The sequence below is a fragment of the Rhizobium leguminosarum genome (genome assembly GCF_002953715.1).
Lineage (GTDB): Bacteria > Pseudomonadota > Alphaproteobacteria > Rhizobiales > Rhizobiaceae > Rhizobium > Rhizobium leguminosarum_V.
Map to the genome: position 1 here is coordinate 112887 of NZ_CP025014.1, position 54526 is coordinate 167412.

The 54526-nt window shown below is 60.1% G+C and carries 61 protein-coding genes and 3 pseudogenes (1 of these 64 running past the window's edge); 32 read left to right on the forward strand and 32 right to left on the reverse strand.

Annotated elements, in window-relative coordinates; all coding sequences use genetic code 11:
* From CUJ84_RS30015 to CUJ84_RS30040, 6 genes and pseudogenes are all read left to right on the forward strand, one after another.
* A protein-coding gene (locus tag CUJ84_RS30015; protein WP_105009648.1) for a nutrient deprivation-induced protein crosses the window boundary here: on the forward strand, window positions 1-128 show its final stretch. 442 nt of this gene lie to the left of the window's left edge; only the last 128 of its 570 coding nucleotides appear in the window; its start codon lies beyond the left edge, outside the window; its stop codon occupies window positions 126-128.
* Window positions 121-540: a phage holin family protein gene (locus CUJ84_RS30020; protein ID WP_105009291.1), complete on the forward strand. Its 420-nt coding sequence runs from the start codon at window positions 121-123 to the stop codon at window positions 538-540. The genes CUJ84_RS30015 and CUJ84_RS30020 overlap by 8 nt, the downstream gene beginning before the upstream one ends.
* The gene (locus tag CUJ84_RS30025; RefSeq protein ID WP_105009292.1) at window positions 540-1529 is read left to right on the forward strand and encodes a DUF3618 domain-containing protein; all 990 of its coding nucleotides are present in this window, start codon (window positions 540-542) and stop codon (window positions 1527-1529) included. The genes CUJ84_RS30020 and CUJ84_RS30025 overlap by 1 nt, the downstream gene beginning before the upstream one ends.
* Before the next feature lie 126 nt (window positions 1530-1655).
* Window positions 1656-1876, forward strand: a pseudogene (locus tag CUJ84_RS38445) (hypothetical protein); the annotation flags it as partial.
* On the forward strand, window positions 1850-2245 hold the full coding sequence (locus CUJ84_RS30035) for a hypothetical protein (protein ID WP_245457621.1): 396 nt from the start codon (window positions 1850-1852) through the stop codon (window positions 2243-2245). The pseudogene CUJ84_RS38445 and the gene CUJ84_RS30035, both read left to right, overlap by 27 nt.
* Window positions 2246-2318: 73 nt before the next feature.
* On the forward strand, window positions 2319-4280 hold the full coding sequence (locus CUJ84_RS30040; protein ID WP_105009293.1) for an AI-2E family transporter: 1962 nt from the start codon (window positions 2319-2321) through the stop codon (window positions 4278-4280).
* Between the two features lie 432 nt (window positions 4281-4712).
* Here the strand turns inward: CUJ84_RS30040 and CUJ84_RS30045 are convergent, their stop codons facing one another.
* Window positions 4713-5324 (reverse strand): response regulator, encoded by a 612-nt coding sequence (locus CUJ84_RS30045; protein WP_105009294.1) that lies wholly within the window; start codon window positions 5322-5324, stop codon window positions 4713-4715.
* Window positions 5325-5500: 176 nt separating this feature from the next.
* On the opposite strand from CUJ84_RS30045, the gene CUJ84_RS30050 reads away from it, so the two are divergent.
* On the forward strand, window positions 5501-5830 hold the full coding sequence (locus tag CUJ84_RS30050) for a hypothetical protein (protein ID WP_105009295.1): 330 nt from the start codon (window positions 5501-5503) through the stop codon (window positions 5828-5830).
* 33 nt (window positions 5831-5863) lie between these two features.
* On the opposite strand, the gene CUJ84_RS30055 is transcribed toward CUJ84_RS30050, so the two are convergent.
* From CUJ84_RS30055 to CUJ84_RS38085, 3 genes and pseudogenes are all read right to left on the reverse strand, one after another.
* Complete coding sequence (locus CUJ84_RS30055) at window positions 5864-6466, reverse strand: hypothetical protein (RefSeq protein ID WP_105009296.1); 603 nt, start codon at window positions 6464-6466, stop codon at window positions 5864-5866.
* 64 nt (window positions 6467-6530) lie between these two features.
* Window positions 6531-6822: pseudogene (locus CUJ84_RS38935) on the reverse strand (CopG family transcriptional regulator); the annotation flags it as partial.
* Window positions 6823-7306: 484 nt separating this feature from the next.
* Window positions 7307-7498 carry a CsbD family protein gene (locus CUJ84_RS38085; protein WP_128409853.1) on the reverse strand — a complete coding sequence of 64 codons (192 nt, stop codon included), beginning with the start codon at window positions 7496-7498 and terminating at the stop codon, window positions 7307-7309.
* 159 nt (window positions 7499-7657) lie between these two features.
* Here CUJ84_RS38085 and CUJ84_RS30065 point away from each other — a divergent pair, with 159 nt between their 5' ends.
* Together CUJ84_RS30065 and CUJ84_RS39200 are read left to right on the forward strand one after the other, a co-directional pair.
* Window positions 7658-8332 carry an AprI/Inh family metalloprotease inhibitor gene (locus tag CUJ84_RS30065; RefSeq protein ID WP_158686975.1) on the forward strand — a complete coding sequence of 225 codons (675 nt, stop codon included), beginning with the start codon at window positions 7658-7660 and terminating at the stop codon, window positions 8330-8332.
* On the forward strand, window positions 8325-8459 hold the full coding sequence (locus tag CUJ84_RS39200) for a hypothetical protein (protein WP_281023759.1): 135 nt from the start codon (window positions 8325-8327) through the stop codon (window positions 8457-8459). The genes CUJ84_RS30065 and CUJ84_RS39200 overlap by 8 nt, the downstream gene beginning before the upstream one ends.
* A gap of 128 nt (window positions 8460-8587) precedes the next feature.
* Here CUJ84_RS39200 and CUJ84_RS30070 read toward each other — a convergent pair whose 3' ends face one another.
* The 3 genes and pseudogenes from CUJ84_RS30070 to CUJ84_RS30080 form a co-directional block, all read right to left on the reverse strand.
* A complete protein-coding gene (locus tag CUJ84_RS30070) occupies window positions 8588-9184 on the reverse strand; it encodes an SOS response-associated peptidase (RefSeq protein ID WP_105009298.1) in 597 nt (198 codons plus the stop codon).
* Between the two features lie 29 nt (window positions 9185-9213).
* Window positions 9214-10044: a Ku protein gene (locus CUJ84_RS30075; protein WP_105009299.1), complete on the reverse strand. Its 831-nt coding sequence runs from the start codon at window positions 10042-10044 to the stop codon at window positions 9214-9216.
* Between the two features lie 9 nt (window positions 10045-10053).
* Window positions 10054-10943 (reverse strand): annotated as a pseudogene (locus tag CUJ84_RS30080) (Ku protein).
* A 73-nt stretch (window positions 10944-11016) separates the two neighbouring features.
* Here CUJ84_RS30080 and CUJ84_RS30085 point away from each other — a divergent pair.
* From CUJ84_RS30085 to CUJ84_RS30110, 6 genes are all read left to right on the forward strand, one after another.
* Window positions 11017-11271 carry a hypothetical protein gene (locus CUJ84_RS30085; RefSeq protein ID WP_105009300.1) on the forward strand — a complete coding sequence of 85 codons (255 nt, stop codon included), beginning with the start codon at window positions 11017-11019 and terminating at the stop codon, window positions 11269-11271.
* A gap of 416 nt (window positions 11272-11687) precedes the next feature.
* On the forward strand, window positions 11688-11972 hold the full coding sequence (locus tag CUJ84_RS30090; protein ID WP_245457611.1) for a hypothetical protein: 285 nt from the start codon (window positions 11688-11690) through the stop codon (window positions 11970-11972).
* A 177-nt stretch (window positions 11973-12149) separates the two neighbouring features.
* Window positions 12150-12899 (forward strand): sulfite exporter TauE/SafE family protein, encoded by a 750-nt coding sequence (locus CUJ84_RS30095; RefSeq protein ID WP_105009301.1) that lies wholly within the window; start codon window positions 12150-12152, stop codon window positions 12897-12899.
* Between the two features lie 121 nt (window positions 12900-13020).
* Window positions 13021-13341: a hypothetical protein gene (locus tag CUJ84_RS38940; RefSeq protein ID WP_245457612.1), complete on the forward strand. Its 321-nt coding sequence runs from the start codon at window positions 13021-13023 to the stop codon at window positions 13339-13341.
* A gap of 49 nt (window positions 13342-13390) precedes the next feature.
* Window positions 13391-13675: a DUF1778 domain-containing protein gene (locus CUJ84_RS30105; protein ID WP_026170739.1), complete on the forward strand. Its 285-nt coding sequence runs from the start codon at window positions 13391-13393 to the stop codon at window positions 13673-13675.
* Entirely contained in the window at window positions 13675-14163 is a 489-nt protein-coding gene (locus CUJ84_RS30110) for a GNAT family N-acetyltransferase (RefSeq protein ID WP_018069827.1), read from the forward strand. Before CUJ84_RS30105 ends, CUJ84_RS30110 begins: the two co-directional genes overlap by 1 nt.
* 264 nt (window positions 14164-14427) lie before the next feature.
* Here CUJ84_RS30110 and CUJ84_RS30115 read toward each other — a convergent pair whose 3' ends face one another.
* The gene (locus CUJ84_RS30115) at window positions 14428-14766 is read right to left on the reverse strand and encodes a helix-turn-helix transcriptional regulator (protein WP_105009650.1); all 339 of its coding nucleotides are present in this window, start codon (window positions 14764-14766) and stop codon (window positions 14428-14430) included.
* Between the two features lie 419 nt (window positions 14767-15185).
* Window positions 15186-15398, reverse strand: a complete 213-nt coding sequence (locus tag CUJ84_RS38090; RefSeq protein ID WP_156925179.1) for a hypothetical protein — start codon at window positions 15396-15398, stop codon at window positions 15186-15188.
* 280 nt (window positions 15399-15678) lie between these two features.
* On the opposite strand from CUJ84_RS38090, the gene CUJ84_RS30125 reads away from it, so the two are divergent.
* A complete protein-coding gene (locus CUJ84_RS30125; protein WP_018496974.1) occupies window positions 15679-15939 on the forward strand; it encodes a DUF982 domain-containing protein in 261 nt (86 codons plus the stop codon).
* Between the two features lie 308 nt (window positions 15940-16247).
* On the opposite strand, the gene CUJ84_RS30135 is transcribed toward CUJ84_RS30125, so the two are convergent.
* Complete coding sequence (locus CUJ84_RS30135) at window positions 16248-16472, reverse strand: hypothetical protein (protein ID WP_105009303.1); 225 nt, start codon at window positions 16470-16472, stop codon at window positions 16248-16250.
* A complete protein-coding gene (locus CUJ84_RS38945; protein WP_105009304.1) occupies window positions 16469-16783 on the reverse strand; it encodes a hypothetical protein in 315 nt (104 codons plus the stop codon). The genes CUJ84_RS30135 and CUJ84_RS38945 overlap by 4 nt, the downstream gene beginning before the upstream one ends.
* A 158-nt stretch (window positions 16784-16941) precedes the next feature.
* On the opposite strand from CUJ84_RS38945, the gene CUJ84_RS38450 reads away from it, so the two are divergent.
* Window positions 16942-17319: a hypothetical protein gene (locus tag CUJ84_RS38450; RefSeq protein ID WP_199788869.1), complete on the forward strand. Its 378-nt coding sequence runs from the start codon at window positions 16942-16944 to the stop codon at window positions 17317-17319.
* A gap of 323 nt (window positions 17320-17642) precedes the next feature.
* Window positions 17643-18686, forward strand: coding sequence for a non-homologous end-joining DNA ligase (gene ligD, locus CUJ84_RS30150; protein ID WP_105009305.1), 1044 nt, complete (start codon window positions 17643-17645; stop codon window positions 18684-18686).
* 13 nt (window positions 18687-18699) lie between these two features.
* Here ligD and CUJ84_RS30155 read toward each other — a convergent pair whose 3' ends face one another.
* From CUJ84_RS30155 to CUJ84_RS30170, 4 genes are all read right to left on the reverse strand, one after another.
* Window positions 18700-18999 carry a hypothetical protein gene (locus CUJ84_RS30155; RefSeq protein WP_105009306.1) on the reverse strand — a complete coding sequence of 100 codons (300 nt, stop codon included), beginning with the start codon at window positions 18997-18999 and terminating at the stop codon, window positions 18700-18702.
* Complete coding sequence (locus CUJ84_RS30160) at window positions 19000-19290, reverse strand: CopG family transcriptional regulator (RefSeq protein ID WP_105009307.1); 291 nt, start codon at window positions 19288-19290, stop codon at window positions 19000-19002. It lies immediately after the preceding gene.
* Window positions 19291-19451: 161 nt separating this feature from the next.
* The gene (locus CUJ84_RS38950; RefSeq protein WP_105009308.1) at window positions 19452-19724 is read right to left on the reverse strand and encodes a hypothetical protein; all 273 of its coding nucleotides are present in this window, start codon (window positions 19722-19724) and stop codon (window positions 19452-19454) included.
* Window positions 19621-20154 (reverse strand): hypothetical protein, encoded by a 534-nt coding sequence (locus tag CUJ84_RS30170; protein ID WP_245457626.1) that lies wholly within the window; start codon window positions 20152-20154, stop codon window positions 19621-19623. The genes CUJ84_RS38950 and CUJ84_RS30170 overlap by 104 nt, the downstream gene beginning before the upstream one ends.
* Before the next feature lie 453 nt (window positions 20155-20607).
* Here CUJ84_RS30170 and CUJ84_RS30175 point away from each other — a divergent pair, with 453 nt between their 5' ends.
* Complete coding sequence (locus CUJ84_RS30175) at window positions 20608-21309, forward strand: DUF899 family protein (protein WP_105009309.1); 702 nt, start codon at window positions 20608-20610, stop codon at window positions 21307-21309.
* Between the two features lie 28 nt (window positions 21310-21337).
* Here CUJ84_RS30175 and CUJ84_RS30180 read toward each other — a convergent pair whose 3' ends face one another.
* The 6 genes from CUJ84_RS30180 to hutI all read right to left on the reverse strand — a co-directional run bounded on the left by CUJ84_RS30180 (window position 21338) and on the right by hutI (window position 28040).
* Window positions 21338-21967 (reverse strand): J domain-containing protein, encoded by a 630-nt coding sequence (locus tag CUJ84_RS30180; RefSeq protein WP_105009310.1) that lies wholly within the window; start codon window positions 21965-21967, stop codon window positions 21338-21340.
* Between the two features lie 175 nt (window positions 21968-22142).
* Window positions 22143-22718: a HutD/Ves family protein gene (locus CUJ84_RS30185; protein WP_105009311.1), complete on the reverse strand. Its 576-nt coding sequence runs from the start codon at window positions 22716-22718 to the stop codon at window positions 22143-22145.
* A 6-nt stretch (window positions 22719-22724) separates the two neighbouring features.
* Window positions 22725-24398 (reverse strand): urocanate hydratase, encoded by a 1674-nt coding sequence (gene hutU / locus CUJ84_RS30190; protein ID WP_024319882.1) that lies wholly within the window; start codon window positions 24396-24398, stop codon window positions 22725-22727.
* A gap of 24 nt (window positions 24399-24422) precedes the next feature.
* Complete coding sequence (hutG, locus tag CUJ84_RS30195) at window positions 24423-25241, reverse strand: N-formylglutamate deformylase (protein WP_105009312.1); 819 nt, start codon at window positions 25239-25241, stop codon at window positions 24423-24425.
* A 4-nt stretch (window positions 25242-25245) separates the two neighbouring features.
* Entirely contained in the window at window positions 25246-26781 is a 1536-nt protein-coding gene (gene hutH / locus CUJ84_RS30200) for a histidine ammonia-lyase (RefSeq protein ID WP_105009313.1), read from the reverse strand.
* Window positions 26778-28040, reverse strand: coding sequence for an imidazolonepropionase (gene hutI / locus CUJ84_RS30205; RefSeq protein WP_105009314.1), 1263 nt, complete (start codon window positions 28038-28040; stop codon window positions 26778-26780). Before hutI ends, hutH begins: the two co-directional genes overlap by 4 nt.
* A 123-nt stretch (window positions 28041-28163) precedes the next feature.
* Between hutI and CUJ84_RS30210 the strand changes: the two genes are divergently transcribed.
* Window positions 28164-29510: a formimidoylglutamate deiminase gene (locus CUJ84_RS30210; protein ID WP_105009315.1), complete on the forward strand. Its 1347-nt coding sequence runs from the start codon at window positions 28164-28166 to the stop codon at window positions 29508-29510.
* A 121-nt stretch (window positions 29511-29631) separates the two neighbouring features.
* The gene (gene hutC, locus CUJ84_RS30215; RefSeq protein ID WP_105009316.1) at window positions 29632-30354 is read left to right on the forward strand and encodes a histidine utilization repressor; all 723 of its coding nucleotides are present in this window, start codon (window positions 29632-29634) and stop codon (window positions 30352-30354) included.
* Window positions 30355-30390: 36 nt separating this feature from the next.
* Here the strand turns inward: hutC (CUJ84_RS30215) and hutC (CUJ84_RS30220) are convergent, their stop codons facing one another.
* Window positions 30391-31146 (reverse strand): histidine utilization repressor, encoded by a 756-nt coding sequence (hutC, locus tag CUJ84_RS30220; RefSeq protein WP_105009317.1) that lies wholly within the window; start codon window positions 31144-31146, stop codon window positions 30391-30393.
* 196 nt (window positions 31147-31342) lie between these two features.
* Here hutC (CUJ84_RS30220) and CUJ84_RS30225 point away from each other — a divergent pair, with 196 nt between their 5' ends.
* From CUJ84_RS30225 to CUJ84_RS30245, 5 genes are all read left to right on the forward strand, one after another.
* Window positions 31343-32185: a transporter substrate-binding domain-containing protein gene (locus CUJ84_RS30225; protein ID WP_105009318.1), complete on the forward strand. Its 843-nt coding sequence runs from the start codon at window positions 31343-31345 to the stop codon at window positions 32183-32185.
* Between the two features lie 218 nt (window positions 32186-32403).
* A complete protein-coding gene (locus CUJ84_RS30230) occupies window positions 32404-33129 on the forward strand; it encodes an ABC transporter permease (protein ID WP_105009319.1) in 726 nt (241 codons plus the stop codon).
* Window positions 33130-33139: 10 nt separating this feature from the next.
* Complete coding sequence (locus tag CUJ84_RS30235) at window positions 33140-33844, forward strand: ABC transporter permease (protein ID WP_105009320.1); 705 nt, start codon at window positions 33140-33142, stop codon at window positions 33842-33844.
* A 27-nt stretch (window positions 33845-33871) separates the two neighbouring features.
* The gene (locus CUJ84_RS30240; protein WP_105009321.1) at window positions 33872-34648 is read left to right on the forward strand and encodes an ABC transporter ATP-binding protein; all 777 of its coding nucleotides are present in this window, start codon (window positions 33872-33874) and stop codon (window positions 34646-34648) included.
* The gene (locus CUJ84_RS30245; protein ID WP_105009322.1) at window positions 34645-36132 is read left to right on the forward strand and encodes an HAL/PAL/TAL family ammonia-lyase; all 1488 of its coding nucleotides are present in this window, start codon (window positions 34645-34647) and stop codon (window positions 36130-36132) included. Before CUJ84_RS30240 ends, CUJ84_RS30245 begins: the two co-directional genes overlap by 4 nt.
* A 6-nt stretch (window positions 36133-36138) precedes the next feature.
* Here CUJ84_RS30245 and CUJ84_RS30250 read toward each other — a convergent pair whose 3' ends face one another.
* The 9 genes from CUJ84_RS30250 to CUJ84_RS30290 all read right to left on the reverse strand — a co-directional run bounded on the left by CUJ84_RS30250 (window position 36139) and on the right by CUJ84_RS30290 (window position 47341).
* Window positions 36139-36681 (reverse strand): hypothetical protein, encoded by a 543-nt coding sequence (locus tag CUJ84_RS30250; RefSeq protein WP_105009651.1) that lies wholly within the window; start codon window positions 36679-36681, stop codon window positions 36139-36141.
* 226 nt (window positions 36682-36907) lie between these two features.
* Entirely contained in the window at window positions 36908-37711 is an 804-nt protein-coding gene (locus tag CUJ84_RS30255; protein WP_199788870.1) for a transporter, read from the reverse strand.
* A gap of 64 nt (window positions 37712-37775) precedes the next feature.
* Window positions 37776-39011 (reverse strand): alpha/beta hydrolase, encoded by a 1236-nt coding sequence (locus tag CUJ84_RS30260; RefSeq protein WP_105009652.1) that lies wholly within the window; start codon window positions 39009-39011, stop codon window positions 37776-37778.
* Window positions 39012-39244: 233 nt separating this feature from the next.
* Entirely contained in the window at window positions 39245-40033 is a 789-nt protein-coding gene (locus CUJ84_RS30265; RefSeq protein ID WP_105009324.1) for a DUF481 domain-containing protein, read from the reverse strand.
* Between the two features lie 91 nt (window positions 40034-40124).
* Window positions 40125-42401: a tetratricopeptide repeat protein gene (locus CUJ84_RS30270; RefSeq protein WP_105009325.1), complete on the reverse strand. Its 2277-nt coding sequence runs from the start codon at window positions 42399-42401 to the stop codon at window positions 40125-40127.
* Between the two features lie 72 nt (window positions 42402-42473).
* On the reverse strand, window positions 42474-43484 hold the full coding sequence (locus CUJ84_RS30275; RefSeq protein WP_105009326.1) for an HAD family hydrolase: 1011 nt from the start codon (window positions 43482-43484) through the stop codon (window positions 42474-42476).
* Between the two features lie 89 nt (window positions 43485-43573).
* The gene (locus tag CUJ84_RS30280) at window positions 43574-45244 is read right to left on the reverse strand and encodes an arylsulfatase (RefSeq protein WP_105009327.1); all 1671 of its coding nucleotides are present in this window, start codon (window positions 45242-45244) and stop codon (window positions 43574-43576) included.
* A gap of 197 nt (window positions 45245-45441) precedes the next feature.
* Complete coding sequence (locus CUJ84_RS30285; RefSeq protein WP_105009328.1) at window positions 45442-45705, reverse strand: hypothetical protein; 264 nt, start codon at window positions 45703-45705, stop codon at window positions 45442-45444.
* A gap of 1 nt (window position 45706) precedes the next feature.
* On the reverse strand, window positions 45707-47341 hold the full coding sequence (locus CUJ84_RS30290; protein ID WP_105009329.1) for an arylsulfatase: 1635 nt from the start codon (window positions 47339-47341) through the stop codon (window positions 45707-45709).
* A 429-nt stretch (window positions 47342-47770) separates the two neighbouring features.
* Here CUJ84_RS30290 and CUJ84_RS30295 point away from each other — a divergent pair, with 429 nt between their 5' ends.
* The 6 genes from CUJ84_RS30295 (at window position 47771) to CUJ84_RS30320 (ending at window position 52784) form a co-directional block, all read left to right on the forward strand.
* Window positions 47771-49663, forward strand: coding sequence for a sensor histidine kinase (locus tag CUJ84_RS30295; protein ID WP_105009330.1), 1893 nt, complete (start codon window positions 47771-47773; stop codon window positions 49661-49663).
* Entirely contained in the window at window positions 49660-50292 is a 633-nt protein-coding gene (locus tag CUJ84_RS30300; protein WP_105009331.1) for a response regulator transcription factor, read from the forward strand. Before CUJ84_RS30295 ends, CUJ84_RS30300 begins: the two co-directional genes overlap by 4 nt.
* Before the next feature lie 101 nt (window positions 50293-50393).
* Window positions 50394-50765 (forward strand): response regulator transcription factor, encoded by a 372-nt coding sequence (locus CUJ84_RS30305; RefSeq protein WP_105009332.1) that lies wholly within the window; start codon window positions 50394-50396, stop codon window positions 50763-50765.
* Between the two features lie 259 nt (window positions 50766-51024).
* Window positions 51025-51753 (forward strand): phosphatase PAP2 family protein, encoded by a 729-nt coding sequence (locus CUJ84_RS30310; protein WP_105009333.1) that lies wholly within the window; start codon window positions 51025-51027, stop codon window positions 51751-51753.
* Between the two features lie 57 nt (window positions 51754-51810).
* Window positions 51811-52563, forward strand: coding sequence for a COG4280 domain-containing protein (locus CUJ84_RS30315; RefSeq protein WP_105009334.1), 753 nt, complete (start codon window positions 51811-51813; stop codon window positions 52561-52563).
* A complete protein-coding gene (locus tag CUJ84_RS30320) occupies window positions 52560-52784 on the forward strand; it encodes a hypothetical protein (protein WP_105009335.1) in 225 nt (74 codons plus the stop codon). The genes CUJ84_RS30315 and CUJ84_RS30320 overlap by 4 nt, the downstream gene beginning before the upstream one ends.
* Before the next feature lie 10 nt (window positions 52785-52794).
* Here CUJ84_RS30320 and CUJ84_RS30325 read toward each other — a convergent pair whose 3' ends face one another.
* A complete protein-coding gene (locus CUJ84_RS30325; protein ID WP_105009336.1) occupies window positions 52795-54315 on the reverse strand; it encodes a mechanosensitive ion channel family protein in 1521 nt (506 codons plus the stop codon).
* Window positions 54316-54526 lie beyond the last annotated feature (211 nt).

Here is a 54526-nt window from a genome sequence, read left to right on the forward strand (position 1 = left end):
TTGCGGGCTTGAGTGCAAGCAGGTTTTTGACCGCCTCCGCCAAGCGATCGCCCACGGAAGCGATTGGCCAAACCGTTGCAGTTGGACGCTCGGGGTCATCGGCGACGGGAGGAGAAATCAATGGTTAAGTCTGCCGATAGTAGTACCCCTCTCTCAGAGCTCGTTGGCGGTCTCGTGGCCGATGTCACTGGGCTGCTTCGCAAGGAAATCGATCTCGCCAAGACCGAGGCGTCCGAAAAGTTCTCGCAGGTGCTTAGCGGTGTCGAAGTGCTTGTTTTCGGGCTTGTCCTGGCGATTGGCGCTGTCGGCGTCCTGTTGGGCGCCCTCGTTGGAGGGCTTGCGGCGTTCCTGGTAACCGAGGGTTTTACAGAGACAAGTGCCAGTGCCCTCGCGTCCCTAATCGTCGGCGTCGTGATCGCAGTCATCGCGTGGGCGTTGGTTTCCCGTGGCCTGGCCGCACTTCGTGGAAGCAACTTGAAATTGGATCGAACCGCGACCTCGCTTCGCCGTGATGCCAATGTTGTCAAGGAGAAGATCTGATGGAAACGACAGTTGGAAGAACATCTGCTGACCTTCAGCAGGAGATCGATCAAGATCGCCGGCGGATCGGAGATCGCATCGACGCCATTCAGGAGCGAATGTCGCCAGGCCAGTTGATCGATGAGGTCTTGGCTTATGCAAAGAGCAGTGGCGGGGGAGAGTATGTCAGCAACCTTGGCCAAGCCCTCAAGGAAAATCCCCTGCCTGTCGCGTTGATGGGGGTGAGCCTAGCCTGGCTGATGGCAAAGGGAACCTCCTCTTCAAATGTGCCTGCCAGTTCCCGCACCGCGGCTGAGTATCCCCTGTATCCGGTGAACGGACCGGTCCGCCGTCTTGGCCCTCCCGAGATCGAAAACGGAATGCGCTACAGCCATTTCGCGGACAGCTCCGGCAAGAGGCTGAAAGCGCTGACCGATGAAACCGGACGCCGTGCTGGACACTTCGTCGACGAAGCCGGCAAGACCTACCGTGGGTTTGCGGACGCCAGCGGCAGGCAGATCGATCAGATCAGCGACGAGGTGGGTGCGATGTTCGACGCGGCAACGGGCTGGGCAGCGGAGAGATGGGAGCAGGCAAAAGACGCCGCGAGTGCAGTTGCCGGCTTGGTGTCTGACCGATCTTCTTCGGCGGCGACAAGCCTCCAGGAACAAACCACCAAACTCAATCAGGCGATCCTTACCCAGTTTCGCGATCAGCCCCTGGTCGGCGGTGCATTAGCTTTTGCGGTGGGCGCGGCTATCGGCGCGGCGTTGCCACACACCGACACCGAAGACGAATTGCTCGGTGACGCCGCCGATTCCACGAAAGAGCGGCTCACCGCCGAGGCATTGGATGTTGTCGACCAAAGCAAAGAGGTCGCCTCGGAGGTCTACGAAAAGGCCGCATCGGTCGCGTCAGATGCCCACGACACGGTTAAGGATCGCCTGATCACGGAGGTCGATGCGTTCAAGGCGGGTGCTCAAGGTAATGATCGCACCCCATCGAATTGAGGAGTGCGAGTGGACAAGTTATGTGATTACAGACGAAACGCCGTCGCGGTCGCAGTGAAGGCATTTCTGCCGTCCACGATCCGCGTTGTCCTTGCCGTCGTTGTGATAAGACCTCGGCCGCTGCATCTTCCACGCCTGAAGCCGCGGACGTTACCTGGTCGTCCAGGTGGCGATCGTCAGGCCCGGCCCCATCCAGGGCGACATGGTCCATCCCTATCTCCGACGCTGGGAAGGGAAGGAGAAGGTCGAATTATCCGACGCCGGAACTCGAGGCCGTCCTCGGCAAGACGCTGGGCGTGCCGGTATTTCAGGAATCTGCGATGAGGGTCGCCATGGTCTGCGCCGGCTTATGTCCTAGGGAGAAGAACGTGACCGAGTTCCAGGACATCAGAATAACCGAACTGGCGTCCGGCCAGGCTGAAAGCGGGCCGCTGATGAACATGGTTCTCAACTTGTCTGCCGACGCGCCAGTCGACTGCCCCGACGCGTTCAGGGAAGCGTGGAATCAACCCGCACCCGCGATGAGGCGGCAGGCTGTCGTCGAAGGCAGTAGGCTCACCTCGACTTGCATGGCATACGAACTTCGGGGGCAGATCGACCAATTGAACGAGGTGATATCGGCGACCAACGACGCCTGTCGCCTCGGCACCGAGCAAGCCGAGCTTAGACAGGACGGCGAACTCAGAGACTTGAAGGCCAGCCTGCGATATGACTGAGCACTTACGCATACGATGTGCGCCTCCATCCATGTCGAGCGCATAGGTTTTCCTTTGAAGATAGGGGTGGGCGGTGAGCAGCGCGGAACTTTCGAAGACCACCAAGGCGCCGACCGGCGAACCCTATCGACTTGCAGAGGGGGAGCTTCGCAGCAAGCTGTCGGGCAGCACAATATTGATCCTCATTGGAGTGGCCGTCATCCTCCGGCTGGGCCAGGAGATCTTCGTTCCCCTCGCGCTGTCGCTTCTCCTTTCGTTCACGCTGGCCCCGATCGTCTCTTTCCTTCGCAAGCGCTCTGTTCCAAAAATCGCCGCTGTTCTTCTCGCCGTCGTGTCGGCGTTTTGCGCGATCGCCGTATTCAGCATCGTCGTGGCGACGCAGGTGACGAACCTTGCAGAGAACATCCCCACCTATCAAAGAAACCTGGTCGACAAGGTTCATTCCCTCGCCCAAGCGGGCGCCGGAAACGGCGTCCTCGACCATCTGAGCAGAGCGGTCGAACGTGTCGGCGCCGAGATCCAGACGCGGGCCATCGAAAGCAAGAGCCCGACCGCCCAGACGCCCACGACTCGTGAACCGATGCCAGTCGAGATCGTTACACGTTCCGATCCGATCCAGACGCTAGGCAACCTTCTTCTGCCGCTCATCAGCCCCTTCGCGACCGCTGGTCTCGTGGTCGTGCTGGTGATCTTCATGCTCCTCGAGCGAGAAGACCTGCGCGACCGTTTCATCCGGCTGGTTGGTTTGGGAGACCTTCACCGGACGACCGCGGCTCTCCAGGACGCAGGCAAGCGGGTCGGGCGATACCTGCTGATGCAGTTGGTGGTGAACACGCTCTACGCCGTGCCGATCTCCATGGGCCTGTGGGCGCTCGGCATTCCGAACGCCATCCTCTGGGGGCTGCTCACACTTGTTCTGCGGTTCGTGCCATATATCGGCGCGATTATCGGCATGATCCTTCCGTTGTTTCTGGCCCTCGCGATCGCGCCTGGCTGGTCGCTCGTGGTCTGGGTCGGCGCTCTCTATCTGACGACAGAACTGATCAGCAACAACGTGCTCGAGCCGTGGCTCTACGGGGCCAACACCGGTCTTTCACCTCTGGCGATCATTATTTCGGCGATCTTCTGGTCGTGGCTATGGGGGCCGCTGGGACTGATGCTCTCGACGCCTCTGACTGTCTGTCTGGTCGTGCTCGGAAGACATGTCCCCCAGTTCGGCGTCCTCGATGTCCTGCTTGGCAACGAGCCGGTTCTGGAGCCTCACGAGAAGCTCTACCAGCGTCTGCTCGCGGGCGATCCGAACGAAGCCTCCGACAACGCCGAGGAGTTCCTGCAAGAGGAATATCTCGTCGACTATTACGACAATGTGGGCCTTCCTGCGCTCCTGCTTGGCGAGACCGACCGTCAGCGCGGCGTATTGTCGGAAAACCAGATCATTCTGGTGGCGTCCAGCTCGCTGTCTTTGGTGGAGAACCTGTCGGACATTGCGGAGGAGGAGGAGGAGGAGGAGGAGGACGAGACCGCATCGGACGCCGGTCTCGAAACGGGTTCCGAACTGGAACTTCGCGATGGCCAGGGCCGCTCCTTATTGTGCATCGGAGGCCGCGGCGGTCTGGACGATGCGGCCGCCGCGATGCTTTCGCAGGTGCTGGAGGTCCAGGGAGCAACGTCAACGACGTCATCATATTCCGACCATGCCGCGCGAGGATCTCTCGCTTTTCCCATCGACGGGGTCGACACGGCGATCGTCGTATATCTAAACGGCAATTCGAAGTCTCGCGCCCGTCAGATCGTTCGACGACTGAAGCGACTTAAGCCTGACCTGCGCGTAGGCCTTCTCATGCCGACGGCGAATGGTCTGGACTATGCGCCGATCGACCCGTCCGAGATCGATGCCGACTTCATCGAGACGTCGATAGCGCAGGCGGCCCGATCCGGCCTAGTCATGTCGACGCCCGTGAGTCTCAAAACCGTAGTTCGGAAGATTGCGCGGCGCGGACTGCCTTCCGGCAGGCCATCCGCTGCATCGAATTGAAAATCGGTTCTCCGTGCCTTCTGCAGGCTTGGCATTTTGCGTGCTGCTCTTCGTGATTGTAGTTGTCGGGGCCGAACTTCATATTCTCCTCCTATTTCGCCCCTCCACGGACGTTCACCTCGCATTAGATTTGAGCAGCGTGCCGTGACATCACCAGCCGGACTTAAGTCCGGCTTTCCCTCGGCACGATCCGGCTTAGCTTCTCCTGATCATTGCAAGGGCGTCAGGCTCGTAATCCTTGCGAGGACGTCAGGGAGGTTCAAGCATGTTGCCCAACTCCAGTCAGAACCTCCCTGATGACTCCCCAACGCCGCTATAAATGCAAAATGCTTTGCTTTTGTAGGACACGGATAGAAATCCGAACGGTCGGCGACCTCGAATCCTTGGCGATCAGCCCGTGCGCCTTCGGTGCCGTAGCTACGCTACCTCCGCCTATGCGCCCTCGCGCCATCTGACTGCTGCTTCCGTCCGGTTGCTGGCGCCAAGCTTGGACAGTATTTCGGTCATGTGATGCTTGATCGTTTTCTCCTGCAGGTCCAGGCGGCGCGCGATATGCTTGTTGGAAAGTCCTTCGGCTACCAGTTCGATCACCTCGGTTTCGCGGCGAGTCATTGAAGCCGGTCTGTCGAGAAGACTTTTTTCGGCCTTGGCCCGCATGCTCGACGAGATGTACCTCGAGCCTCCAGCGACCATTCGAATGGCCTCTGCAAGTCCCCGTGATCCGACATCCTTCACAACGTATCCCGCTGCCCCTCGCCGCAGCGCCGCGACCAGGGATTCGACTTCCTCCGAGGCGGTCAGCATCAGGACCTTTGTCTGTGGGCTTCGTGCCAGGATCTCGGAAATCGCGTCGATTCCCCCTCCGGGCATGGACAGATCGAGCAGAAGGACGTCAGGCCTGTGGGACGCCGCCAGCATGGCCGCGTCATCGGCGCTCGCCCCTTCTCCGACAACGACGAAATCATCAATATCGGACAGACTGCGGCTCACCCCTTCTCGAAAAAGAGGGGGGTCGTCCGCGATCGCGATCGTAATGGCTGTCAAGCTGCACTCTCCATCTCCTCGGGCTGAAGAAAAGCCATCTGCGGCCCATCGACTGGCTATTCGGCATGGACATGGCAAGGGTTTGGGAAACGTCCAGAGAGATACCGTAGGAGCGACTGAACACTTTTAGTTAGGCCTGTGTTATATCGTGATTTTGCCGGCCTCAGCGAAACGACATGGTATGCCGGTTCAGATATCTGATCGCATTTGATCGCGACGGCGACGATAAGCTTAACTCCGAGGAGTTCGCGAACTTCAACGAAGTCTTGAAGCCTGGGCTGAAATTGGACGACAAGGGCAACACGACCGTGGACATGAATGCGAAGATGGATCACGACAGCGACGGTTTCGTCGATCGTGAAGAAATGGGTTCGACGGGAGTTTTGATGCCCGCGAATTTGACGGATTCGACATTGAAATCCATGCTCGACTACTTGCACCTGCAGGTCGATCCGGCTGCATTGCAGGCAGCCGCTACTCTTGAGGAAGGTTCTGACAACAATTAGCCAATGAGCGAGGACAGGCTCGGCCACGATCGATCAGTTGCCCCAGCCAATTTGGAACCGATCAAATCGAACCTCGCTCAACGGCTGGTTGGAGGGGCCCAGCCTTACCGAACGAAGAACGACACGAAGCTCGGGGGAATAGTATTGTTCAAAAATGATCGGAGGCAATCCCGTCAGTTCGAGACGGCTGTTGATGGCCCAAACCTTGTAGGAACAAGATGCAATCGTTTCCTCTTCCCAGCGGTCGAACCTAATAATAGTAGCGCCCGAAACGGATTTTTTGCCATTGATGAAAAGTGTCGTCTCGGATTGCCATTTCTTCTTCTGTGGTAGATCGTCTAGCGCAATCGCATTCGCGTATTTCAGCTCATGCGTCCCGCTGGCACTAACTCTCTTTTCGACGAGCAAGGGGTGCAAATATACAGCCGACACCGGCTGCAGTGAGCGGTTGCGCTCCACCAGCTTTTGTTCGGTGAGACCCGGACCGTCCGGCTTGTAGAACACGGAATAGAAAGGCACTTCCCTGGTAAGCAGCACGCCGTATTTGGTTTCGTTAGCGCTCAAGCAATTGCCAAAGGCTGGCGCCGCCCATGTTATTCCAAGCAACAGCGACAAACTTCTCAGCAAGATCGACATTCCAGATATCCCTCATCCAAGTCCGCGACCGTGGCGCTTGGGCGAAATTCCACTGTCTTGAGCATGCCGTCCCATCCACATCGCCGTCTTCATCCAGTTCGTGCACCGGTAAATAGGTATTCGTCTCCATCCCTTCCCGCACGATGAACCTGATCGTGTCGTTTGCGTGTCATGCCGAGCTCGCCAGCTAGGTCGCGCAGGGCGTCCTCGTCATCATCCTCCATCGAGACGGTGCCAGAGTTGCGTAGTCGCAGCGCAGCTCGACGAAGCATGATCTGCAGATCCGCATGCGAGATATCAGCGATCCGGTCGGCGGCGTCTTCGAGCAGGGTGGCGGTGTCGGTGGCGGTCGTGATGTCCGGCCCGGCCGTGATTTTTTGGTGCGATCCCCGCAGCAGGAATCATACTCGATCACTGTATGCTTATGCGGGGTGCGAGGTAAAAATAATAGGCGCAGCCGCCGAGGACGGAACCCACCAGGATAGGCAGACGAAGCGAGTCGTCATTTCCGTATTAGTGGCAGCGCGTTGTCGGTGACCTTCAGAGCGCCACCACCTGCACAAATGATGACGACAAGGCGAAGCCTGGGGCGCCCCAGGCAGAACTGTCCGAGCACAACCGGGTGCTGTATTTGGCTGGCTGCGTAGATGAGCGATACATCGACGCCATACTGGAAGGGGCGGATAGATCGCATGGGTTCAATGTCCGGCGCCGGTATCGCGAAATGACAGGATACCAACGATCTCTCGGATCAAGGCACGGCGTTTGCTAGACAATGCCCACGGACACAGAAAGGCCCGCCGGTAGCACCTGGCGGGCCTCTATCACCGACACATGGCTTCATGCCTTGTCGACGACCTTCTTGACTGTGTCCTTGGCTTGGCCCTTCGCCTGTTGGGCGTCGCCCTTGGCTTCCTGAGCGAGGCCCTTGGCCTGCATTTCCTTATTATCTACTGCCTTACCGACGCCCTGACGGGCCTTACCTGTGAGTTCATTTGCTTTGCCGGTAACTTTGTCCGCTGTGCTGCCCATCGAATTTCTCCTTGTTGGAAACTGAACTGTTTCAGTGAGATACCAACGGGCGCTGAACCATATCGTTCCATCGTTAGGGGCTTGAATGTGGAGGGAGATTTGTGGCCAATTGCTAAAACGAACGGATCGACGGGAGGGTTGAGCTTGCGAGTAAGGGGATTGGGATGGGTCGTATTTGCGGTGTGCCTTGCGGCGTCAGCGAGTGGGCAACTCTCGGCCCAGGAGGTCGGCGAGGCCATCGTCGACGCCACCATCGGCGAATGGCTGATCGCTTCAGAAGATGGCTCCGTTGGCTGTCACATTATTCTGGGCAAAGACAAGACCATCGGCGGTCGCGTGGTGACAGAGGGCAAGACGTGCGAGGCGCCTTGGCACGATGAGATCGCGGCCTGGGATTTCTCGGATCCAGGGATCGTGCTTCGTGATGCAACTAGAAAGCAGCTCGTCGGGTTTCAGGAGCACGAAGGAGGAGCGTGGAAAACACCCATGGACGTCTCACCCGCCATCTATTTCATCCCGCAGCCCGGATCGATGGACCGGATACCGACTGCCAAGGAGGCCTACGGCAACTGGGTTCTAAGCGACAGGAAAGGCAAATCTCTGTGCCATCTATCCCTCTTGGAGACAGTCTCGAAGCGGTTAGACGACGCCAGCGCCGTTGAGCTTGGCAAGGATTGCGCCGCGAGCGTCAAGAAGACCAAAATCGACGCCTGGCAGATTGCAGAGATCCAGCTGGTGATCATCGGAGGGGAGGACTGGGTCTACACGATGACCCCGGACAAGGATGGCTTTGTCTCCGACGACGGCAAGTTCCATCTGAAGCGAGATGAATGACGACAATGGCAACAGCTTTCCTTTCGCAGAAAGGACGCGCATTCGGACGACCCTCTATGTTGTGGCCTTGATTGTCGTCTGGGTGATCTTGGCCGCCGCATTTGCAGCGAATCCGGCGATCATTTGATTGCCGAGAGAACTCGCCGGGCCGGCCGGATCTATAAGGAGCGTTGAGGCACTTGGCGACAGACTGAAAATCTGGGTTGCCCAGGAGATTGCAGTGCCGGCCGTGCCTGCGTCACGGTGAGGTGAGCGTCAGTCGCTTCCACCTCGCACCCGCTCCACGGAAAGACCTCCCGCAGGCAGCGGCTTGAGCAACTGATCCTGGGGTTTCGATAGCGCCAGCCAGTGTCTCCAATCTTCGGGTTTCAAGATAACAACCTGTCGATTGTGGATCGGCTCGACCTCCGGGCTCGGCTTCGTCGTGAGCATCGTCATCGACGCCGGCTGATTGCCTTCTCCTTCGCGCCACAGCCCGGCAATGGCGAACATCGCACCGTCGGCGAGCGTAAACCTATGCTTCGCCTTCGGGTACTTCGTTCCGGTAAACTCGAAGAAGGCCGACGCCGGGATGAGGCACCGTTTGCTCTGTGAGAAATCCCGGTTTTCCGAGACGAAATTAAAAACCGGTCCGCCCTTGCGTCCGGCAGACGGCGGAAAACCGAACTTGGCGGCGAAGAGTTCGAACTCATCGCCAGATGTCCGAACCATCGGGGCGATATCACCGATTTTGATGTCATCGGCCGTGGGTAGATCGAGTTCCGACTGGTGCGCCGGAATGCGTAGGGCGAGAGACTGCATCATCTCGCAGTACTCTTTCCAGCGAATATGTTGTTCATAGTCATTGCACATAGGCGGGACCGCTCGTCAGCCAGGGAGGGTTATCGGCCGGCCTTCTTTCGACCTTTAAGGTCGGCTTCGACGCTCTTCTTCAGGGCGTCCATGATGCTGATGACGTTTGAAGGCTTCGCGGCGTCGTCCTTTTGACCCTTGGCCGCCTTGGACGATTTGGAGGGCTCGAGAGCCTTCTTCTTGGTCGCTATCAGTTTCAACAAGCTCTCTTGGATCGGATCGCTGACCATCGAAGGCGACCATTCATCCATTCGCCGCTTGATCATTTGGGTGATGGCAGCGACGGTCGAGGTGTCAGCCTTCTTCTCGATACCCTGGAAGTATTCCTCCTCAGGGCGGACCTCGTCACCAAAGCGCAGGGTCCAGACCACGATGCCCTTATCGCGCGGTTCGAGGACCACGGCACGTTCTCGACGGCCGATTACTACCCTCGAGACGCCAAGAACGTTTTCTGCCTTCATCGCATCCCGTATGACGGCAAATGCCTCGTTGCCGATCTTGTCGTTAGGAACGAGGTAATGGGGTGTTTCAAGGTAGATCCACTCGATGCTTTCACGCGGGACGAACTTTTCGACATCGATCGTCCGCACGGTCTCCAGGTCAATGGACTCGAGATCTTCGTCGGTCAGCAAAACGTAGTCGTTTTCACCGCGCTCGTAGCCCTTGGCTTCGTTTTCATCCTTGACGGGCTTTCCAGTCACGGAATCGACGTAACGAGACAGGACGCGATTGCCGGTCTCTTTGTTGAGCGTGTGGAACCGGACTTTCTCGCTCTCCGATATCGCCGGGCTCATTGCCACGGGACACGTGACAAGGGAAAGCTTGAGGTAACCTTTCCAGTATGGACGACGGGGTGCCATTGGTGTTTCCTAGCTGGCTTTTCTATGAGTGGTCTTGGCTGTTTTGGGAGCGGCCGCCTTCGTCGTTTTCTTCGCATTCGCGTTCGCAGCCTTGGTCTTGGATTTGGCGGCGGGTTTGACGTCCCCCATTCCAGCGCTTTCGCGCAGGGCCTTCAGAGGGTCATTGGGCTTTGACACCTGAACTGGCTTCGGCTTGGGTAGCGACCGGCCTTCCGACTTCGCCTTCACCAGATCGGCGAGGGCGGCCTCATAACGGTCATCGAATGTCGCCGGATCGAAATCACCCTTCTTCGTGCCGATGATGTGCTTGGCGAGGTCGAGCATTTCTCCCTCTACCTTGATCTCGGGGATCTCCTTGAAGGCCTCCTTGGACGAGCGCACCTCGTAATCGAAATTGAGTGTCGTCGCGATCAGGCCGCGCCCGTGTGCGCGGATAAGAACGGTGCGCATCCGGCGGAAGAGAACCGTTCTGGCTATGGCGGTGACGCTGGCCTTGCTTAGGGCATCCCGAAGGCCCGCAAATGCGTCTTCCGAGACCTCGTCTGTCGGTACCAAATAATACGGCTTGTCGAAATAGACATCGTCGACCTCGGAGCAAGGGAGGAACGCCTCGATCTCGAGCATCTTATCGGAATCCGGGATGACGGCGGTCACCTCTTCCGGGTCGATCATGATGTATTCGCCGTTCTCGATCTCGAAGCCCTTCACCTGGTTTTCCCGCTCGACAGTCTCCTCGGTCTCGCTGTCCACGAACTCGCGGCGTACGGGGTTTCCGGTGGCCTTGTTGATCGTCCGGAAGGTGATGCGATCCGAAGTCGACGCCGCTGTATAAGGCCAACGCCGCAGGTGATTTCCCCGACCTTGATGTGGCCTTTCCATTGAGCCCTATGTGCTGCCATGATTTTCCCTCCGGCCGGAACTTTCGAGTTAACTTGTCGTTCGGCCTTTCGTTCCGAGCCACGGGAGATGTGCATGTCAGAGCCGCATGAAGATGACAGCGAGGTCCTTCAGAAGGAAGAGGCGATCCTGTTTAATGCCGTTCTGATGTGGTTTCGGTTCTATCGGGTCCCCTTCGATGAGCGGGCTTCCGATGTTTTATGCGAGCGGGCGATGTTGCTCTACGCAGAGGGGCGAGGCCAGCGTTATATAGAAGATCATCTCATCCGGACATTTTCAGGTCTGATTGCCATGAGGGTCAACGCTCCGTCGTCGGCTCTAAGCCACTGAACACGTTCTCTAAATGCCACGCGGCCTGGCCAGGTGAGGGCGGTGCAAAGCGATGACATACATCAGCAAGTACGGCTGCTTCCTCAAGGATACGCGCTGATCCGGAACGGTGATGCCATCGCCCCTACTCCTCCAACAAGGCGACTGACGCCATAATGTCCGATTTCACAAGCTACTCGGGCTGGATGTTCCGGGTGCTCCGGGGCAGTTCGTGCAAGCGTTTGGCATGTTTTGAAAAGCCAGAATGCTGGTTGAAGGACGCACTCAGAAAGCCCGCGCCTCGAAAGCCGTCGAGCTGGGTGTAACGTCGACTGATCACCAACTAGGCCGTAAGTCGAGATCGAGGACGGGGGATAGTCTCTGATGGACTGTCGGGCTGCCCGGCATTAGACAAGCGCGTCAGCAGGAGTTTATTGATGCGTGTTGCCGCCATCCTCTTCATAGCCGTGTGCCTATTCCTGGCGGGAGCGACGGCTTCCCGCGCTTATGTGAGCAACTCTAACCTTTGGCTGCTCGCAACCGCGCTTGTTCTCTACACATTAGGCAGTCTTTCGATGATCGCTCTCATGCGGACAAGTGGGCTCTCCCTTGCTATTTCGTTGTCTTCGGTCGCGCAGCTCATCGCCATCAACGCGATCGCCGTTTTGGTTTTCGACGAGCGGCTCAGCTGGCATCAGGCGGTTGCGTCCTCCTCGGGATAGCATCGGTTACGCTCATGGTGATCGGATGAATGGCTCTCAATTGCGTTTCCGTGACTACGGCGGATGGCAGTCGTGGGGCGGACTATTATGGACGAAAAACGTCATGCGGCGATGTGACCGCGATATTGGACAAGAGGCTAGGCCGAAATCAGGCTTGGGTGCTAAGGCGACCTGAACATGTACGATATCATGCTTCTTTTCCTTGCGGGCTTGTTGGCAGGCAGCATGAACGCGTTGGCGGGCGGCGGGTCGTTCGTATCGCTGCCTGCGCTGATATCGGTCGGAGTGCCGTCGGTAGCCGCAAACGCGACAAGCACCTTAGCCTTGTTTCCCGGCGGCATGACGAGCTCGTGGGTCTATCGTGACGGGGTTAAGAGTGTGTGCGGCGTCAATGTCGTGCCCATTGCTATCGTGACGGTGATGGGTGGTGTGGCCGGAAGCATTCTATTGCTGCTAACCCCATCGAGGATTTTCGATGGTATCCTGCCATGGCTTTTGCTGGTGGCGACATTAATGCTGGCTGCAGGTCCGAGGCTTAGCGCCCAGTTGCAGACGCAGGCACGTCCGAGTGTTCTCGCGTTCGCAACGGTTCAGTTCTTTCTCGGTCTTTATGGCGGCTATTTTGGCGGCGCGGTGGGTCTCATGATGCTTGCGGCATGGAGCGCGCTCGGGGGCGGGGACATCAAGAGCCTGAATCCGACAAGAATGGTGATGGTCACTGCCGCCAACGCGGTCGCCGTCGTCGTCTTCGTACTTGCCGGGGTAATCGTATGGCAGGAGTGCATTCCCATGACGATTGGAGCCGTTATCGGCGGGTGGATCGGAGCGCATATCGGACGAAGGCTGCCATCATCGGTCGTTCGGGTGCTAACCCTCGCGGTCGCCTTTTTAACGACCGCGGTGTTCTTTTCGCGAGCTTACCTTTGAGCGGAGTTCCCGTAGCCCTCAGGCTCTCAGTCAATAACTTGCAATTGAAGGAGCCGAAGTCCTCCAAGATGCTCAAGGGGCTCGACGAATTGGATCGCGGGAAAGCGTCGATCCAGCGGATGTGATTGAGAACGCACGAACGATCGACATTGCCGCCGAAGTTGGCGGCACGCGGACGAGCTGGTACCCAGTGTTCGCCTTTCCAAATGCGCGGATTTGCTGGTTCATGGGCGAGAGGCGCGATCCCAGGCTGCTGGATCGCTTAACTAGCGCCCGCAATGCGGCGCGCGTCCTCGAACGCGTAGGGATTGAGGAACTGGCGTCGCCAGTTTCTTGTCTAACGTTGAAGCCGGGCTTCCGATCGAAAGCGATCAGCGCCCATGTCCAGAAGGAACCGAAAGGGAGGCTTTGGGACATCAACCCGCAATATCGCAAGAAATAGATACACATTGTGTATGCGTTTGTGGTATATGGCCTTGAAGGAAAAGGCCATGACCAGCAAAAACGCCACTGACACCCATACCCGCGCCGTTAACTTGAGGGTTCGTGAGGACGTTCGCGTCCTGATCGACCGCGCCGCCAAGGCCCACGGGAAAACCCGTTCGGATTTTATGATCGACGCTTCGCGCCGTGCCGCCGAAGACGCGCTTCTCGATCAGACATTGGTGCGGGTCGATCCTGACAGCTACAAACACTATCTCGCCGTCCTCGACCAGCCGCCAAGTAGCGAAGGCTTCGAACGGTTGATGAACGCTCCCAAACCCTGGCAGCCGTAATGTTGTCGGCACCGACGCTTCTTGGCGAAGCGCACGATCTCCAGCTATTCGACAGCGGGCACGACAGCCTTGATGAATGGCTGCGCCGCAGGGCGCGGGCCAATCAGGTCAGCGGCGCATCGCGAACATATGTGGTCTGCGAGGGTGAGCGCGTTGTCGGTTATTACTGCCTCTCATCGGGAGCGCTCGCGGTCGCGGATGCGCCGGGAGCGATCCGGCGCAACATGCCCGACCCGGTTCCCATGGCAGTCCTTGGCCGTCTGGCTATCGATCGCAACTGGCAGGGAAAAGGAATCGGAGCCGCGCTGTTGCAAGACGCCGTGCTGCGTACCGGACAGGCAGCCCATATCATGGGTATTCGCGGCCTTCTGGTTCACGCAATCTCCGATGAAGCCAAGGCCTTCTATGAGCATTTTGGATTTGCAGCGTCGCCCGCGAATCCTATGGCCTTGGTGTTGTCATTGAAAGCTCAAGTAGGCCTGAAGTGATCGGTGAAAATCGCCTTCGCCCGCTCCTCTGACAACCCAACGACGGTCGGCGAAATGACGGAGAGCTTTGAAAAGTTTGTCTAAAATCGGAATCCATGTCCTAATTGCCACATGATTTCGAATATTTGGAGCCTGCCGGCAGTAGAAGAAGAAAGCCGGTTACAAGACGAGCCGCCCAAGGACGATTTGGAGAAATACTCCCAAGACGACTGGCTCTGTGCTTTCCGATAACCACACCCAGACGAAAGTTCGTTGTTCTCAGCCTTAGAAGTCATCATTCACCTGGGTAGAGGAGGGGCGAACGGACTTCGGAAGAAGAGCAAGCATCGCGTCGTTTGCCGATATCGCCGTTGAAAGTGTGGCATGATCGGCGTTGAACAGGCGCACGCCCACAATGGCGGCCACCTCGAAGAAGGCTCCGATGGCGCAGGCAGGGTCGCCCTTTTCGATCCGCTGCACCAGGCCGCGCGAGATACCGGCGCGGTCTGCCAACTCCTGTGTGGTGAGTTTGCGCTCGATCCGAGCGCGCCTGATCAACTGGCTGAAAACTAGCAGGGCGTCCCGGCTGTAACGTGAGTAAGCGCGTGATATGGGCTTGGGCATGATCACCTTTTGATCCATTAATAAACCACGAAAGTCCTTTGCGGCCTATTTATAGATCATTATTTTCGAAGAGTTTCCCGCGATATTGCGCGCCGCCGCCGCTACGTGCCAACAACTCACCGGTCAGAGGCAGCTGTCAAGCGTTGATTGTTACCGTTAGGGTCCCGTCCCGAGGGGATGAAGCCGTTGTTGTCATCCTGGTTCGGAGGACGGATAGCGAGCCGGACTAGGATGGCGACCGATCGGAATTGGACGAAGCGACTGTCGAGCGATATCGATCGAGTTGCCAAGCCGACAAGCGACCGATTCTGGACGAGTTTGGTCACTGGCCGAGGTGATCGATCTTATGCCTGCAATCATCAAGCGGATCTGCCCAAGGACGGGGAGCTCACTCCCATCAGAAAGAACGTCGCATGATCTTAGTCAGCAGCATGCACCTGAACGCCGCGGCAGAGCAGTCCCCAAGTCGGGCTTCGTTGGGCCTCCTGTGCGTGAGCTTGCGTCATCGGATCGTCGCCGTCGTCTGGCTCGGGGCCGTCAGGCGGTGGAGTCTCCCCAGGATCTCGCTCAGGCTCGGGATTGCCGATCGGCGGCGCTGGCGGCGGAACGATAGGCTCGTTGGGTACGGACATGATTTCCTCCTCGCTAGCCGGGAAAACTCGCGTGTCCTTCCGTTTATTCAAGAGGTGGCGCCGTGAACGAGATGTTTTTCTCGAGCAGCGAACTGCTCGCCGCCGACCCTACCAACAGGTGCCCCTGCTGACGCCGGCGATGCTGAGGCGACTGAAGCGCCTTTAAGAAATGTTCTCCTTTCCATGATGCGGCCTGCAAAACGAGCTTCGGGATGCGGCGAAGATCACGGAACAGTTCTTGCACGGTTACTAATATATTTACCGTGGGAGACCTAAAGTCATGAAATGGCACACATCCGCAGAGTTTACCCCTCTAATGCTCGTTGTAAGCGGGTCGGAAAAATACAAGCTTGTCGCGACCCTTTTCCAGGCTGCCGAAATGCTGACGGTTAGCTGGCCGATCGACGATGGAGAAGAATATCTCATAGCGATTAGGGCGTGCCGGAATGCAATTCACGGGGAAATTCCGGCTCAGGACGCGCGAGCAGCGCTTATCCGTGCCGCCGACGAAGCGGGCATTCCGGTGATCACCGTTCACTGAGTTCGCAGCCGACGGTGAAATGAGTTCACGGGCGCCTTCATGACACGGCCCTCTCGTTCCGCTGCATGCGCACGTCATGCCGCTGAACATCACTTTCAGGCCGCGCTCAGCCCGCAGTTCTTTCGGTCCCTCTTTGGCAATAATTGTCAGCTTCCGTTCCTTCTTGCACTTCGCGTGCGATCCTATCTTCGGCGTGTCGATGCCAGAGATGAAGGAGCACCTTCCCCAGCAACCGCGTGTTCTGCCCGTCTCATTTTACCGTGTCGCCTCGCCGACGGTCAAAGATGCGCAGATGATCCGCCCAGCAATCATTGAACAATATCTCCACGCTCGGTCGCCTCGAGCTTCCGCCTGAGTGCCTGTTCCTGCTCATATGACTTGTGCGGGAAATGCTCGAAGCACCACCAGCGGGTCGCCACGGCCGGGGAGGGGCTGTTGCCCCAGCCGCCCCACTCCTCGCATCCCTTTTCTTCGCAATAGTGGACATGCATTTGCGGCGCTTCCGTCAGCGGCTGTCTGTCGGTGTCGCTCATCTTTCCTCCTGGAGTTGCCAGCCCGCTTTCGGGACCGTCCACCCCTTCTGGGCCGCGCGGAAATCAGCCTCAGCTTCGGCCTTCTTCTTGGCTTCCGACATGCCTGTTGCCCAAACTGTGATGCGCATTCGTCCGGCTTTGAATACGAAGCGCCGTTCAAGGGTGTGTTTGCCTGCCGTGTATCCCGCGCGAAAGCAAGCGCGCGCGGCCGACAGACTAACGCTCTCGCGGAAAGGCTGCGGCTGCGACGACCACCAGTCCCTCAGAGCAGTTTCGAACGACACGGACTTTGGTTGGGGACGGTCAAGCATACGCGCCAGCCCTGGTCTCGGGTTCAACGTTGCAGACCGGCCATCGCAGCCGCTTTCCCTCATAATGGGGCATATCAGTCTCGATGGTAGCTCGGTCGCCAGCCGCGCGCCATGCCTCGGCTCATGGCGCCTTCTGTCAATGCCAACTGCCGGCGAAGGTGACGAATATCTTCCAGCAGGGTGTCTATAGCTGCGTGCGCATCGCCTCTGTGGTAGGCAATCACCTTTGCACGCTCATCGTCTTCCACGGCTTCGCCGATCGGCTGCTCTCGCATATCCGTGCTCCGTATTTCGATTTTCAGAATGGCGGCCGCGGCGCCGATGTTCTTATTATGTTCGCATCGAGAGCGGAGTCAATAATCAATCTGGGTCAATTGCTTTTTAAGGCATTGCTGATGAAGTTCCGGCATGACGAAGCCACCTTGCATGCCTCCAAAACCGCTGCCGCACGAAGGTGCGCTGCAAGTCTGGCGAAACCGCAGACACAAAAAAAGCCCCACTACGGAGCGGGGCTAAGGTTGAGGTGGGTCGCATAGCGAAGTGTAACGAATCTCCGCACGGCCCGAAGGTTTTACGATCAACGGAGCATATTGTTCCCGTGCCGACAGATTTTTTTGAGTTCGTTTCCCTGTTTCGGGCTCCACGTCGTAGCGAAGCCTTTCTTTCAGTTGAAGAGCGTGTCGACCACTTGCCGGCCGACCGTGCAATTCCAGTAGTTTTTCAGGACGCGTCGGCTCGCAAATCTGTGAGTGATCCATCGTCTACCGTCGAGCGATTGGCTAAATGTTCTCGTCCTGGCCGAAGTCAATAACTCGTATTAGGCAATTGCTTTTTTAGACATTGCTGATGGGATGGCGGCATGACAAAGCCGTCAAAACCAAAGCCGCTCCTGCAGGATGCTGATAAGCCGGTTCGATCCCGGCCGCGCAAGCCTCGAAATCTCGCGCAACCAAATCTTCCCCTCGACCCTATGCCGGATCGTGTCGATCCTTGCCTTGCTCTCCTGAAGCCGAAGCCACCCAAGGGGCCACAATGGGCGCTCGAGGTGAAATGGGACGGCTACCGCCTGGCCGTCCACATCGACCCGTCCGGGGTGCATATCCTGACGCGCGGCGGCCACAACTGGACCGATCGCTTCCCCGCTATCGCCGCCGAAGCAAGGCGCCTTCCTGTCGCCACCGCCGTACTGGACGGCGAGGCCGGCGTGTTCGACGAGCATGGCCGGTCAGATTTCGGGAGGCTTCAGCAATCGCTCGGCGGCCGCGGCGGCAAGAGGATGTCCCGCGAGGCGGTCCTGATGGCGTTCGATTTGCTCTATTTCGATGGCCGAGACATCAGGCAGACCGAACTCACCTCGCGTCGACATCTCCTCGAGGGGCTGGTACCGGCCGGGGGCGAGGAGGCCATCCGGCTATCCGAGGAGATTGATGCCGATGGTGACGTGCTCCTGCGCATCGCCTGCGAGCATGGGCTCGAAGGGATCATCGCGAAAGACCGGAACAGCACGTATCGCAGCGGTCGCGGCGGCGAATGGCTGAAGATCAAATGTATCCAAAGCGACGGCTTCGCGATCGTCGGCTACGAGAAGTCTACGGCAGCGTTCGGGGGCATCGCGCGGCTTCTGCTCGCCGCGCGCAAAGGAGATGAGCTCGTCTATGTCGGGGGAGTGGGGACCGGCTTTAATGAACGATCCGCCGCCGAGCTCCGGGAGCAGATGGACAAGCTGATCATCGGCAAGCCCTCTGTCGATACTGGGAGAAAGCGGAATGCCGTCTTCATCCGCCCGGAGCTTGTTGCTGAGATCGAATATCGGGCCTGGACGCATGACGGGAAGCTGCGGCATGCCGCATTTAAGGGGCTGCGGGAGGTGCAGGATGAGGCGACGGTTTATGAGATGGAATAATCCGCCAGCGCCGCTACGGCCCGCAATTGTAACAAGGCTTGAGGATCCCCGTCAAAGCTAAAGTAATTGGGATAAGGATGGCAGAGCTGACCACCACGAAAAGAGGCCAAACGATCAGGAGTTTCTCTCTCGGCTTCGCCGTGAAGCGATCATCATCTTCGAATTCGGAAAATTTTGGGCCGAAATCTTCGCTGAAGTCGAAGCCATTCTTATAATAGAAAATGATGGATTTGATGTACCAATACCAGCTGTACGCGCAGAAGCAGCCCACGAGGCATAGTCCGATCCACAACTGAATTCGATCGTCACCCAATCAAGCTTCCCCATCCACATCGCCATCTTCGTCCAGGGCATGCACCGGCAGATAAGTGTTCTTCTCCATCCACTCCCGCACGATGAACCTGATCGTGTCGTTACGCGTCATGCCAAACTCGCTGGCCAGGTCGCGCAGGGCCTCCTCAACATCATCCTCCATCGACACGGCGCCGGAATTGCGCAAGCGCAGTGCTGCCCGGCGAAGCATGATCTGCAGATCGGCGCGTGAGATATCTGCGATCCGATCGGCGGCGTCTTCGAGAAGGGTTGCGGTGTCGGGGGATGTCATGGTTTCACCTGCGCGGACATTAGGGATGGCGTAGCGAAATTGATGCCCACCACGATTTGCCGGTCTAACGGACAGCCCATCCAAGCTGCCGGCCGTCTAAAGGCGCAGCCGTCGAGGAGAGAAGCCGCCGGAAATTTGCAAATGAAGCGGGTCATCAGGTGCTACTCGTCAATCTCGTTCCCATCATCGTCGTACTCCGCCCCGCGGCCAGAGTCTTCGACATAAGTCCGGCATCCCTCTTCAAAAGATGATGAATTGCCCGAACAATCGTCCTCGCTTTGAATGCCGTTCTCCTCCGCCCATTGATAGCCGGCCCTGTGACCCTCGCAGTTATCGACGCAGGAATTCCCGCCGAACCTCTGCGCGAAGCCGGGGCCTGCGAGGGTTGACACCAGCAGAGTGCTCGCAAACAACGGCGCCATCACTCTCCGCACTACCAACCTCCCGGACGAGACATTGCGCTTCTGCCGCCGCACCTATTGCCCGCGGCGTCGTACTGCCAATCGTACTGGCAGTTGCCTGGATAGCGTCTCGTTGGAGTATATGCTCCGCCGCCGCAGTTGCCATTGGCGCATACTGCGCCGCCGTCCCGACCAATGCAAGCCCCACGAGAACCGCAGCGGCCTGCCGTTGCTGGGCAACCATCTGCTCACATTCCAACATGCTCATCCCGCGACGGTTTACTTCCGCCACGAGCTGGAATTGAAACGCTGGATCCTGCGTTTCCAGTGCCGTCTTGCAAAGCGCGGCTTTGCTCACGACCGACGGCTTGTTGTTGAATTCAACCGGCGTCGTTGTGCAGCTCGCCAAGGCGAACGACATCGCCACGACGCCGAAACGTCGAGCTAACAGATACATTTTCACGGATAACCCCTCAGTTGCCCGCTGCTAACATCTCAGAATTCGGCTCCACGTCAAATTGCAAGTTAATCTATCGTTAACGCAGCTTTAGGATGTAGGGAGAACGCTGCCATTGGCGTGCTGCCCAGCCTGTCTTACTGTTTGTGAAAGCGCAGCGCCGCCCGACGAAGCAAATCTGGCGATCCGCTCGCGGGGCATGTACGATCGGGTCGGCGGCGTCCTCTCGGAAGGGCGCAATGCTGATCATGAGCTGGCTCGATGGGGTCCGCATTTCGGGACGCGCGTTCTTGATCTGCTGGGCTTTGGCGATCCGGGCGCTGAGCCGGCCAAAGCGCGGGGCGAATATTTTCCGTCGGCGCTGTCGATTTTCGCATCAGCCGATCGTCCTTGTAATGATGTGCTGGCACCGCGGTCGTGGCTTCAGCACGTCCTCAGGCAACAGAAGGAGCTATTGTCATGGATAATCAGCATCTGGTCCCCGCCACCGTGCTTGCGGCCAAGAACGGCGTCCGGTTCCCCAATGAGAGCGAGGCGTATCGCAGCGCCCGCGACGCGCTGCTGGCCGAAGAGATCGAATTGCGCCGGCACATCGAGCGCGTGGCAAGACAGCGCCGGGCGCTGCCGCCGGGCGGCGAGGTGACGAAAGACTATCGCTTCGAAGGCAGCGACGGGCCGATCTCCTTTGCCGAGCTCTTCGCCGACAAGGACACGCTGATCGTCTACAGCTACATGTTCGGCCCGCAACGCGAGCGCCCGTGCCCGATGTGCACTTCGCTGCTCTCGGCCTGGGACGGCGAGGTGCCTGACATTCAGCAGCGCGCAGCCCTTGCGGTCGTCGCCCGCTCGCCGATTGAAAGGCTGCTCGCCTTCAAGAAGGAGCGTGGCTGGCATCACCTGCCGCTTTATTCCGACATGACGGACGATTACAGCCGCGACTATCACGCGATCGGCGGAGATGGCGGCGATGACGCCGCCTTCAACGTGTTCACGCGGCGCGACGGCACCATCCGCCATTTCTGGAGCCAGGAGATGGGCGGGGTGACGGCCGATCCCGGTGAGGATCCGCGCGGCGCGCCCGACCTGATGCCGCTCTGGACCGTCATCGATTCGACGCCCGAGGGCCGGCCGGCGGACTGGTATCCGAAGCTGTCTTATTAAGATCAGCCGCGTCGTCCGTCGTCGGCCGTCAGCCGGTGGAACGGTTTCTTGAGGCCTCGACCCATTCGATGCTGGTGACCGCGTCATCCGGCAGCGGTGGCGGATCGATGTCGTAGACATAGCCGGAGAGCATGTCGGCGGCGCGTTCGGTCGCCTTGATCTTTGCCTCGGTTTCCGCGACCGCCTTGGAGATCGCTTCGATGCGGGCGCGGAACATGTGGGCAAGCACATCGCGTCCGGACTGTTTTTCCAGCCGTTCCAGATGCAGGCCGATGCGCGAGGCATGGCGCTCCAGCTCGCTCCTGCTGAAACGCGCCTTGCGCAGTTCTTCGGAAAGACTGTCCTGCATGACGGCTACGGGATCGAAACTTCCGGGCGCGCGCTCGTCAAGCACTGCATCGGTGACGAGCTTCTCGATCATCACCAGCGCCTGCAATTCGGCCGCATCGGCGAATTCGACGTCGTAGCCGGTATCGTCGTAGACCTTGCGCCGGACCGGATCGAGAAGCAGCCCATAGGCTTTCTGCAGATGGGCAAAGGCGTCCGAATCACCACCCGAATCGGGATGGGCAACCTTCGCCAGGCGCCGATAGGCGGCCTTCAGCTGCGCCTCGTCCGCATCGCGTTCAACGCCGAGAATATCGTATGGATCCGTCACGCCTGCTCCCTTGCTCCCCGGCACGTTGCGGGCAGTCTAGGTCTTCTTCTGCATCAGAAGGGCGAAGTTTAGACCGAAACGAGGAATGACGTCCATGGCCCGAGATGGCGATGGTTTATGCACATGCTTCGCCAAATCCTCGATTGTTTAATGTTTTCAATTTGTTGCTCGAAGATCAGCTTGTGGTGATCGAAGCGAGATAACATCTGGCTTCGCCATCGATTTTAAGCATGGTTGCGGCCGCGTCGTCGATCAGCACCGCATCGCCGGCCGCAAGCGCGCCGGTCTCGCCGTTTCGCCGGAATGACAGTGCGCCGCGATGGCACAGCAACAGGCATGTCGAGGGCGGCAGCGGCACGGCCTTGCTGCCATCGACGTCGATCCGGATCAGCGTATGGGTGAGCCCGTTGCGGCGCGTCATGACGTTGAGATCGGTGATCGCTCCGTCCTCGAGCCTGGCGGCGACGGGGACATCCGCCGGGAAGGCCAGCGGATCGCTTGCTGTTGTCAGCAGCACCGGTGAATTGCCTGCAACATCGAGCACCATGCCGTTGCCATCAAGGATCGCCAGCGTCCGCTCGATGCCGGGAAAGATCGAAAACGGGCCGTCCTCTGCGACCGTCGCCATGCTGATGCGCCAGTCGAAGTCGTTGATCGAAGCGCCGGGTGGAAAGACGGCGATCTCCACCGTCTCTCCCTTGCCGTTTTTCCAGGGCATGCGTTTGTGATCGCCGGCGCGCAGGATCCTCATGAGGGTTCAGTTCCCGAGAATGCCGGGCAGGCGCAGGCCCTTTTCCTTGGCGCACTCGATGGCGATCTCGTAGCCGGCATCGGCGTGGCGCATGACGCCGGTCGCCGGGTCGTTCCAGAGCACGCGCTCGAGGCGTCTTGCCGCATCGTCCGTGCCATCGGCGCAAATGACCATGCCCGAATGCTGCGAGAAGCCCATGCCGACGCCGCCGCCGTGATGGAGCGACACCCAGGTCGCACCCGATGCCGTGTTGAGCAGGGCATTGAGCAGCGGCCAGTCGGAGACGGCGTCGGAACCGTCCTTCATCGCTTCGGTCTCGCGGTTCGGCGAGGCGACGGAGCCGGAGTCCAGATGGTCCCGGCCAATGACGATCGGGGCGGAGAGTTCGCCTGTTCTCACCATCTCGTTGAAGGCGAGGCCGAGCTTGTGACGGTCGCCCAAGCCCACCCAGCAGATGCGTGCCGGCAGGCCCTGGAAGGCGATGCGCTCCCTGGCCATGTCGAGCCAGTTGTGCAGGTGCTTGTTGTCAGGCAGCAGCTCCTTCACCTTGGCATCGGTCTTGTAGATATCCTCCGGATCGCCGGAAAGGGCTGCCCAGCGGAAGGGGCCGATGCCGCGGCAAAACAGCGGGCGGATATAGGCCGGCACGAAGCCCGGGAAGGCGAAGGCGTTTTCGAGGCCCTCGTCCTTGGCGACCTGGCGGATATTGTTGCCGTAATCGAGGGTCGGCACGCCGGCATTCCAGAAGGCGATCATCGCTTCGACATGCTCGCGCATCGAAGCGCGCGCGGCTTTTTCCACAGCCTTAGGATCGCTTTCGCGCTTTGCCTTCCACTCGCCCATCGTCCAGCCCTTCGGCAGATAGCCGTTGATCGGGTCGTGGGCCGAAGTCTGGTCGGTGACGATATCGGGGCGGATGCCGCGGCGGACCATCTCCGGCAGGATTTCGGCAGCATTGCCGAGCAGGCCGACGGACTTTGCCTCGCCGGCCTTGGTCCAGCGGTCGATCATCTCAAGCGCTTCATCGAGCGTCTCGGCTTTGGCGTCGACATAGCGGGTGCGCAGCCGGAAATCGATCGAATCGGGATTGCATTCGACGGCCAGGCAGCAGGCGCCGGCCATGACGGCGGCGAGCGGCTGGGCGCCGCCCATGCCGCCGAGCCCGCCGGTCAGGATCCATTTGCCCTTGAGATTGCCGCCGTAGTGCTGGCGGCCGGCCTCGACGAAGGTCTCGTAAGTGCCCTGCACGATGCCCTGCGTGCCGATATAGATCCAAGAGCCGGCCGTCATCTGGCCGTACATGGCAAGGCCCTTCTTATCCAGCTCGTTGAAATGATCCCAGGTCGCCCAATGCGGCACGAGGTTGGAATTGGCGATCAGTACCCGCGGCGCATCCTTGTGGGTGCGGAATACGGCCACTGGCTTGCCGGATTGGACGATCAAGGTTTCTTCTTCCGTCAGCGTCTTCAGCGTTGCGACGATGCGGTCGAAATCCTCCCAGGTGCGGGCTGCGCGGCCGATGCCGCCATAAACGACGAGCTCGTTCGGGTTTTCGGCGACGTCGGGGTCGAGATTGTTCATCAGCATGCGCAGCGGCGCTTCGGTCATCCAGCTCTTGGCATTGAGATCGTTGCCGCGGGGTGCGCGGATTTCGCGGATATTGTGGCGTGGATTGTTCATGGCTGTTCCCCTGTCGAGTGATCGTTATCGTTTCAGGCCTGGCGCAATCTGTTCGATGCGCACCAGAATGTTTTTGAGATGGACGCGAAGTCTGTCTGCCTTGGCGGCATCGTAGGCGAAGGGCGGCGCCTCGGTTTGGAGATGCGTCGATTGCGCGAGCTCCATCTGGATCGCGTGCACACCAGTGTCGGGCCGACCATAGTGGCGTGTCGTCCAGCCGCCCTTGAAGCGACCGTTGAGCACACTGTCGTAACCTTCGGCGGCTTCGACGACGGTGAGTGTCGCCTGCTCGATCGCGCTGTCGCACGTCTTGCCCATGTCGGTGCCGATATTGAAATCCGGCAGCTTGCCTTCGAAGAGGAAGGGAATGTGGGAGCGGATCGAGTGGCAGTCGTAGAGAATTGCGACGCCATGGATTGCTCTCACGCGCTCGATCTCGGCGGCAAGTGCGGCATGATAGGGGGCATGGAAGTCCCGCAGCCGCGCCGCGACGTCGGCTTCGTCAGGCGCCTGCCCATCCTTCCAGATCGCCTTGCCGTCGAAATCCGTCTGGGGAACGAGGCCGGTGGTATTCAGGCCCGGATAGAGGCTGACGCCCTGGGGATCGCGGTTGGCGTCGATCACATAGCGGTGGAAGGTGGCGCGCACTATCGTGACATTGTCGAGCAGGCCGTCATAGAGCTCATGGATGTGCCAGTCGGTGTCGGCCAGCATCCTGCCGTTGTCGTTGAGGCGGTCGGCAATCTCAGCCGGCACCTCGGTCCCGGTATGGGGGAAACCGAGGATGACGGGCGAGGTGCCTTGGCGAATTTCGCATGGGGAGGAGACTTTTTCCGTCGCCATCGTCTCAACCCTCCAATACCGGCAATATGCCAGATGAAACCGAGGCGTTCAGCGCGCCCGTCGCCACCAGTTCGGCGGCGGCGGCGAGGTCGTTTGCCATGTAGCGATCGACGTCGAGGCTCGGGACCTTGGTGCGGATCGCGGTGATCGCCTTGCCAAGTTCCGGGCTTGTCGATAGCGGCGCGCGCAGTTCGACGCCTTGGGCGGCGGTCAGCGCCTCGATGCCGATGATGCCGAACAGGTTCTCGGTCATGCCGAGCAGGCGGCGGGCGCCATGGCAGGCCATCGAGACATGGTCTTCCTGGTTGGCCGATGTCGGTGTCGAATCGACCGAGGCCGGGTGCGACATCTGTTTGTTTTCGGACATCAGCGCCGCAGACGTCACCTCGGCAATCATTAGGCCGGAGTTCAAGCCCGGCTTCTTGGCGAGGAAGGCCGGCAGGCCGTAAGAAAGGGTCGGATCGACCAGCAGCGCGATGCGGCGCTGCGAAATCGCGCCGATCTCGCAGACGGCAAGCGCGATCTGGTCGGCGGCGAAGGCAACAGGCTCGGCGTGGAAATTACCGCCGGAGACGACGGAATTGTCCGAGAGCACCAGCGGATTGTCGGTGACCGCATTGGCCTCGATTTCAAGGGTGCGGGCAACCGAGCGCAGCAGATCGAGGCAAGCGCCGTCGACCTGCGGCTGGCAGCGAATGCAATAGGGATCCTGCACACGCTCGTCGCCCTCGATATGGCTCTGGCGAATGATGGAGTTTTCGAGCAGCGCGCGAAGCGCGGCTGCCGTGTCGATCTGGCCCTTATGGCCACGCAATGTGTGAATATCCGGATGAAAGGGGGCCGAAGAGCCCATGGCGGCATCGGTGGACATGGCGCCGGTGATGAGAGCTGCCTGTGCGGCGCGATGGGCGCGGAAGAGACCGGCAAGCGCCAGCGCCGTCGAGGTCTGGGTGCCGTTGATCAGCGCCAGGCCCTCCTTGGCGGCGAGTACCACCGGTTTGAGGCCGGCCCTTTCGAGGGCTTCAGCGCCCGGGAGGCGTTCGCCGGCGAAGAAGGCTTCGGCCTCGCCCATCATTACCGCCGCCATATGGGCAAGGGGCGCGAGATCGCCGGAGGCGCCGACCGAGCCTTTTTCCGGGATCAGCGGAATGACGCCCTTATCCAGCATGCCTTCGATCAGCCGCACCAGCTCCAGCCGCACGCCGGAGGCGCCGCGCCCGAGCGAGACCAGCTTCAGCGCCATGATCAGCCGCACGATATTCTCAGGCAGCGGCGCGCCGACGCCACAGCAATGCGACAGGATGAGATTGCGCTGCAAGGTGGTCACATCGGCGCTGTCGATCTTGATCGAGGCGAGTTTGCCGAAGCCGGTATTGATGCCGTAGACCGGCGCATTGCCGGCGGCGATCTCGGCGATGCGGGCAGCGGCCTTGGCGATCCCCGCATCAAAGGCCGGATCGAGCCTTGCCGGTGCGCCCGTCCAGTAGATAGTTTCGAGATCTTTGAGCGAGACGGAGCCCGGGTGGAGCGTGATGGTCATCGACCGTTCCTTTCGCCCTTGAAGACGCGTGCGTGAAGCGGGTTGAAGCCGATGCGGTAGACGAGCTCGGCGAGGCTTTCGATATTCCAGATGGCGAGATCGGCGGATTTGCCGGCTTCGAGCGTTCCTGTCTTGTCGAGCAGGCCGAGCGCGCGGGCGCCTTCGCGGGTGGCGCCGGCAATGCATTCTTCGACGGTCAGGCCGAAAAGTGTGGCCGACATGTTCATGGTAAGCAACATCGAGGTGAGCGGCGAGGTGCCGGGATTGCAATCGGTGGCGATCGCGATCGGCACGCCTGCCCGCCGCAACGCCTCTACCGGCGGCTTCTGCTTTTCATGGATGGCGTAGAAGGCGCCGGGCAGCAGCACGGCGACGGTGCCGGCTGCGGCCATCGCCGCAACGCCATCTTCGTCGAGATATTCGAGGTGATCGGCTGACAGTGCGCCATATGACGCGGCGAGCTTGGCGCCGCCAAGATTGGAGAGCTGCTCGGCATGCAGCTTGACCGGCAGGCCAAGCGCCTTCGCCTTGTCGAAGACGCGGGCGATCTCGGCCGTGGAAAAAGCAATGCCCTCGCAGAAGCCGTCGACGGCATCGGCAAGGCCGAGATTATGCATGTCGTCGAGACCGGGCAGGACGACATCATCGAGATAATCGCCATTGCGACCCTTGTATTCTATAGGCGTCGCATGGGCACCGAGATAGCTGGTGGCGACGCGGACCGGTCTGATATGGCCGAGCAGGCGGGCGCTCTGCAGCATCTTCACTTCGCCGGTTCGGTTCAGTCCGTAGCCGGATTTGACCTCGATCGTCGTGACACCTTCGGCAAGCAGCGTGTCGAGCCGCGGCAGCGCCTCTGCGACAAGCTCCTCGACCGACAGCGCATTGGTCGCCTTCACCGAGGAGACGATGCCGCCACCGGCACGCGCGACCTCCTCATAGGTCGCGCCTGCAAGGCGCATTTCGAACTCGCGGGCGCGGTTGCCGCCGTGGACGATATGGGTGTGGCAGTCGACGAGACCGGGCGTTACCCAGCGGCCTTCGAGATCGACGATTTCGGAGTGTTCGATGGCCGATGCCGGCAGGTCGCTTTCGGCGCCGGCAAAGGCGATGCGGCCGTTTTCGACCAGCACGGCGCCCTTTTCGACGATGCCGAGCCCTTCTTTACCAGGCGCCAGCGTGGCCAGCCGCGCATTGCGCCAAAGCGCCGGACGCGCGTCGGCGGATGAGGCTTCCTCTGAAAAATTGTTCCCGGTCATCAGCTTTGCGCCTTTCCTTATGCCAATAACATGTATATACATAATCGACAGGTGACAAGAGAAATTTTGCGCGCTTTTCTGGAAAAGAAAGATCGGCGTCGCGGCAAAATGAGAGGGAAGGCCATGACCACACTTCACGCAGACACGGCGCTGACCCCGCAAGGCTGGCAGAAGGATGTCAGGCTGACGCTCGAAGCCGGGCGCATCGCGCGGGTCGAAATCGGCACTTCTCCCGGGCCTGGCGACGAACGCCATGCCCTTCTCATTCCCGCCATGGCGAACCTGCACAGCCATGCCTTCCAGCGGGCGATGGCAGGCCTTGCCGAAGTGCGCGGCCCAGCCAATGACAGCTTCTGGAGCTGGCGCACTGTCATGTACAAATTTGCCCTGGCGATGACGCCGGCGCATGTCGAGGCGGTGGCGGCCAAGCTTTATGCGGAAATGCTGGAAGCCGGTTTTTCCCGCGTCGGCGAGTTCCACTATCTCCACCACGACAGGGATGGCGGCACTTACGCCAATATCGCCGAGCTTGCCGAACGCATCGGCGCGGCGAGCGAAGAGGCCGGCATCGCGCTGACGCTGCTGCCGGTCTTCTATGCCCATTCCGGCTTCGGCGGAGCTGCTCCCATCGATGGTCAGCGGCGTTTCATCAATTCGCTCGAAAGCTTCGAAAGGCTGATGGAGGGATGCCGGGCAGTCACCGGCCGGCTCGACGGCGCCGAGCTCGGGCTGGCGCCGCACAGCCTGCGCGCGGCGACGCCGGACGAGCTCACAAGCCTCGTGCCGATGGCGGGCGAGGGTCCCATCCATATCCATGTCGCCGAGCAGGTGAAGGAGGTCGAGGACTGCATCGCCTGGTCCGGCGCGCGGCCTGTGGAATGGCTGCTCGATCATGCGCCTGTGGATGAGCGCTGGTGCCTGATCCATGCGACGCACATGACCGAGGACGAAACACGGCGAATGGCGAAAAGCGGGGCGATCGCCGGCCTCTGCCCGATCACCGAAGCCAATCTCGGCGACGGCGCCTTTGCCGCGCCGCTCTTCCTCGAAGAGGGTGGGCGTTATGGCATCGGCTCGGATTCCAACGTGCTGATCTCCGTGCCGGAGGAACTGCGCCAGCTCGAATATTCGCAGCGTCTGGCGCTTCGCGCCCGCAACGTCGTCGCGGCACCCGGCGGTTCGACGGCGCTTTCGCTGTTCACACATGCGCTTGCTGGCGGCGGTGCCGCATTGAAAGCACCGGCAGGTCTCGTCGAGGGCCATCACGCCGATATCGTATCGCTCGATACCACGGCCGTTCCTTATCTCACAGGTGACCAGATCCTCGATCACTGGCTGTTTGCAGGCGGCATTTCCATCGATTGCGTCTGGGCACGCGGCCGCAAGCAGGTGGAGAGCGGTCGCCATCTCAGGCGTGACGCCATCGACCGGCGATTCCTCGCTGCGATGGGCGAATTGCTGGCTGCCTGAAAAAGAGCTTTTCCTGTCCGGACATTGGAATTAGAGCAGTTCCAGCAAAAGTGTGTAGTGGTTTTTCGTCCGGAATTGCGTAAAAACAAAGAGATAGCAGGAGACCAATCGGAACGTGGCGATGAACCAAAGCAGGGATCCCACCTTGCATCAGCGCATCCTCAGCGACATCGAGGGCCGTATCGTCTCGGGCGATTGGCCGCCGGGGCACCGTATTCCCTTCGAGGTCGATCTCGCCACGCAATATGACTGCTCGCGCATGACGATGAACAAGGTGCTGACCCAGCTCGCCAAGGCTGGCCTTATAGAGCGCCGCAAGAAGTCCGGCAGCTTCGTCACCCAGCCGCAGGCGCAATCGGCGGTTCTCGAGATCCACGATATCAAGGCCGAGGTGCAGTCGCTGAACCTGCCCTATTCCTATGCGGTATCGAAGAAGACGAGCCGCAAGGCCAAGGCGGAAGACAGTCGAAGGCTGGAACTGCCGGTGGCGTCCTCGGTCGTCGAGGTCGTCTGCATCCACAATGCTGGCGCGCGGCCCTTCTGCCTGGAGGAGCGGCTGATCAGTCTTGCGACGGTTCCTGAGGCCGCGGCTGCCGATTTCCTGACGATGGCGCCAGGTCCCTGGCTGCTCAACCAGGTGCCTTGGAGCACGGCCGAACACCGGATCCACGCCGTCTCGGCCAGTGCCGAGGTGGCCGCCGTCCTGGACATAGCGCGCAATACCGCCTGCCTCGTGGTCGAACGCCGGACCTGGAGCGGCGCCGGCCCGGTAACGCATGTGCGCTTCACCTATCCGGGCGATCGTCATGCATTGGTGGCGCGTTTCACGCCGGCGTCGCAATAAGTCCGCTATGTTCCATATACAACATGGGCAGTGTTTTCATTCCTCGAACAGCTTGCCGCTGCGCGCTTCCAGCCGGTAGCGGTGGCCGGGATAGACGAGGCGGGCGGTCGAGACCACCTGCTTTGCCGACCATGTGCGCCGGCGGATCGTCAGGCACGGTTCGGTCTTCATGATGGTCAGCAGCTTGCATTCCCAGGCCTGCGGCATCGCCGCCTCGACAACGTGCTCGGAGCCGCTGAGCGGGGCCGCGGCCGTCAGATAAGCGTTCGGCGTCAGCGTCGAAAAATCCTGGGCGAGATATTCCGGGGCCGCCTCCGGATGGACGAAGCGGTCCTCGATCTGCACGGGAACACCGTTTTCGCTGTGGACGATCAGCGAGTGGAAAACCGCAGCACCGATCGGCAGTTCGAGTGCGTCGGCAACCTCGGGAGAGGCGGTTTCCTTGGCGAGAACAACGACGGAGGCCTCGTGGACATGACCGCGTTCGGCGATTTCCTCGGCGATGTTGCGCACCTCGAACAGTGCCGAATAGCCCTTGCGCTCGGCAACGAAGGAGCCGACGCCCTGGATGCGGACAAGTTCGCCCTCGTTGGCAAGTTCGCGCAGCGCCCGGTTGGCGGTCATCTTGCTGACGCCGAGCTCGACGACCAGCTCGTTTTCCGAGGGTACCCGATATTTCGGCGGCCACTCGCCGCTCTGGATGCGGTCGAGGATCACCTGCTTGACGCCGGCATAGAGCGGGGTGCTATCATTCTCCGCCAGTTCGCGCTTCATCTCGCCGGGACGCTTCATTGCCTATTCCTTTTGCACGAATGGAATTCGCTACATAATTCGACTTTCCTCTTGCATATCACAAAATATCTCATATGGTACCATATACAACCTCCCAATCGGTCCTTGAAACAGAAATAGGACAGGAAAGGGCAAGCCGGCGAAGATCGGCCGTGGTGCCGCAAGGTCTGTTTCAACTCCAGAGGAGAATTCACAAATGAAATTCAGCGCAATCCTGCTTTGTGGCGTGGCGGCTTTTTCCGCCTTCGCCGCGCCTGCCTTTTCCAAGGACTGGACGAAGGCGACCATTACACTCGAAGGCGCCTATGCGCCCTGGAACCTCACCAATGCCGACGGCACGCTCGGTGGCTTCGAACCTGAACTCGCCAAGGTGCTCTGCGAGCGCGCCAAGATCGAGTGCACGCTGGTCGCCTCCGACTGGGACGGCATGATCCCGGCGCTCAACGCCGGCAAGTTCGACGTCATCATGGATGCGCTGTCGATCACCGAGGAGCGCAAGCAGGTGATCGGCTTCACCATTCCTTATGCAGCCACCCCTGCGGCCTTCGCCACCGCCAAGGACAGCCCGCTGGCAAAGGCCGCCGGCACCGGCGCCACGATCAAGATGACACCCGGCCAGACCGGCGTGAAGGAGATCGACGCGCTGAAGGCCGCCTTCAAGGGCAAGACGATCGGCATCCAGGCGGCCACCGTCTATGCCAAGTTCGTCTATGACAATTTCGGCGATATTGCCGAGATTCGCGAATACAAGACCGGCGCCGACCGCGACCTCGACCTGCAGAACGGCCGTATCGACCTCGGCTTCGATGACGCCGTCTATTTCGCCAACGCGTTCAAGAGCGCCAACGACACGCTCGACTTCACCGGCCCCGAGATCGTCGGCTCGATCTGGGGCGAGGGCGAAGGCCTCGGCATCCGCAAGGCCGATACGGACCTGCGCGACAAGTTCAACGAGGCGATCAAGTCGACGCTTGCCGACGGCACCGTCAAGAACCTGTCGATGAAGTGGTTCAAGGTCGACGTCAGCCCGCAGGAATAAGCGTTTCGGCCTTTCGGCCGCAAACACCTGTCTCCGGCTTTATCGCCGGAGGCAGCATGCTCGAACAGGATGATTTTAGGCCGGGTCGGCCTAAAATCTGAATCCTGTTCTAAATAAAAGAGTTAGAGCATGATGTCGTCCGAAAACCGCTCACACTTTTCGGCATCATGCTCTGGTGTCAATCCGCAAAACACTGCCACGGACGGGGAACGGACGATATGGCAAGCTTGGAATTGCTCGGCTTCGGCTCGACCGGATGGGGCGCGCTGCTTATTGCTGCCGCCTTGATGACGCTGGCTGTCACGGCGACGGCGCTGGCGATCGGCGCGGTGCTCGGCGCGATCGTCGCGGCGGCGAAACTCTCCGGCAATCTCGTCCTCGTCACGCTCGGCAATGTCTATACGACCGTGTTTCGCGGCGTGCCCGAACTGCTGATCATCTATCTCATCTATTTTGGCGGCTCGTCGGCCGTCACCTCGATCGGCCAGGCGATGGGTTACGAAGGTTTCCTCGGCTTGCCCTCCTTTATCGCCGGCGCGCTTGCCGTCGGCATCATCTCCGGCGCCTATCAGGCGGAGGTATTCCGCGGCTCTTTTCTCGCCATCTCCAAGGGCGAGCTTGAGGCCGCCTCGGCGATCGGCATGCATCGCGGCATGCGCCTTCGCCGCATCATCATGCCGCAGGTGTTTCGCCTCGCCATTCCCGGCCTCGGTAACGTGTGGCAGCTCAGTCTCAAGGATTCGGCGCTGATCTCAGTTACCGGTCTTGCCGAGCTGATGCGCACCAGCCAGGTGGCGGCGGGCTCGACCCGGCAATATTTCCTGTTCTTCATCGCTGGCGGCTGCCTCTACCTGCTCCTGACCAGCCTTTCGGACCGCATCTTCAACGGGGCGGAGCGCCGCGCCAATCGCAGCATGCCGGCATCCGCCATGGGCCAGGCGTAAGGAGGCGACAATGGATTTCACCTTCATCGCCTCGACCATGGTCACCCTGCTCAAGGCCGTACCGACGACGCTCATCCTGTTTTCGCTGTCGATCGTCTCCGGCGGCCTGCTGGCGCTTGTCATCGTCTGGATGCGAACCAGCGGCAACCGGGTGCTTTCGAGCTTCGCCAAAGGCTATATCTTCATCTTCCGCGGCTCGCCGCTGCTGATCCAGATGTTCCTGGTATTCTACGGCCTTGGCCAGTTCGGCTTCATCCGTTATTCCTTCCTCTGGCCGTTCCTGCGTGAGCCGATGGTCTGCGCCGTGCTGTCGCTGGCGCTTTGCACCGCCGGCTACACGGCGGAGATCTTCCGTGGCGGCATTCGCGCCGTCTCGCCGAAGGAGATCGAAGCGGCGCGCTCGATCGGCATGTCCGGCTTCCTGCTGGTCCGCCGTATCCTGGCGCCGATCGCTTTTCGCCACGCGCTGCCGGCCTATTCCACCGAGATCGTGCTGATGATGAAGTCGACGGCGCTCGCAAGCCTCGTCACCGTCTGGGAGGTCACCGGCGTGGCGCAGCGGCTGATCTCGCAGACCTATCGCACGATGGAAGTCTTTCTCTGCGCGGCGATCATCTATCTCGTCCTCAACTTCATCATCCTGCAGGGCATGGCTCTGCTCGAATATTCGCTGTCCCGACACCGCCGCGCGGCCCCGCACGCGCTGAAGGCGTAAGCAGTTTTTGACCCGATTGGAGCACCCATGCCAGGCGTAACCCGACTATCGGTCCGCAATATCCGCAAGAGCTTCGGTACGCACGAGGTTCTGCGCGGCATTTCCCTCGATGCGGAAGACGGCGACGTGATTTCGCTGCTCGGCGCCTCCGGCTCCGGCAAATCGACCTTTCTGCGCTGCATCAACATGCTCGAAACCGCCAGCGACGGCGAGATCTGGGTCGATGGCGAAGAGATCCGCATGGTGCACAAGGGCGGGCGAAGCAAGCCGGCCAGCCAGAAGCAGGTGGACCATATCCGCTCCGAACTCGGCATGGTGTTCCAGTCGTTCAATCTCTGGTCTCACATGACGATCCTGCAGAACGTCATCGAGGGTCCGATCCATGTGCTGAAGCGGCCGCGCGCCGACTGCATCGCCGAGGCCGAAGCGCTGCTCGAAAAGGTCGGCATCGCCGATAAGCGCCACGCCTATCCCGCCCATCTCTCCGGCGGACAGCAGCAGCGCGCCGCGATCGCCCGGGCGCTGGCGATGAAACCGAAGGTGATGCTCTTCGACGAGCCGACTTCGGCGCTTGATCCGGAGCTTGTCGGCGAGGTGCTGCGCGTCATGCGCGCGCTGGCCGAGGAAGGCATGACCATGCTCGTCGTCACCCATGAGATGAGCTTTGCCCGCAACGTCTCGAACCGCGTCGTCTTCATGCGCGAAGGGTTGATCGAAAGCAGCGGCAAGCCGGACGAAATGTTTACCAGTGGCGCCACACCCGCCTTCCGCCAGTTCATCGGCCATTTCGGAAGCGGTCAATGACAATCACCATCGATGCCGTGCTCACCTGGCGCGATGTCGCGCGCGTCGGGGCAGGGGAAGCGCTTGTACTGTCGCCGGCCGCCTCAGCGCGCATCGAGCTGGCAAGCCGCATCGTTGCGCGCATCGTCGAGACAGGCGTGCGTGCCTATGGCGTCAACACCGGCGTCGGGGCGCTGGCCGATACGGTGGTCGATCGTGCCTCGCAGAGCCTGTTGTCACGCAGCATCGTGCTCAGCCATGCCTGTGGCGTCGGGCCATTACTGGCCGCCCGCGAGGTGCGCGCCATCATCGCCGCACAGATTGCCAATTTCGCCCATGGTCATTCCGGCGTGCGGGGCGAGATCGTCCAGCATCTTGCGGCCATGCTGGAACATGATTGCATTCCCGACGTGCCCTCCAAGGGCTCTGCCGGTTACCTCGTCCACAATGCCCATATTGCGCTTGTTCTGATCGGCGAAGGTAGCGCTCACCTGGACGGCCGGCGCATGAGCGGTCGCGAGGCGCTTGCTGCGATCGGTCTCGAACCGCTCGTGCTCGGCGCCAAGGAGGGCTTGAGCCTTGTCAACGGCACGGCTTGCGCCACCGGCCTGACCACTGTCGCGCTTTCCCGCGCCGAGCGGCTGCTCGACTGGGCTGATGCGATCGCAGCACTGACGCTGGAAGCGGCGGGCTGCCAGATCGCCGCCTTCGGCGAGGCGGTGCTGGCGCTGCGCCCATCGGCGGGAATAGAGAAAGTCGGAGCGAGCCTGCGCGCGCGGCTTCAGGGCAGCGGCCTTGTCGCCGCCGCCTTCGGCCGCCGCACGCAGGATGCGCTCAGCCTTCGTTCGGTGCCGCATGCGCATGGTGCTGCCCGCGATGTCTTCGACAATTCCGCCCGCGTCGTCGATCAGGAGCTTGCTTCGGTGACGGACAATCCTGCTGTCTCAGGCACGCCGGAACAGCCGATCGTCTCCTCCGAGGCGCATGCGGTTGCCCCGGCGCTCGGGCAGGCGGCTGATAGCCTGGCCATTGCGCTCGCACAGATCGGCGCGATCAGCGAACGGCGCATGGATCGGCTCGTCAATCCGCTGGTGAGTGGTCTGCCGGCTTTCCTCGCCAGCGATGCCGGCAGCCATTCCGGCTTCATGATCGCCCAATATACTGCCGCGGCACTCAGCAACGAGAACCGCCGTCTAGCCGCACCCGCGGCCATGGACGGCGGACTGACCTCGGGCCTGCAAGAGGATTTCCTCGCGCATCCGACGGCTGCCGCCGGCAAGCTGCTCGCCGTCATCGACAACGCCGAATACATCCTGGCGATCGAGCTGATGGCGGCGGCACAGGCGCATGATTTCCTGGCGGCGACGGCGCCGCGGGCGGCCGGCACGGACCTGGTCTACAAGGCCGTGCGGGAACATGTTTCCCATTATGGTGACGAACGGCCGCTCAACGGCGATATCGAGGCTGTCCGCAGCCTGATCCGCGAGACTGCGCCGCCGCTATAATCGGCCTCAGAACGGCTGGGTTTCGGAATTCTGCTTTGACTTTTCGCCGGCCTCGAGACGTTTGAGGCACTGGAGATAAGTCGGGTAGAGCTGATCCACCCGCGAGAGCGGCAGCGTCCAGTCGCCTTCATCGCCGGCAAAGGTGATCTGCACGTCAGGCATTCCGGCAAAGGAATTCTTGATGATCTTCTTCAGCCCGGCGCTCCCCTTGCTGGCCGGGCCCCAGAGGCGAAGCGTGTTCTTGTCGAAGAAATCGGCGGCGATTACTTTCGTCACCGTACGATCGGTCAGCGTCACCTCGGTCTTGGTGCCGGCCGGAATGTCCCATGTGGTCTTTGCCACCAGCCAGAATGTCTCGGTCGCGCTCTGGCGGAATTCCATGGTCTTACCGATCTCGCTGTCCCACAGCAGGCGGCAATAGGGATGCGGGCTCTCGTTGGAAAAGCCGACCGACCATTGTCTTGCGCCGCCTATCCATTCGGTCTCGCCGAAGGCTGAGACCGGCTGCAGGGCGGCTGCCATCAGAACCATCACTGCCGGAATTTTCATCGCCGAAATCACCTCCAACGCAATCGTCTCCAGCGATAGCAAAAGAAGGTTGAGCTTTTGCTACTACAGCGCCACGCGTCTTGTCAGACACGCGCAAAGGACGCCGTAGCCCTTTGAACTGCTGGAGCAAGTTTCGCGATGGATGCCAGGCAAGCCCATATTCCGCGAAGATTGGTAGATCCGAGCCCCGAAGACGTTTTTGGCGGAGCGTGCCGTCGGCTGCGGTTCACTTTGGAAAGAGGAACGTTACCGCAACGCGGAAGCCGAGTCCTTCCGGGCCATTGTCTGGAGCAGCCGCCCAATATCGCAGGCCCGCCGTCAAGCTGATTGGCTGTTTGTCGATCGTGATCAGCTTGGCGACTGCGAAGTTGATCGGCACCGACCAGTCGTTTGTTTCCCAGTCATAGGTGGACTCGGTATTGAGCGAGAAGGTCCAGGCATCTTTGGTGGTATAGGAGATGAACGGTTGCATGAACGTCGAGCTCAAGTCCCGACGATCACTCTGACCCGCAAATGACCAGATATGGTTGCCGAGCATGCCGTAGGTCCAGGGGCCATCCTGTTTGAGGACGACTACGGTCGGACCCGCTCCCCACTTGCCGCTTCCGAGAAGTTCATCCGTGGCCGTCGGAAGAAGGAACACAGGTCCTGCACCCCAGACCACGCCACTCTCGGTTGGCTTAGACGGAGAGAGAAAGAAGCTCTGCAACGTATCGCCGAGACCGAATTGCGTGCCGGATGGCCCGGCGATATCGTTCTGCCATGTGACCGGCAGGATGGTCCTCGAAATGAGGTTCCAGTCCTCGTTCAAAGAAAACGGAATGACAGGCTGGATGTTCATCGTTGCCTTGTCGCCGTCTTCTGGACCGTAGCCATGGTCGTAGTTGAACTGGAACGGCACGCTGATGAGCGAGGCGATCGGGTTCGACAGCTTCTTCGCGAGTTCTTCGCTCGACTGAGCGTTTGCCGTATCTGCCCAGATACTGAGTGCCGCGACAATTAGTACGATCCGAGAAACGACTTTCTTCATCGATGCCTCCATGATTCTATCGACCTTTTAGATAGCTCACGGTGCAATTGCATAGCTCCTCGCTCTAAGGTCTGCAGTTTTGCGCGCGACGCCCTGCCTCGCATGCAGTTGCGGCCGTGCGCGCTGGTTGGCCGTTGCTTGCCAGAGCAGCCAGGTGATCTGCATAGTTGTGTCGGCTATTCTGGTCGACGACGGCGACGGGTGCTGTCAGAATCAACCCGACGGCGTGGCCTGCCGCCGCCGCGCTACCGACCGTCGCATCCAAGATATGATCGCCCAGACCCACTGTGTTGTCCGTCAATGTCTGACCCTCGGAAATGCGGGAACCAATGAGACGGACGATTTCGGGGGATTCGGCGAACTTGGAATGATGCAACCTGTCGCCTTCCTTGACCTTGGTCAAATCGATCACATTGATCTTGTTGATTTCCAGTTCCTCCTTATAGGGAGACTGTTCAGGATCGATGGCACCAAGCCGCGACACATTTCCCCAGACCCGGCGCGACACCGCAAGCGCCCGATCGTCGCGGGAGACGAATAGGGTGAATTGCGGGTGCTGTTTGCCTATATCGACGATCTGCTGGCTGAACACGTCGACGTCGACGTCGGGAGCCGCGAGCATGACGTTCTTGAACTTCGCAGGCAGCCGGCCGTTACGGATCGCCATCTGGCGCAGCGATTCCAGCGCAAGCCAGTTGCCCATCGAATGGGCGAGGATGGATACCTCCTTCACCTCCGGATCCCGCGCGAGATATTGGAACAATGTTTCCAGAGCATTTCGCGTATAATTCGTGCTCTCCCGGTCATAGCCATAGGCGAGAAGGCTGCCACGCGACGGCCAGGTCACCAGCACAGGTGCACTGTGCACGCTGGAGTCCTGGACGATCTGCGCGAAGCGGTAGACGGAGTCTTCAAACCGATTGTTGAAGCCATGGACGAACACCAGCACACTGTGGTCGGGGCTCTTGCGCACGCTCGCGCTCAGCCAGCGTTTGGCCTCATCGATATTGAGATCGTCGGCCTTCAAGGTGGCGAAATCGGTCGCCGGATTGGAGGGGAGCCTCTTTGGCCAGGAGACCTCTCCCTTCTTGCGGACCGACTCTGGTGGGATAGACACGGTAATATCGGCGAATGCCGGGGTCAGCGCCCGTTCTCCGTTGAACATTTCTCCCGGCACGGCGGACCGGCTACGTGTGGTCATGATCAGCAAGTTGACCTTGGTCGACTTCGGAGACGTATCTGCCACCGGTGTCAGCACATCCTTCGGGTGTCCGCCGCAGCCAGTCAGCACGAAAACCAGCGCGCATAGGAGAACCCGCTGAACACAGCAACCTCCAGCATTGTTTCTCCGTCCCAACGATTCCCCCTGATGCTGTAAATCGAAGTGATCCGATCAAATCGACAGTGTCAGTAGTCACCGCGATTTCGCTCGGGCGGCTCTCTGCTTCTTCGTGGCGTCGCCGTTCCAGCTCCAAGGCGGGGCACACCATCATTGGAAGGATTATCACGGGCAAAACGAAGTTCGCCTGCCGGTTAGAACCGGACAGCGACCCCGATAATCGGCCCCTGCTGGACGACGTCGAATACGAACCCGTCATTGTCGTAATTGACGCCGAGTGCGCGATATCCGGCTACCGCCGAGATGCTGTCGTTGAACTTGTAGCCGAGGCCCAACGCCACGTCCCAGTCGATATCGGCGCCGCCGGCGCCTAAAAGACCCCATCCGGTGACATAGATTTCCGGCGTGAAGAAGTAGTTTCCTCTAACGCCGCCGACGGCATCGACCCAGGTGGCGCTGTCTTCGACATCCACACCGGCCAGAATGCCGCCATTGAAGGAGATCTCGGTTTTGGCCGACCAGACCTTCATGCCGCCGACCACGTCGAGGTGGCCATTTTGGTCTTCGAGCACGGCGTAACCGACGCCGAGAAATCCCGCGAAGGTCTTCGACGTCACATCGACGCTCTCGGCAAGGATGCCGGCCGGTGTGTCGGCATCGGCACCAAGCTTGGTGTAGATCACGTCACCGACGATGCTGAAGCGATCATATCTTGCTTCGCCTGCCGCCATGAAAGCGAAGTCGAGGTTCTGGAGGATGTCGCCGAAGTCCGCGTCGACATGAACTTCCGGAAGCCCGAACTGCCCAATATCGCCGGATAAGCCGGCAGCCCAGAAATATGGCGCGAAGGTGAATTCCCAGCCGCTCTGGCTCTCGACTGCTTTTGCTTCTGGCGCGAGCGGCGTGATATCGGCGGCGTTGCCGGCCGACGCCGCGCAGACGCCCGCCAACAATACAATGGCACGCAAGTATATGGCTTTCATGAGAATCCCCCGATCTCGTTTGTCGCCTTCGGCACTGCTGTCCCGAGTCAGCACTGTGCAGCGAGAAGTAGATTTGGACAAGCTTAAATACCTATTTTCCGTTGATCGCCTGCTTCAGCTGCCCGATGAGGCTTGAAATCTGCTGGTCCTGCGGCCTCAGTCGCGCCAGATCCTCGGCGTGTTTCAGTGCCTCCGGTAAGCGTCGAAGCTTGAGACTGTATTGGAGTGCGAGACCGATGATGTCGGCGTCTGCGCCCGCCGCCCAACCATCGAGCCTTGCCAGCGCCTCTTCCGTCCGGCCTGCGGAATCGAGAGCGACGGCAAAGGTCGTCTTGTAGCGGGAGTTTTGCGGATCGAGCCTTACCGCTTCTTCGAGTTCCATTATCGCATCAGTCAATGCCTGCTTGCGCACCAGGGACAGCGCATGTCCGTAACGCAGATCCGCGCGTTCGGGCGCCATTCGGATCGCCTCGGCATAGGTCTGCTCCGACTCGTTATTTCGACCGGTGGCGCGGTAGAACTCGGCGAGATTGATGCGCATTGTCTCCAGTGTCGGGTCGAGCGAAATCGCCCGCCGGAAGGCGGCTTCGGCCTCTGCCGCACGCTGCCGGGCGAACAGGAAGAAGCCATAATTGCTTTGTGTTTCTGCAACGTCGGCATTCGTCTCGACATAGGCGCGCAGGTCCGCGACAGCGGCTTCCAAATTGTCTCGCTGATTGCCGAAGAGCTCGGGAGGGGTGCTGGCGAGTGCGTTGGCGGCAGCGACGCGCACCGCACGCGTTGCATCGCCCAGCAGGTTGCCGATCGCCTCCAGCCTCTGCTCCGGCGGGATGTTGCCTGCTGCTTCCGCAGCGCCGAGCCTGACGAGGGGATCTGCATCAGCTGCGGCCGTTCGAATGTCGGTGCTGACGTCCACTCCGTCGATACCACTCAGTGCGGCTATGGCGCTGCCCCTGACAATTCCCGCCTGGTCCTGGTCACTGACAAGCGCCCGCAGTGCGCCCATCGCGGCCTGATCGCCGTTCGCAGCTCCGGCGAAGGCATGCGCGATCGACGGGCGTTTGCGCCATTGCGTTCCGTACCATCTGTCCATTGTCTCAGCTGCCCAAGCATCGGTTCTGCCGACATGGCAGGTCGTGCACGCATTCGGCGTTCCGCGGGTTGCCGACAAGTCAGGCCTGGGGATGACGAAGGAGTGGTCGCGGCGCGGATCGACCTTCATGTAGGTGCGCTCCGGCATGTGGCAGTTGACGCATCGTGCTCCGGTCGAACCGTCCTGGTGGAGGGTATGCGCGGGAGTGTCGAACAGCCCGCTCGGATCCTGGTTGACGAAGCGCTCCGGCTTCGTCTCGGCGTGGCATTGCGTGCACAGCGCGTTGCCCTCGGCCTTCAGGCCGGCATCGTGCGGCCGATGACAGTCGAGACATGTCACGCCGGCCCTTGCCATCTTGCTTTGCTGAAACGAGCCATACTCGAAGACCTCGTCGAGGATCTGCCCGTCCGGGAAATAGAGGTCCTGCCGGAGCAGGGCGGGGGAGAAATAGTCGAGAAGTGGCTTTCCCGGCTGGTAGCCGTCCAGAAGCTTGGTGCGCCTGGCATGGCAGGCAAAGCAGATGCCCGCATCGACTTTCGGCAGACCTGTATCCGGTTTGACGGAGGATGAGACATTGCCCGATTGCGCCGAAGCGACGTGCTTGGCTCCAGGGCCGTGACAAGACTGACAGCCGATGCTGGTGGCGACGTAGGTCGACTTGTATTCGTTCGTCTGCAGTTGAAACTCCGCCTGGGGATCGGTCGAATGACAATCGATGCAGGTGCGGTTCCAGCGATAGAAAGGACCTGTCCAATGATAGGTCGAGCCCGGTTTGGCCGGGGTGCCGTTGCCGAGCCAGAACCATTGCCGTCTGGCCGTATCCCAGGCGATATCGAGAGCCTGAAGCCGTCCTCCTCCGATGTCGACGAGGTATTGCTGCAGGGGTTCGTAGGCGAAGGTATATTTGACTTCGAACTCGGCTTGGCCGCCGTCTGCTCCCTCGGTGTCGACGAGGAAGCGGCCGTCGCGGCGGATAAAGGTCGTGACGACGCCGTCATGTTCAAACCTGCTATTGTCGAAATCACCGCGCACCGTTCCGTCGTCGGCCGGCGCCATGGCCTTTGCATGGTGGGATTTCGAAAAAGCCGCGGCCTGATCGGCGTGGCAGGATCGGCACATTCTTTCGTCCACGAAACCCTCATGGATCGATATCAGGGGATCGACTGCGGGTGTCGCGATGTCGTCGGTCGCAAGGCTGCGCCCGGCAGGCGCGAGCAACAGGAAAAGCAGGACGCCTATTCGTCCCACTGCTGCTGACCGAACAGATGCTGCCACTCAATCGCTCCCTATTGACGTGTTAGAAAGTCGGGGTCGCCGTGGTTCAAACCTCTGGCGTGAGGCTCAATCCTAATCCTTGAACACTTGTTTCCAGTCAGCCTTCATGTCGACCACGGTCCAGCCGGCGATTGCGGCCGCATCGAGCGCCTTGTCGAGGCGGCCGACGTCGGTATCACGGTCGTAGGCGTATTCACGCTCCGCATCGGTGTGATGGATCAGCACGCCGAGTCTGGCAGGTGCGCCCGCCATGGTCGTCCATTGCAGCATTTCGAGATCTCCGTCGGAATTGCCGAAGGCGGCAATCGGCCGCCGGCCGATCTGCTGGTTGATCCCGACGGGCTTGCCGGCCTTGTCGTCGATGAAATTGACTTCGGGAAGCCGATAGAGGGTCGGCGTGTCGTCCTGCATCCTGAATTCGGTCTTGATCGACGAGCCGATAACCTGCTCGGGCGGGACGCCGTAGACTTTTTCCGCCCATGGCCGCATGAACTCTATGCCTCCGCCTGAAACGATGAAGGTCTTGAAACCGTTGGCGCGGAAATAGGCGAGAAGCTCGACCATCGGCTGGTAGACGAGTTCGGTGTAGGGTCGCTTGAACTTGGGGTCACGGGCCGAAGCGAGCCAATCGGTCACGATCTTTTGGAAATCGCTGCTGGTCATTCCGGCATGCGTGGCCATGATGAGCTCGACGAGGCCCTTTTCCCCCGAGGCCGCGAGCGCCTTCATGTCGCCTTCGAGCGCTGCCTTGAACGGCTGCGCTTCCTTCCATTCCGGATGCTGTGGAGCAAGCACCTTGACCCGGTCCAGGGCAAAGGCGAGCTGGACATAGATGGGATGCTCGACCCACAAGGTGCCGTCGTTGTCGAAAACGGCCACGCGTTCCGGCTCCGGGATGAAGTCGGGCGATCCTTGCCCGGTTACCTTCTCGACGAAAGAAACGATGGCTGCCTTCGAGGCCGTGTCATTCCATGAGGGCAGCGGATCGCTCTGGGCGTACGCCGAAGCAACAAAGAGAAGAACCGCAGTAACAGCCAGCGTTCCGTCGCGGGCCGATTTGATGAAATCTTGAAACGCGAACATTGGATGGCCTCCAAATTGCTGGTGCGAAAGTCAGATAGCCCAAGCTTGGAAGACGGCGGCTCTGGCAGATCCAGGCCGCCGTGCGAAAATCAGTTGCCGGTCGGCATAGGAATGCTCACGCCTTCCTTTGCCAATGATTCTCGGATCCATTGAAAACGACTGTAATCCGATAGCGTGATGGGACCGTTGTAGGTCAGGCTCTGGGGCTTGCGAGGTGGGTATTCCACGTAGGTGGCCATGATCTTCTTCAATTCTTCGCCCATGACGACGCCCATCCAGGTCCGCTCCGTGAAGTTGTTCATGAAAATGTCGTAGCGTTCCTGCGGGTCCTGCCACAGATCGAATACCTGGGGCACCGTGGCGACATACTTCTCCTCACCCTTCCAGCCGAGGTTGGTGTCGACCGCCAGCCCGCCCGTCGTGGCTCCGTTATCCCCGCGGATATTAAACGCGAACTTGTAGTTGTTGACTCGTATCGCACCGGGGGAGAGCTCGTTTTCGGTAAAGTAGAACCATGACTTACGTTCGGATTTACCGGTGCCGAGCAGGATCGGCGACATGTCGTAGCTATCGAAGATGATCGGCTTATCTTCGCGATCCTTGTCGGGCAGCGGAACCGCGCCGACTGCGGCGAATGTCGCCATCAGATCGAGACCGCCGACGATGTCGTGGTTCTTGGCGCGGGGTTTGATCTTTCCTGGCCAGACCGCAATCGCAGGAACACGGTTGCCGCCCTCACGCAGAGTGCCTTTGGTGCCCCGGAACGGGGTGTATCCGGCATCCGGGTAAACGTCCTGCCACGCCCCGTTATCGGTGGTGTAGAAAACCAGCGTGTTGCGGTCCATTCCCGTTTCACGCAATTTGTCCATGATTCGGCCGATGCGGGTGTCGAGCTCCACGATGGAATCCGCATATTTCGACTTTGACATCGACTTATGCTCGAACTCGGGGGCCGGCATGTTCGGTTGGTGGACCTTCATGAAGTTCACATTGATGAAGAACGGTTCGTCCGGCGTTTTGGCCGCCTCGTCAAGGAAGCCCAATGCAGCCTTTTCGACGTAGCTGTCAAAGAATGGAATGCCGACAACGCCTTCCTTGCCGTCGATCACGGGTGTGTCGACATACTGACCGTTGACCTTGAATTCTTCGGTCACCGGTCCTCCTGCCTCGCCGGACAGCGCCCCCTTGGTCACCTTCTGGAACATCTCCCGCAGCTTCGGATCCATGTCCGGAAACCAGGTGGGGTCGGCATAGGTATAGGCATTCAAGTGGTAGAGGCCGGCGTACCGCATCTCGTCATAGCCTTGCGCAATCGGCAGGGCGTAATCCGCTTCGCCGAGATGCCATTTGCCGGTGAAGTAGGTGTGATAGCCACCACGTTTCAGCACGGATGCTAGCGTCCATTCGGCCGCGGGCAATCCACCGCCCTGGCCCTGAAACGCCACTGTCGTCATGCCGCTGCGGTTGGGTATTCGCCCCGTCTGCATGGCCGCACGTCCGGGCGTGCAGCTCGGCTGGGCGTAGAAGGAGAAGAAGGTCATGCCGTCTTCAGCCAGTTTGTCGATGTTCGGGGTCGGCATCCCACGACCTTCCCCCCCGCCATAGGGGCCGAGATCGCCGTAGCCGGTATCATCCGAAACGATGAACAGGATGTTGGGTTTTCGTTGGGAGTCCTGCGCTTGCAGGGGCGAGGCCGCGCACCAGAGAATGGTGGAAGAAGCCAGTGCTCCGATGCAGCGGATAAGGATTCTGCCGTTCATTTCAAATCCCTCCGTTGACGTTCTTGAATGACGGAGCCGCTCGCGGCAAAGGCTGCGATCGCATGCGTCGATTCAACTAGACTGCTTTGAAAATGAAGATCCTGCTGGAGCTGCCTCCGGCAGGGTTGCGAAGCCGGCCACATCTCTGCCCCGGCCCGCTGAATTTTAGCGAATGCTGCCTTCGCCCGATATTGTACTTAAGGGAATCTCTTCATGCGGTGGCAATCGACAGTAGTGATGCGCAGATGACGCCGCAGCGGGAAGCTGTTATTGTCGCCCGGCTTTGGGGGAAGCGGATGGGCTTGGGCGAATGCCCGAAATTTCAGTTGAGTGGCAGAGCCGTTCAGGCGCGAGCTTATTTGGATCAAGGCCACGGCGGCGAAGCGATCAAGGTTCCACTGCGTCGAGCTGTTTGCATCCATAGCAGACACGCCGCCCCGATTGTTCGAGGCGGCGTTCATTTCACTGCCCGGCTTTAGCCTTCATCGCCTCTTCAATCTGGGCTTTCACCGCATCAAGGTTGAACGACGCGCCCTTCTGCATTGGAGGAAATTCGATCGCGGATTTGGCGAGTTCTCCAACTTGCTGCTGGACGAAAACAAAGCGCCAGAACTCCCGTGCATAGAAGGACATGAAGTAGTCCGCCGAACCCACACCCCAGTTTGTGTTCGAGTAGCGTTCGAACGGGTCGCGACGCAGGTTGGTTATGGTTGGCATGTTGAGTTTGACATGCTCGCCCGGCCAACCGTCAGGCTGATCGATGAAAGAGTATTTCCAGTCGCCGATACGCACGGCGCCGAGGCTCGATTCACCAAAGTAAAAAACTTCCTCGCGGCGGCTATCGCCCTTGCCGGTCAGCATGTCCATCTGGTTGTACCCGTCCAGATGCACTTTGTAGGTCGTGTCGCCGATGGCCTTACCGGCCTTCAGCTCGTCGCCGATTTTGTCATTGCCCGCTGCCGCTACGAAAGTTGGCAGCCAGTCCAGTCCTGACATGATGCCATTCTGCACCGCTCCTGCCGGGATTTTGCCGGGCCAGCGGATGATGGCAGGCGAACGGAAGCCGCCTTCGGTCGTCATGCCCTTGGTGCCCTTGAATGGAGTGTTGCCGCCATCGGGCCAGGTAAACACTTCAGTGCCGTTGTCGGTCGTCACCATGACGATCGTGTTTTCGTCGAGCCCCATTTCCTTCAGCTTGTTCATGACCGAGCCGATGATGTCATCAAACTCCGTCATCCCGGCTTCCTGCAGGCCGTAATTGTTCTGCCCCTCGAGAGCCTTATATTTCGGCGACAGGAACGTGAAAATGTGCATCCGGGTCGGATTCAGCCAGAGGAAGAATGGCTTGCCGTCCTTCTGCGACCTCTCCATGAAGTCGGTTGCATATTTCAGTATTTCGTTGTCGATGTTTTCCATGTTGTGCTTGATGCCGTCCGTCGGATGTGGCGGCAGTGGGCCTTCGTCGACGATGCGCTGCTTGCCGACCTTGCCCCAGCGCGGATCGACCGTCGGGTCGCTCGTGTCAGTCGCAAAGGAGTGCAGAAGGTTGCGTGGTCCGATCTTGTCACTAAGCTCCTTGGGATAGCCCGGCCAGAACGGGTCGGACATTGCGTCGAGGTGGTAGAGGTAGCCGAAAAATTCGTCGAAGCCATGCACGGTCGGCAAGAATTCGTTCAGGTCGCCCAGGTGGTTCTTGCCGAACTGGCCTGTGGCATATCCCATATCCTTGAGCGCCGTCGCCAGGGTTATCGCTTCAGCCGGCAGGCCGATCGGCGAGCCCGCCTGGCCAACCGTCGTCATGCCTGTACGAATGGGCAGTTCACCCGTGATGAACTGCGCACGACCCGCCGTGCAACTCGCCTCGGCGTAGTAGTCGGTAAACATCATCCCATCGTGGGCGAGTTGGTCGATGTTTGGTGTTTTGCCTGACATCATGCCGCGGTGGTACGCGCCGATATTGAACCAGCCGATGTCGTCGCCCATGATGACGACGATGTTGGGTTTTTTCTGATCTTGTGCGGCTGCTGGCGCAAACGCAGCTATCGCAACAAAAGCGGAAGCCAGCAGATCAAGACAGACGTTTCTTATCTTGCTCATGGTCTAATTCCTCCCGGCTGCCCGAGACGGGCCGGCAGCCTGCGCCCTCGTTGAAACTGCCCAAATGACGCATCACGCATTTTCGTAGTAAGCCGGTCAGCAACTGGGTCACTTAACTTTTAGAGTCCTGCCGGCCGCCCCGGTTTGCTCTAGGCTGCCAAAGGCATTTAGTTTCGGTCGAAGCCGAGATGTTGAGATGCTCCTTCTCGAGCGGCGCCCGAACCGACTGAAGCATCCAGCCAGAGATCCGTTGCAGATTGCGAAGGACCCTCATGTCTCGCATCTTACCGAACGCCGATCCGCGCCGATATTGTACCTTCGGGCAACCACGGATTTTTATAAGCGTTGCGAAATATATTTAATCAGTTGCAAGGCTGATACGACTTGGCCTACTGCTATTCGTCGATTAGCTTTTTCGGGGGGAAGGCTATGGGCGTGGGGCGCAAGTGGTCGTTTCGATCGGACCGGCTCGGTCGGTATGCGGCGCTCTGCTGTTTTTTTCTGGCGATGGGTGCTTCGATGCCATCCCCTGCCGCAGAAATCCCAGATCGGGTTCCCCGTGTTCTCATACTCTACCCATACGATGAACGAATAGCAGCAACGACCGCCGCTGGTGAGGCCGTAAGGAAGCGGCTGCTCGACGCCACCCAAGGAAAGATTGATCTTTTCTCCGAATTTCTCGACCTTTCGAGATTTCCGGAAAGTGCGCACCTTGATCGCATGGCTCAATATCTTTCCGCCAAATATGCTGATCGTCGTCCTGATGTGGTCGTTGCGCTCGGCGAGGCGTCGGCTAGGTTTGTCGTTGCGAACCGCAAGCAGCTTGCAGAGAATGCAAAAATAATCCACGCCGGCTTCAGCATCTCCACCGCCGAGAAAATTGCTTTGCCCAGCGATGTGATCGGTGCTTTTACCGAGTTTGACATCGTCAAGACTGCAGAGATGGCGCGCGGACTCCAGCCCGAGGCACGCTATTTGTTCATCATCGGAGGATCATCAGAATTCGATCGGTGGTGGCTCGCCAAGGCGCGGCGCGATCTTGCTGTATTCTCCGAGGAGTACGAAACGACCTATCTGCAGGACCTGACCATCGACGAGTTCACTAAGCGGGCAGCCGAATTTCCCCGTGGCAGCATCGTCATAGCGCTAACGATTTTCAAAGATAGCGCCGGCCGTAATTTCATTCCGCGCGACGCGATCGGGCAGATCGCAGCGACCGCCAGCGCGCCTGTCTACGGGCCCTATCAGACCTACATCGGCCATGGCGTCGTCGGCGGCAACACCGTCACATTCGAAGCGCTGGGCCGGACCGTCGGCGACCTTGTCATCGATGCGATCGCCGGCAAGCCGGTGTCGGATGTCGAAGCGCCCCAGATATATATCGCCGATGCCCGGCAACTTCAGCGTTGGGGGCTCGCCGAAAGGGATCTGCCGCCGGGCACGATCCAGATGCATAAGGAGCGAAGCCTCTGGGAGGAACACCGGTTGGTTTTGCTGGTGGGAGGCGGCCTCGTGCTGGCGCAGGCCAGCATCATCTCGGTGCTTCTGCTCGAGCGGAGGCGCCGTCGCGACGCAGAGCGCAGCTCGCGCCTTCACCTTCTCGAAGCCGTCCATCTCAACCAGTCCGCGACAGCCGGAGCATTGTCCTCGTCGATCGCTCACGAACTGAACCAGCCCCTATCGGCCATTCGCAACAATGCGGAAGCAGCGTCGGTGCTGCTTCGAAGTGAGAGCCCCGATCGCGAACTGATCCAGCAGATTCTTCTCGACATCCAGGAGGACGATCAGCGCGCAGGAGATATCATCAGCCGGATGCGAGGGTTGCTCAAGAAAAGAAGCGAGATCGATTGGCAGGAGTTCGACCTGAACGATGTCACGTCAAGCGCAATCCACATTATTCACTGCGAGGCAGAGCGGCGCGGAATTAAGCTGACATCAAGCCGGCTGCCCGGAGAGCTGCCGGTGCGTGCCGACAAAGTTCATGTGCAGCAGGTCATCCTCAATCTGGCGACCAACGCAATGGATTCCATGCTGGACGCCGTCCCGGCCAGGAGAACGCTCACCTTTGCAACGGGACGGGCGAACGAGAAGGCGGAGCTGCGGGTCTCCGACACGGGAGACGGCATTCCCGAGGAGAGGCTGATCAGAATCTTCGAACCATTCTACACCACCAAACAGGCGGGTACGGGGCTGGGGCTCTCCATAGCACGCGCCATTGTCGAGACCTATGGCGGCACCATCCGTGCCGACAACCGCCCAGGAGGAGGGGCGGTCTTTCGCGTGGTCCTACCTCTCGCCCACAGGGAGGAGCGATCGAGATGAAACCGGTCATCCATATCGTCGATGACGACAAATCCTACCGGACGGCGACTGCAAGGCTGCTTTCCGCACATGGTCTGAAGGTCGAAACCTATGAATCCGGAGATCAGTTCCTCGCCGGCCTTTCGGCTTGCGAGCCGGGCTGCGTTCTTCTCGATCTCCAGATGCCCGGCCAGTCCGGCCTGCAGATCCAACGCCGGCTGTGCGAGCTGGCCCCGCTACTGCCGGTCGTATTCCTCACGGGGGAAGGAAACATCAAGGCAAGCGTCGAGGCGATGAAGGCGGGCGCCAAGGATTTTCTGGAGAAGAGTTCGACTACGGCGGCATTGATGGAGGCGATCGATCGGGCGCTCATCCAACACGAAAGACAGCTGGCCGAACACGACCGCCTTGAAGTCCAGCGGGCGCTGGTGGCGGGCCTCAGCCCGCGTGAGGCCGAAGTGTTCCGGCTCCTCATTCGCGGCCGTCTCAACAAGCAGATCGCCTATACGCTCGGCATCTCGGAGCGGACGGTGAAGGTGCATCGCCATCAGGTCATGGAAAAGCTTGGCGTACGCTCGTTGGCCGAGGCAGTTTCGATCGCGGCAAATATCGGTCTCATCGACCAGGATACCGCATCGCCGGTGGGATGACGGCTGCTCCTTCCCCTTAGGACAATATCAATCGACGCCCAACCGGCCTAGTTTGACCGGCAACCGTTAATCTCTCATATGTTCGAAAGAGGGGGCATGAGGTGGAGAACCTTCGCCGCACGGTCGCTGTCGTCGATGATGATGCAAGCCTACGGCGCAGCCTCGGGCGACTGCTCAACGCCTACGGTTTTCTGGTCGAGGGGTTTGCATCCGCCGAGGCCTTTCTCGCTCGCGATCCCAAAACAGCGATAGATTGCCTTGTCCTTGATATCGACCTCGGTGGCATGTCCGGCATCGATCTGCAACGCAGGCTGAAGGCCGAGGGCACAACCCTTCCGGTGATTTTCATCACGGCACTGGAAACCGCCTCGGTGAGAGCGGAAGCGGAAAAGGCAGGATGCGTTGCTTATCTGCAAAAGCAATTTTCCGGAGCTGCACTGATTGCGGCTATCAACAAGGCGTTGGTATTGTGAGCTAATGGGGCGGGAGACCATGCGGTCTCGAAGAACGACGATCGGCGTTGCGTCGTCGGCAGTGCTTTGCCGGACCGCGCGACGGATTCAGGGCGATCGCCATCTCGCTAATGGCGTTGATGGACCATAATCGCTGGCCTCGCCAACCAAAAAAACTCCTCTCAGGAGCGTCCTTGATTGCAGCAAGGCCTTGAATCCTAGCTTTGCATTGCCGATCTGGCGAGGACCGACGTGATGTAAGGGGAGTTCTACGGCAGATATGAGTGAGGTTCAACGACGGGGATTCTTGGCGAGGCTGAATGCATATGAGCCGCTGACATTGATCATGGTGGCATCGATCGCCGGTGGACTGTTCCTGCTCCAGCGGCTGACCAGCGAAGTCCTGGAGGGCGAGACATTCCGCTTCGACGAGGCGATCCTGCTGGCGTTGCGACGGCCGGGCGAACTTGCAGTGCCGATCGGTCCCTCCTGGCTGACGCATGCCGTCGACGATATCACCAGCCTCGGCGGTATCACCATTCTCTCGCTGATGACGGTTCTCGTCACCGTCTATCTTCTGCTCGACCGGCGCTGGCCGATCGCGATCTTCGTCTTTTCCTCGGTACTAACAGGCTGGCTGGCGAGCACGCTCTTGAAGATCCTTGTCGCCCGGCCGCGCCCCGATATCGTGCCGCATCTGGTCGAGGTGAACGATCTCAGCTTTCCCTCCGGACACGCGATGGTCTCGGCGGTGACCTATCTGACGCTTGGGGCGCTGCTGGCGCGGACACAGCGTTACCGGTCGACGCGGATCTTCGTCATGGGCACCGGCGTCTTCCTCGCCGTCATCATCGGTTTGAGCCGGATCTACCTCGGCGTCCACTATCCCACGGACGTCTTCGCCGGATGGTGCGCCGGTGCGCTCTGGGCGCTTGGCTGCTGGCTGATCTCGAAGCGGTTCATTCCGAGCCGCGCGCCAGATGATGTTGCGGAAGCCGGAAAACGATAAGAAAAGATTGCAGTTCAGCCCGATACGAGATTTCCGCCGGCATAATGGACAAGAGCCATGACAACACTGACAACGATCGCCTCGACGGTCACGGCCGCATTTCTCGGCTCCTTCGTCGAGGTCGTTGAAGCCTTCACCATCATTCTCGCCGTCGGCGTTACGCAGAGCTGGCGTCCGGCCTTCATCGGCACCGGTCTTGCGCTCGCCCTTCTCGCTCTTCTCGTGCTGGCGCTCGGTCCGCTGCTCGGCCTCATTCCGATCGAGCTGATGCAGTTTGTCATCGGAACGCTGCTCATTCTCTTCGGCCTGCGCTGGTTGCGCAAGGCGATCCTGCGGGCGTCGGGTTTCATCGCGCTGCACGACGAGGAGAAGGCTTTCGCAGCCGAGACCGATAGCCTGCGGCGCCAATCCGCCGAGCGCCGTGCCAATTTCCTGGCGGGCACCGCGGCCTTTAAGGCGGTGTTGCTCGAGGGGATCGAAGTGGTGTTCATCGTCATCGCCACCGGAGCTGGACATGGCATGATCGGCTATGCCAGCCTTGGAGCCGCCGCGGCATGCCTGCTGGTGCTGATCATTGGCATCTTCGTGCACAAACCGCTCTCTGCGGTTCCGGAGAACAGCCTCAAATTCGTCGTCGGGCTGCTGCTCAGCGCCTTCGGCATATTCTGGGTTGGCGAGGGTGTCGGCGCCGACTGGCCGGGCGCCGATCTTTCGCTTCTGGCCATCCTTGCCGTGCTCGCCGTCTTTTCCTTCGCGGCAGTCCGGATGCTGCGCCACTATTCCAACGCCCATGCCGAGGTGGCCGCATGATGAATATTCTTAAGGTCGCGTTGAAGGAATTCTTCGGCATGTTTATCGATGACGGCGCGCTGGCGCTGGCGGCGCTGCTGCTGATCGCCGCCGTCGGCGTTCTGGTGAAATTCGCCCATGTCGACGCGCTGCTCGGCGCTGCTCTGCTTCTCTTCGGCTGTCTGCTGATCCTCGCCGAGAGCGTGGCGCGCGCAGCGCGGCAGAAATTTCAGCGGAAATAGCCTCAGACCGCTATTGCGGCACTTTGAACAGATGACGGATGCGCGTCACCAGCGAGGTCATCGAACCACCGTGCAACGTGGCGCCTTCGGCCGCGAAGGAATGCTGGCCGGTCTCGATACGGCGTAAGAGGGTGGCGGCAAGCTCTTCGGCGATGCCGGGCCGGTCGTGCAGCAGCGGCGTCAGGCTTGCCTGGGCGATCTCGTAGACGACGACGAAGGTCAGCGCCCGCAGGCTGGCGGCCTCGCCGACGCCGATCAGCAGCCCGCTTTCGCCGAAATAATCACCCGGCGCCAGCCGGCCGAGTTCGATTTCCTTATGGCCTTCCTGGCGCGTGGCGACGAGGGCGCCGCTGCGCACGATCATCAGCGATGCGACCGTATCGCCCTGCTCGATGAGAATGGAATCCTTCTTGTAGGTCCGCCGGGTCATGGAGGCTGCCAGCGTTTCCTTCTCGTCCTCGGTCAGCGAGGAAAACAGCGGGATGGCGTCGAGAAGTTTGAGCGGCGTCGGCCGGTGCGGCCTCACCACCTCTTCCGACTGCAACTGGTCGGGCGGTGGGCCGGCGGCGTCGAGCGGTCGCGCCAAGGTGAGACCCGCGGCTTTGACATGACGGTAGATGAGATCGAATATCTCGTTCTTCGCCGGCCCCGTCTGGCCGATATCCCTAACGCGGAAGGAGAGCTCCAGCTCCACTGCATCCGATGTCAGCGATTTGATCAGCACGCCCGGTTTCGGCTCAGTCAGGATCGAGCCGCTGCTCAAAAGCACGGCGCGCATGACCTCGATGATCGCCGACGGCCCGATCGTCGGCACGACGCGGACCGTCAGTGAGGCGCCGTGACTGCGGTCGGGACTGCTGAGATTGGTCAGCCCGACCTTGGCCAGAAAGCTGTTGGGCAGGACGACGAGGTCGTTTGAGCCGTTCAACAGATGGGTCGAGCGCCAGTTGGTTTCGACGACACGGCCCTCAACACCGTCATTCAGCACGATCCAGTCGCCGATCGCATAGGGCCGGCCGAGATTGAGCGCGATGCCGGAAAAGACGTCGCTCAAGGTGCTTTGCATCGCCAGGCCGAGGATGATGGCAAAGACACCCGAGGTGGCGATCAGCGTGCCGACGGGGAAGCTGAAGACATAAGCGACCACCGAGAGGATCGCGCCGAGATAGATCAGGCCGATGACCAGATCCTGAACGAGGCGACCTTCTCGCGGCTGGCGCTCGAAGATCAGGAAGACGCGGACGAAGGCGATCAGCGCCCAGGCGGCATTGATCCACCAGACCACCTTGGCAAGGGCGATGAAGACGCGTTCGAAGGTTGAAGCCGGCGCCGGCCCGACTTCGTAGGGCACGATGTCATGATAGAGCAGCAGGACGGTGAGCGCCGCGAAGAAAAACACCTGGCCGGCGAGCTTCCAGCTCGGGAAGGGCCGAAGCGCTATGCGCGTGACGATCGCACCGACCACGGCCAACGTCCCGGCCTGGACGACAGGATCGGCAAGCACTCCGGACCATGTGACATTATCAAGCATCGACTGTCCACTCGCCAGAGCATGATACTGAAAAGTGTGAGCGGTTTTCGGACGACATCATGCCTCACTCTTGAATTCTAATGATGGCTTCGCCGCATCCTGACTTCCAATCCGACTGCGAGGCAACCGTAAAATAACGCCAGCGCCCCAAACAGAACTGCGCCGACGACCACCTCGTGTTCGCGGCGTCCCATTCTTGCGGCGTCACAAG

Excerpts from the sequence above, each read along its gene's own strand:
- CUJ84_RS39200 (WP_281023759.1), top strand. The coding sequence starts at position 8,325 with ATGAATGACGACAATGGCAACAGCTTTCCTTTCGCAGAAAGGACGCGC.
- CUJ84_RS30290 (WP_105009329.1), bottom strand. The coding sequence starts at position 47,341 with ATGAGCAAGATAAGAAACGTCTGTCTTGATCTGCTGGCTTCCGCTTTT.
- CUJ84_RS30255 (WP_199788870.1), bottom strand. The coding sequence starts at position 37,711 with ATGAAGAAAGTCGTTTCTCGGATCGTACTAATTGTCGCGGCACTCAGT.
- CUJ84_RS30075 (WP_105009299.1), bottom strand. The coding sequence starts at position 10,044 with ATGGCACCCCGTCGTCCATACTGGAAAGGTTACCTCAAGCTTTCCCTT.
- CUJ84_RS30175 (WP_105009309.1), top strand. The coding sequence starts at position 20,608 with ATGGATAATCAGCATCTGGTCCCCGCCACCGTGCTTGCGGCCAAGAAC.
- hutH (WP_105009313.1), bottom strand. The coding sequence starts at position 26,781 with ATGACCATCACGCTCCACCCGGGCTCCGTCTCGCTCAAAGATCTCGAA.
- CUJ84_RS30125 (WP_018496974.1), top strand. The coding sequence starts at position 15,679 with ATGAAATGGCACACATCCGCAGAGTTTACCCCTCTAATGCTCGTTGTA.
- CUJ84_RS30235 (WP_105009320.1), top strand. The coding sequence starts at position 33,140 with ATGGATTTCACCTTCATCGCCTCGACCATGGTCACCCTGCTCAAGGCC.
- CUJ84_RS30240 (WP_105009321.1), top strand. The coding sequence starts at position 33,872 with ATGCCAGGCGTAACCCGACTATCGGTCCGCAATATCCGCAAGAGCTTC.
- CUJ84_RS30095 (WP_105009301.1), top strand. The coding sequence starts at position 12,150 with ATGTACGATATCATGCTTCTTTTCCTTGCGGGCTTGTTGGCAGGCAGC.
- ligD (WP_105009305.1), top strand. The coding sequence starts at position 17,643 with ATGACAAAGCCGTCAAAACCAAAGCCGCTCCTGCAGGATGCTGATAAG.
- hutC (WP_105009316.1), top strand. The coding sequence starts at position 29,632 with ATGAACCAAAGCAGGGATCCCACCTTGCATCAGCGCATCCTCAGCGAC.
- CUJ84_RS30250 (WP_105009651.1), bottom strand. The coding sequence starts at position 36,681 with ATGAAAATTCCGGCAGTGATGGTTCTGATGGCAGCCGCCCTGCAGCCG.
- CUJ84_RS30300 (WP_105009331.1), top strand. The coding sequence starts at position 49,660 with ATGAAACCGGTCATCCATATCGTCGATGACGACAAATCCTACCGGACG.
- CUJ84_RS30050 (WP_105009295.1), top strand. The coding sequence starts at position 5,501 with ATGGTATGCCGGTTCAGATATCTGATCGCATTTGATCGCGACGGCGAC.
- CUJ84_RS30085 (WP_105009300.1), top strand. The coding sequence starts at position 11,017 with ATGTCAGAGCCGCATGAAGATGACAGCGAGGTCCTTCAGAAGGAAGAG.
- CUJ84_RS30315 (WP_105009334.1), top strand. The coding sequence starts at position 51,811 with ATGACAACACTGACAACGATCGCCTCGACGGTCACGGCCGCATTTCTC.
- CUJ84_RS30110 (WP_018069827.1), top strand. The coding sequence starts at position 13,675 with ATGTTGTCGGCACCGACGCTTCTTGGCGAAGCGCACGATCTCCAGCTA.
- CUJ84_RS30275 (WP_105009326.1), bottom strand. The coding sequence starts at position 43,484 with ATGTTCGCGTTTCAAGATTTCATCAAATCGGCCCGCGACGGAACGCTG.
- CUJ84_RS30135 (WP_105009303.1), bottom strand. The coding sequence starts at position 16,472 with ATGAGCGACACCGACAGACAGCCGCTGACGGAAGCGCCGCAAATGCAT.
- CUJ84_RS30020 (WP_105009291.1), top strand. The coding sequence starts at position 121 with ATGGTTAAGTCTGCCGATAGTAGTACCCCTCTCTCAGAGCTCGTTGGC.
- CUJ84_RS30105 (WP_026170739.1), top strand. The coding sequence starts at position 13,391 with ATGACCAGCAAAAACGCCACTGACACCCATACCCGCGCCGTTAACTTG.
- hutG (WP_105009312.1), bottom strand. The coding sequence starts at position 25,241 with ATGGCGACGGAAAAAGTCTCCTCCCCATGCGAAATTCGCCAAGGCACC.
- CUJ84_RS30285 (WP_105009328.1), bottom strand. The coding sequence starts at position 45,705 with ATGAACGCCGCCTCGAACAATCGGGGCGGCGTGTCTGCTATGGATGCA.
- CUJ84_RS38945 (WP_105009304.1), bottom strand. The coding sequence starts at position 16,783 with ATGCTTGACCGTCCCCAACCAAAGTCCGTGTCGTTCGAAACTGCTCTG.
- CUJ84_RS30025 (WP_105009292.1), top strand. The coding sequence starts at position 540 with ATGGAAACGACAGTTGGAAGAACATCTGCTGACCTTCAGCAGGAGATC.
- CUJ84_RS30225 (WP_105009318.1), top strand. The coding sequence starts at position 31,343 with ATGAAATTCAGCGCAATCCTGCTTTGTGGCGTGGCGGCTTTTTCCGCC.
- hutI (WP_105009314.1), bottom strand. The coding sequence starts at position 28,040 with ATGACCGGGAACAATTTTTCAGAGGAAGCCTCATCCGCCGACGCGCGT.
- CUJ84_RS30280 (WP_105009327.1), bottom strand. The coding sequence starts at position 45,244 with ATGAACGGCAGAATCCTTATCCGCTGCATCGGAGCACTGGCTTCTTCC.
- CUJ84_RS30185 (WP_105009311.1), bottom strand. The coding sequence starts at position 22,718 with ATGAGGATCCTGCGCGCCGGCGATCACAAACGCATGCCCTGGAAAAAC.
- CUJ84_RS30295 (WP_105009330.1), top strand. The coding sequence starts at position 47,771 with ATGGGCGTGGGGCGCAAGTGGTCGTTTCGATCGGACCGGCTCGGTCGG.
- CUJ84_RS30055 (WP_105009296.1), bottom strand. The coding sequence starts at position 6,466 with ATGTCGATCTTGCTGAGAAGTTTGTCGCTGTTGCTTGGAATAACATGG.
- CUJ84_RS30310 (WP_105009333.1), top strand. The coding sequence starts at position 51,025 with ATGAGTGAGGTTCAACGACGGGGATTCTTGGCGAGGCTGAATGCATAT.
- CUJ84_RS38090 (WP_156925179.1), bottom strand. The coding sequence starts at position 15,398 with ATGTCCGTACCCAACGAGCCTATCGTTCCGCCGCCAGCGCCGCCGATC.
- CUJ84_RS30160 (WP_105009307.1), bottom strand. The coding sequence starts at position 19,290 with ATGACATCCCCCGACACCGCAACCCTTCTCGAAGACGCCGCCGATCGG.
- CUJ84_RS30265 (WP_105009324.1), bottom strand. The coding sequence starts at position 40,033 with ATGAAAGCCATATACTTGCGTGCCATTGTATTGTTGGCGGGCGTCTGC.
- CUJ84_RS30035 (WP_245457621.1), top strand. The coding sequence starts at position 1,850 with ATGAGGGTCGCCATGGTCTGCGCCGGCTTATGTCCTAGGGAGAAGAAC.
- hutU (WP_024319882.1), bottom strand. The coding sequence starts at position 24,398 with ATGAACAATCCACGCCACAATATCCGCGAAATCCGCGCACCCCGCGGC.
- CUJ84_RS30090 (WP_245457611.1), top strand. The coding sequence starts at position 11,688 with ATGCGTGTTGCCGCCATCCTCTTCATAGCCGTGTGCCTATTCCTGGCG.
- CUJ84_RS30070 (WP_105009298.1), bottom strand. The coding sequence starts at position 9,184 with ATGTGCAATGACTATGAACAACATATTCGCTGGAAAGAGTACTGCGAG.
- CUJ84_RS30115 (WP_105009650.1), bottom strand. The coding sequence starts at position 14,766 with ATGCCCAAGCCCATATCACGCGCTTACTCACGTTACAGCCGGGACGCC.
- CUJ84_RS30320 (WP_105009335.1), top strand. The coding sequence starts at position 52,560 with ATGATGAATATTCTTAAGGTCGCGTTGAAGGAATTCTTCGGCATGTTT.
- CUJ84_RS30325 (WP_105009336.1), bottom strand. The coding sequence starts at position 54,315 with ATGCTTGATAATGTCACATGGTCCGGAGTGCTTGCCGATCCTGTCGTC.
- CUJ84_RS30210 (WP_105009315.1), top strand. The coding sequence starts at position 28,164 with ATGACCACACTTCACGCAGACACGGCGCTGACCCCGCAAGGCTGGCAG.
- CUJ84_RS30245 (WP_105009322.1), top strand. The coding sequence starts at position 34,645 with ATGACAATCACCATCGATGCCGTGCTCACCTGGCGCGATGTCGCGCGC.
- hutC (WP_105009317.1), bottom strand. The coding sequence starts at position 31,146 with ATGAAGCGTCCCGGCGAGATGAAGCGCGAACTGGCGGAGAATGATAGC.
- CUJ84_RS38085 (WP_128409853.1), bottom strand. The coding sequence starts at position 7,498 with ATGGGCAGCACAGCGGACAAAGTTACCGGCAAAGCAAATGAACTCACA.
- CUJ84_RS30230 (WP_105009319.1), top strand. The coding sequence starts at position 32,404 with ATGGCAAGCTTGGAATTGCTCGGCTTCGGCTCGACCGGATGGGGCGCG.